Origin of the sequence: Shewanella marinintestina (assembly GCF_023283845.1) — a bacterium.
GTDB classification, from domain to species: domain Bacteria; phylum Pseudomonadota; class Gammaproteobacteria; order Enterobacterales; family Shewanellaceae; genus Shewanella; species Shewanella marinintestina.
This window is the reverse complement of record NZ_JAKILC010000028.1, coordinates 1-41772: the sequence shown is the minus strand read 5'-3', so window position 1 is coordinate 41772 and position 41772 is coordinate 1. Positions and strand designations below refer to the sequence as shown.

The window sequence follows — 41772 nt, the reverse complement described above, 5'->3', positions numbered from 1 at the left end:
AGTCATTAATGTCACCGTGACCCCGGTGGTGGATATCCTAACCGATACCCTTAATGTCACCGAAGACACCCCGCTTGAGTTTGATGTGTTAGATAATGACAGCTTTGAAAACGCGGATGCGACCATCACCGCTGTCACTAACGGCGCCCACGGCACCGTGACCATCGGTCAAGATGGCAAGCTCACCTATACGCCAAGTGCCGATTACCATGGCGCAGACAGCTTCACTTACACCGTGACCGCAGGCGGCGTGACGGAAACCATCACCGTCACTGTCAACGTCAGCCCGGTGAATGATGCCCCAGAATTCCGCTCAGGAAGTGATGTTGCTGGCGATGATGCCAATGACGATAGTTACAATTTTGGCAGTATCAATGAAGGAGCAACTGCAGGAACAGTTGTAGGCACAGTGGTTGCAGATGATCCTGACAGTGGTGATAGGCTAACTTATAGTTTTGCGGGCGGCTCTCTCACCGATGGTGTATTTACGATTGATGCCGATTCTGGCGAGATAACGCTTAATAAAGAGATCGATGATGCAGATCTAGGCTCTTTTACTCTAAATGTTGTTGTAACTGATACTACTGGATTAACAGATACTGCAACTGTAGCAATTGAGCTGGCAAATGTTAATGAACCTCCGATTGCTACAGATGACTACTTTGGTGTTGGGCTTAATAGCTCCTATTACAGCTACAACGATAGTACTGATGGCGGCAACTTATCTTCTGTAGAACAGGTTAGAAATTTCATTAATAACAATGAAGCCAATGCAACCTTCTTTGCTACGACCCTAAATTATGCTTGGGGTAATGGAAACTTAGGTACAGGTAATAGTCTGCAACAATTCTTGGGTGATGACGCTACAAGCTTAAGCAATGATCCAGGAAATAGCTCTGATGCCATCTTACACATGGAAGGTTCTGTTCAATTAGATGCTGGAACCTACGGCTTAAAAGTAACTGCAGATGACGGTTATTCTGTAATGATTGATGGTGTTGTCGTAGCTGAAGTATCAAGAAACCAATCTTCTAGTACTCGAGTACCCGGCGATGACGGGCATATCTACTTTGATATCGATGAATCTGGCGCTCACTCAATAGAAGTTATTTATTGGGATCAAGGTGGTGCTTATCAACTAAATATCGAATTGGGCGAATTTGATAGTAATAATCAACAAATTGGTGATTACACTCCGCTTGGAGATCAGATAATTGCTAATGGTGTTGCCGTATTTGAGGATACGCCATTCACCTTCACCGCTGATTCAATTCTTGCCAATGATACCGATCCTGATGGTGATATACTGTCAATCATAGCTGTAGGCAATCCACAAAATGGTACGGTAGAGCTAGATGTTGAAGGCAATGTTGTATTTACACCCGACGCTGGTTTTACCGGCTCAGCTAGTTACGAATATACCGTCCAAGATGCTGATGGCCTGACTGATACGGCTACTGTTTATTTTGATGTCATGCCAACACGTGATTACGACTACATGGGCGGTACTGATGGTGACAATATTATTCAAGGTTCAGATGACCATGATATTATTGTTAGTGATACCAGTGGCTTACAAATTGTTCAAGGTGAAAATTATAATTTAGCCTTTATTCTCGATTCCTCTGGAAGTATGGGCGTAACTGCTGTTGATAATGCAAAAACACAATTAATCGAAGTATTTAAAGTGTTATTAGCGTCAGCATCCGGTCAGCACTCTGGTGTTGTAAATGTAGCCGTTATTGACTTCTCAGGTTCTGCAACTCTTAGCCTATCTTTCAACATAAAAGATCTTGATATAGCAGCTCTAGAAAACAATACAAGTGAGGCATGGAAAGCTATTACAAGTGGAGGAAGCACCAACTACATAGATGCTTTTAGCGCAACTAAAGATTGGTTTAATAGCAGCGATATATTAGCCAACCCAGGAAACAATGTTACCTACTTTATCACTGATGGAAAACATAATACTAACGGCAGTCCAAGCTCGGCATTTGATTTACTAAATGAAGTCTCAGAAGTCGAAGCTGTAGGGATAAAAAACTCTATTAAAGAAAATGATATCAAGGATTATGATAGTGACGGTAATGTTAGGTTTAAAGTTGATGTAAACGATTTAGCCGACATTATTTTAGGTAATGAAACCGCATTAGAGCCAGGGAATGACAAAGCGTTTGGCGATGCAGGCAATGACATTTTGTTCGGAGATCTCGTTCAGTTCACTGACGGTTCAACTACAGTTCAAGGTCTATCAGCACTTAAGGCTATTGTAGCGAAAGAAAGCAATGTCGATGAGAACAGTCTCTCAATGCAAGATATCCATCAGTTCATTTCAGACAACCCTTCTGTTTTTGATACCGCAACCGACGCGGATGGCAATGACACACTCGAAGGTGGTGAAGGTAATGACATTCTGTTCGGTCAAGGAGGTAATGACATACTAATTGGCGGAATGGGAGAAGACACCTTAATCGGTGGCCTAGGCGATGACACACTAACTGGTGGCACTGGAGCCGATACATTTATTTGGACTAAAAATTCAGTAGATAGCAACGACGACATAACAGATACCATTACAGATTTCGATCTTGCTGAAGATAAGCTTGATTTAAGTGACATCCTGCAAGGTGACTCGATAAGTGATTTAGCGCCTTTAATCAGCTTTAGTGTTAATGGCGGCTCTACCACAATCAATATTGATACCAATCAAGATGGTAACTTTGATCAACACATCACTCTAGATGGCATCAACTTAGAAACTGAATACGGTGGCTCTGAATCCGAAATAATATCTGGTTTATTAGGCAACAATGGCGACGGTCCACTTATTGTTGGTACTTCAACAGGTGATCCTGTTACCCAATCGGTCAATGGACCAGATCCACTGGACGATCCATTTAGTCCCGTTGGTTTTGATCATATACCTTAAACGAAAGAAGCAAATAATGGCCTGTGGCAAAACAGGCCGCTATGACCGATACTTCAATAATAATAGATAATAAAATCTTAAGGATAAGTACCTAAAGTGTCTGCTTCTGATCCTAATAGCACAGAGCAGTGGACGATTTCGGCCTCACAACGAGTCATTGTCGATCCTCTGTTAGACAGCTTAGTTCTGCTCACCGAGCATTTCGGTAGCCCCTGTTCCAGTGACTCATTGGCTGCAGGCCTGCCAATGCAAGGTAACGTATTAACGCCTGAGCTATTACCGCAGGCAGCAAATAGAGCTGGACTTGCAGCCAAGTTATCTCGCAAAGGTTTAGACGAAATATCGGCGATTATGTTGCCGTGTATTTTGCTACTTAAAGATAAGAAAGCCTGTTTACTTCGCGAACTTGATATAGAAAAAGACCGTGCTGTTATCCAATTACCAGAAACGGGTGGCAAAGAAACCCTATCCATTGAAGATCTAGAAGCACTGTATGTCGGCTATCTATTTTTAGTTAAGCAAGAATACCGCGGAGACATGGGCCTAGATGTTCATCTGCATGACAGTAAAGTTCACTGGTTATGGCAAACCGTAAAAGACTCTGCACCAATTTATCGAGACGCACTTATCGCGTCAGTGCTAGTTAACTTATTTGCTTTAGTATCACCACTATTTATCATGAATGTGTACGATAAAGTGGTTCCCAACCTAGCATTTGACTCATTATGGGTATTGGCGATTGGTGCTGGTATCGCTTACATCTTTGACTTAATTATGCGCCAATTGAGAAGCTACTTAATTGATGTGGCAGGCAAAAAAGTCGACATCATAGTCTCTTCTCGACTATTCGCAAAAGCAATTGGTATCCCTTTAGAAAAACGCTCGCCTAGCGTTGGTGGTATGGCTAAGCAGCTTGGCGAGTTTGACAGTATTCGCGACATACTAACTTCGGCGACCATAACTACTCTAGTTGACTTACCCTTTGCGTTATTCTTCCTGACCATCATCTATATCGTTGCAGGTGATCTCGCAATTATTCCGCTATTAGGTAGCATAATTATTATTACTTACACATTGATTATGCAGCCAAAGCTTAAGGCTGCCATTGATGAAAGTAATAAGTTTTCAGGACTTAAACACGGCCATCTTATTGAATCATTAGCTTCAATTGAGTCAATTAAATCTAGTGGAGCTGAAGGACTCGTACAAAAAAGCTGGCAGCAGATGATAGGCCACACTGCAAATTGGCAGCTTAAATGTAAAAAAATCACAACATCGGTGACTAATGTGGCCACTTTTGTGGTGCAAACTTCAGTGATTTTTGTTGTAATTTTAGGCGTCTACCGTGTATCGGAAAATGAAATTTCTATGGGTGGAATTATCGCAGCGGTGATCTTATCTAGCCGTGCGATTTCACCGATGGCACAGCTAGCAGGCTTAATGACTCGCGGGAACCAAACCGCGAGTGCACTACGACAACTTGATGAATTAATGACTCAAGAAGATGAGTTTGAAAACAAAGGCCACTTAGTCAGTCGCCAGCGCCTTTTAGGCCAAATTAGTGCGCATCATGTAGGTTTTAGTTATCCCGGTTCTGAGCGTCCAATTCTGCATCCATTATCGATGAATATTGATCCCGGAGAGCGAATAGCAATTATTGGACGCAATGGTTCAGGTAAAAGCACACTAGCAAAACTTCTCGTTGGGTTGTTTCAACCTACTAAAGGTAGCCTGACTTATGACGGCCTAGATTCTGCACAGATCCACCCAAGCGATCTAAGGCGGAACTTTGGTTATTTGCCGCAAGATATCACCCTATTCCACGGCACAATCCGTGACAATATTCTATTTGGGACCCGCCAAGTTACCGAACACCAGCTCATTAGGGCTGTTCAATTGTCTGGCGTTAATCTGTTTACCAATTTAGAAACCGAAGGTCTAGATCAACAAGTTGGTGAGGGTGGTCGTGAGCTATCTCGTGGTCAACGACAAACGATTGCCCTTGCTCGCGCGACACTAAATGACCCTCCGGTTTTATTAATGGATGAACCAACGGCAAGTTTAGATGCTCGTGCAGAAAAGCAATTTATCAATGCGATGCACAACGTCAGCAAGGATAGAACTTTGCTGCTTATTACTCACAAGATGCATCTTCTTAATCTAGTTGACCGAATTATTGTGCTCGATAGAGGCCATATTGTGGCTGACGGCCCTAAAGCTGAAGTGCTTAAAAAGCTCAATGATGGCTTATTAGCTGGAGCGGCGAAAAAATGAGTAAACATCTAACAACCCATGACTTAGAAATGGTCGATGACGTTTATGGCGCGATGATGACCGATGCACCAGCTAGTCATAGGTTAACGATTTGGGCATTAGCAGCTTTAGCCATTACCTTTGTTCTTTGGGCTTACTTTGCAGAACTCGATCAAGTAACAACCGGAATGGGAAAAGTCATCCCCTCCTCTCAAGTGCAAGTCATTCAAAGTTTGGATGGTGGTATTTTACAAGATATGTATGTGCAAGAGGGTTTGATTGTCACTAAAGGTCAGCCATTAGCTCGAATTGACGCTACACGATTTCAGTCTGACTTTGCTCAACAAGAGCAAGAGGTTAATAGCTTGCTTGCCAATGTTATTCGACTGCAAACCGAACTCAATAGCATCACGATTTCTGGCATCAGTAATGATTGGCGAGAACAGGTAAAAATCTCTCCTCAGACACTAATCTTTCCGGCAAGTCTTGAAGACAGCGAGCCAGAGCTAACTCGACGTCAACGTGAAGAATACGTTGGTAGACTCGACAACCTTAGTAATCAGCTTGAAATCCAAGCTAGGCAGATCCAACAGCGAAATCAAGAGATCCAAGAACTCGCGTCTAAGATTAAAACCTTAACAACTAGCTTTCAACTGGTTTCAAGAGAACTTGAACTTACTCGCCCGTTAGCACAAAAAGGTATTGTTCCTGAGGTTGAATTATTAAAACTACAGCGCGTAGTTAACGACATTCAAGGAGAGTTAGCCTCACTTCGCTTGCTCCGCCCTAAAGTCAAATCAACCATGGATGAAGCCATTTTAAAACGTCGTGAATCAGTATTAATTTATGCAGCCGATAGCCGAGCCCAGCTCAATGAAATGCAAACCAAGCTATCACGCATGAACGAAGCTCAAGTAGGCGCACAAGATAAAGTAAGCAAGGCGGAAATTGTCTCACCAGTTAACGGAACGGTTAAAACAGTTCATATTAATACCCTAGGCGGTGTAGTCCAGCCGGGGGTGGATATAATTGAAATTGTTCCTTCAGAAGACAAATTATTGATTGAAACAAAAATCATTCCTAAGGATATCGCCTTCTTACACCCAGGATTACCAGCTGTAGTAAAAGTTACCGCCTATGACTTCACTCGCTATGGAGGTCTTAATGGCACGGTCGAGCATATCAGTGCCGATACTAGCCAAGATGAAGAAGGTAACAGTTTTTATATCGTAAAAGTTAGAACTGAATTTTCTAGCTTAACCAAGGACGACGGCACTGAAATGCCAATCATACCAGGGATGTTAACCTCCGTTGATGTGATTACAGGGCAAAGATCCGTTTTAGAGTACATACTTAATCCAATATTACGGGCAAAAGACACAGCGCTCAGAGAGCGCTAGGCCCGAAAACGACCAGGAGGGGTAAACATGGGTAGTAGCAAAATACGGCAGCTCAAACGAAGTGCACTAGCACTGACTGTTGGTGCACTGATGATGCCGGCATCTGCTTATAGCCAAACACTAGAGCAAGCCGTTGCACATACTTTGGATACTAATCCAGAAATTAGAATTGCATTTAACCGCTTCAAAGCACGTGAAGAGCAAGTCAACCAAGCAGTTGCAGGCTATATGCCAACGGTTGATATTAGTGCGGGTTATGGTTGGGAACAAACCAATAGCCCCTCCACTCGCCGCCGTGTCGTCAACGGTGTTGGCCAAGGTGAAGTCGACGATGATGGTGTAATCGAGCTTGAACGTGGTGAAGCTGGGTTTAGTATTAAACAAATGTTATTTGACGGCTTCTATACCAGCAGTGAAGTGGATAGATATAGCTTTGAAGCCAGTGCAGAGCAGTGGGCACTATTTGCCGCAGCTGAAGATATGGCCTTAGATGTCGTCAATGTGTATATCAACTACATCCGTAGTGAACAAGTACTCACGTTGGCGGAAAAGAACCTTGAAAGCCATAAAGATATCTATGAGCAAATCAAACAGCGGACAGATTCAGGTTTAGGATCTACTGCAGATTTATCGCAAATAACAGGTCGTTTAGCACGGGCCAATGCAAACGTTATTTCAGCACGTAACAATTTTTATGATGCTAAATCGCAGTTTGTCCGCATAGTAGAACAACAACCTGAAGATATGATTGTGCCAGTTCCTGATGCCGATATGCTGCCAGCTGATCTTGGGACCAGCATTATTATGGCTCAAGAGAATCATCCTATCCTCAAGTCAGCAGCAAGTGATATCAATGCTGCGAAAAATGAAAGAGATTCCGCTCAATCAAATTATTACCCTAAAGTTACCTTAGAGCTTGATGGTAACTGGAATAATAATCTTGATGGTGAAGATGGAATTTCTGGTAGTGGAACATTTCAACGTGATGTAGGCGGTCATAATAATGACCTCGTCGCTATGGTGCGAATGAAGTACAACTTATTTGCCGGTGGCCGCGATCTCGCCCGAGAAAAGGAAGCTGCTTACAAAGTTGGCGAAGCCAAAGAGATCCGTCAAAGAGCACATAGACAAGTAGTCGAAGGTGCAAATTTAGCTTGGAATGCTTACGAGCTACTTACGCCACAAAAAATGTATATCCGTGATCATGTTATTGCAGCAAAAGACACTCAAGTTGCCTATAGCCAGCAATTTAACTTAGGCCAACGTACATTACTGGATTTACTTGATACTGAAAATGAGCTGTTTGAAGCCAGAAAAGATTATTTAGAATCTGAATATGATGAAATTATTGCTCAATACAGAGTACTCAATGCAACAGGGCAATTACTTAATTCATTACGCGTAACCAGACCTGACGTTTGGCAAGGCGAAAGAGACTATGAAGGAGGAGTCCCACAATGAAAATCTTATTAATTCTATTAGGTATCATCACATTGGGTGGCTGCTCAATGCGTGACATAGCCACAATGGATGAACCTACGGTACAAGTTAATGATCTTAGCGATATCGATCATGACGGTGTTATCGTTGCTAGAGAGCGTTGTAATGAAACAGCTTTAGGTGCAACTATCGACAATTATGGCTGTGGTAAAATTAAACCGATTAATGAGCGTCAAGAGCTTAAAATTCTGTTCGCGAATGACTCTTACTATATCGACCCTATGTATTACTCTCAGGTAGAGGTCATTGCTGTATTTATGAAAGAGTTCCCAAATACAGATGCCGTGATTGAAGGACATTGTAGTAAAACGGGTAGCCATGAGCATAATCAGGTTTTATCGCAAAACCGTGCTAATGCCGTCAGTTCTTTACTATCAGAGCGTTTTGGTATTGATTCAAATAGGCTCAGTGCTATAGGTTATAGCTTCGATCGCCCAATTGACCCGACTCATACCGCTGCAGCTCACAAGGTAAACCGTAGGGTGATTGCAGAATTAACCGGAGACGATACCACTGCTGATATGAAGTGGCACATCTATACGGTAGACGAAGAAGTTAAATAGGAGTTTTAATAGAGCATCATGGTTGGCAGGCTTTATCCATTAAAAAAATTAAAAAAAGTCTGCCAATTCAAATTGACGGTGTTAACTCTGTCTGTCTTTTGTCTTTATGCTGCTCCGGTAAAAAAACTCGATTCAGCCCTAATAACCCAAACAATTGAGTCACAGTATGGTGAACGTGCGGGTAAAAGAATTAGGGCTTGGTTTAAAATTTTAGATGAAGCGAAGGATTTGCAAGATAGCGATAAAATTCTAATGGTTAATAATTTTTTTAACCTATTTCATTTTGTCGACGATATAAAACTTTGGGGAAATAAAAATTACTGGGCAACGCCCATGGAGTTTATAGGCGTTAGTGGTGGCGACTGCGAAGACTTTTCAATTGCCAAATACTTTACCCTACTCCAGCTTGGCGTTTCAGAAGACAAGTTAAGAATTACTATGGTTAAAGCAACCAGTGTAAATCAATACCATATGGTACTTGCCTATTATGAAACACCAGCCTCTATCCCTCTAGTTTTAGATAATCTTGATAAACAAATAAAGCCCGCGACTCAAAGAACCGATCTGTTGCCTGTTTATAGCTTTAACGGTCGACAATTGTGGTTAAACAAAGAAAAAGGACGCGGTGTGTTAGCAGGCTCCTCGTCTAAATTAGCGAAATGGAATGACCTAAAAGATCGCTTGGGTGTAGAGCGACTTAATCAACCCAAGATAAAACTGGAGTAGTTAACAAGATGACACTGTTTCGACAGATATACACACTACTGTTTGCGCTATTTTTACTGGTGGTTGCAAGTTTGGGTTATGTTCAGTTTACTGAAACTCAAAACTTCCTCACAAAGCAGATGGAGTCTGATCTCAATAATACCAGTCACTCTTTAGGGATTATGCTGGTTCCTGATCTCGAAGCCGGAGACATTGTTGGCGCCGAAACCCTGATAAATGTCATTTTTGAAGGTGGCTATTATCAACAAGTAAAGCTCACCTGGCTCGTCGATGGCAAGCAGCAGGTTTGGCAAAATCCTGTAACTATTGAAGGTGTACCACAATGGTTTATCGACCTAGGTTTATTTAAAACCATCAAACGCGAAAGCACTATCACCTCTGGCTGGATCCAATTAGCACGTCTTGAAATCACCGCTCATCCAGGGTTTGGTTACCACGAGTTGTGGCGCACAATGACTAACGCGATTACCGTATTTTCAATTCTATTTCTTATCGCCATTATCTTTGCTCGCTTAGGCTTAACATGGATATTAAAACCTTTGCACGAAATAGCCGAGCACGCCAAAGAAGTTGCTAATCGAAAGTTTGGCCCAGACATGAAAGTGCCAAAAACTGTTGAGTTAAAATCAGTTGTTCTTGCTTTCAATAGCATGTCAGATCAGCTTAAGCAGATATTTAACTCTCTCGATGAAGAGGTCGGTGAATTAAGAAAGAAAAACTTAGTCGACCAAGTGTCTGGCCTGCCTAATCGCCAATATATGATGGGGCATTTAAACAGTTGGTTAAGCGAACCTAAAAGCGGTGCGCTTATGATGGCTAAGTTTGATTGGCTTGAAGAGGTTCATAGCAAATATGGTTATCAAGTGCGCGACGAAACCATAAAATTACTCGCAGATAAAATGCAACAACATTTAGATGGGGTAACAACATCTGTTATCGCAAGGATCTCAGCTTATGAATTTGCTTTTCTTGTCACTAATTCAGAACATGAGCAAACAAGTAAGTATCTGCAAACACTGATCCGTACTATCAATCAAGAAGTATCAAAAGCTGGCTGTAAGCCCAATGAGCACTTTGCTATCGGTATTGCCGAACGCACAGGGCAAATGTCGGTGACCGATATTCTCGCGCAAGCTGACAACGCTCTGCAGAAATCTATTCAAGATAATAATGTTTTCCACTGGTTTGAAAGCAATGAAAAACAATTGTTCACCAGAGAGCAATGGCGTGAACATTTAAGTACTGCAATAACTGACGGTGAGTTTAAATTTAAGTGGCAACCGATATTGCTTAACGGAGCTAACTCTATTTTACAAAGAGAGCTTTATTGTCAGTTATCTATTCACGGAAAAATGGTACAAGCAGGCCAGTTCATGCCATATGTCGAGTTGCTTTCACTGGGAACATTGCTAGATAAATGCCTCATTGAAAGTATTCATAACAAAAAGCTCCTCGAAAGAAACTTTGAGCCTATCGCTGTGAATTTGACCTTCCAAAGTATGGGCGATCCAGAATTCCACCAATGGTTAAACAAATTCTTGCGCTCATCACCGCTAAGAGAACGGATCTGTTTCGATATCCCTGAAGCGGCAGTTTATAGCGCACCAGAGTCCTGTGAGGCGCTCTGTGCTGTCATTAGAGACAACGGCTCCCACTTTGGTATCGACCATTTCGGTCGTCAGTTTGGTTCTATGTCGTATTTACAAAACCTACGCCCAAGCTACGTTAAACTTGATCAATCTTTCGCTTATTATGACGAAAGTGAGCACAGTAGCGAGCTTTGTCGAGCTCTAATAAATGTGGCTAAAGGCTTAGATATTGAAGTGATTGTGACGGGTATTGAAGAGAACGAGCAGCTAAAACGTTTTGTTCCATTAAAAACGAATGCCTATATGGGTTATATCTCACCGCCAACACCTGTGGAGTAACCGCAAACGGATAAAGGCCTCTCATTTCTCAAGAGGCTTTTTGAAAAGTATTCGCCATGGTTCCATAAAAAGAGAGGATTCGAATCCTTTGCCAGTTTTTAGATACAAAAAAGCGTTTCGATTACTCGAGAGGCTTCATGTAAAAGTGGTCGGCTATGGTTTCATAAAAGAGAGGATTCGAATCCTTTGCCGGTTTTTAAATACAAAAAAGCCTTTCGATTACTCGAAAGGCTTAATATTAAAGTGGTCGCATGACAAAAGAGTGAGGATTCAAGCTCTTTCCCAGCAAATATAAACGAAAAAAGCCTCTTGATTTCTCAAGAGGCTTTTCGAAAAGTGGTCGGCCATGGTTTCATAAAAAGAGAGGATTCGAATCCTTTGCCAATTTTTAGGTACAAAAAAGCCTCTAGATTTCTCTAGAGGCTTCATGTAAAAGTGGTCGGTGATAGAGGATTCGAACCTCTGACCCTCTGGTCCCAAACCAGATGCGCTACCGGGCTGCGCTAATCACCGAAAATCTTTTGTCTTACTTAACTTGCTAAATATCGAGTAAACTCGTTATTTATAAATGTGGTCGGTGATAGAGGATTCGAACCTCTGACCCTCTGGTCCCAAACCAGATGCGCTACCGGGCTGCGCTAATCACCGAAACAATTTAAAGCGTTAGGAAAATGGGGTGACTGATGGGGTTCGAACCCACGACAACCGGAATCACAATCCGGGACTCTACCAACTGAGCTACAATCACCACTGATATTTCCTACTAACAAGTCTCGTTTCCATTCTGGTGCACCCAGAAGGATTCGAACCCTCGGCCTCACCCTCCGGAGGGGTGCGCTCTATCCAGCTGAGCTATGGGTGCCTTGCCTTGTTAGCGGGGCATATATTAGGTCCAAATCGCCTCGCCGTCTACACTTGTTTTGCTTTTTTTACAGGTTTTATGTGCGTTCGCTCAAGATTTGAGTGATTTGTACATTATTTTGTCACTGCGCGTCAAAATAATGACTTGGATGGCACCTGTTTTCGTGTTATCAATAAGGATTAGTCCAAATCCTAATCAAATTAGAATAATAGCGATTGGCGGAACGGCATGTTTAGGGAAGAACCAACTCAGTCAAAATCAACACTGAGGCTACACAAAAGGATTTCTCGCTTAAAAGCGTTAGCGCTGAAATATAAACGAGCAGAAATTACTCAGAATGCTCTGTTAGATATTTCTAACTTTGCAGCAAGTGTAACCACGCCTCAAGAATTCTATTCATCATTGCATCAATCCATCAATGAACTGATCCCGGCTGACAATTTTTTTATCGCTACGCTCAACTCTACTAACGGTAAAATCGAAGTCCCTTTTTTTCTAGATGAAAAAGATTCTCACCCTAACGACTTTTATCCCGACGAAGACTTATCTGACACCTTATATAGTGGTCTAACCGGTTATGTGCTCAAGACAGAGCAGGCGCTGATCTGTAACGATGACACCTATCGTGAGCTAGTTGCATCTAAAGCGATTACGCTGAGAGGAAGTAGTTGCCATCAGTGGATTGGTACCCCTATCAAAAATGCTGATGCCACAATCGGTGTATTGGTGGTGCAAAGCTATAGCCCTAACATTGTCTATACTGAAGTTGAAATAGAGCTAATGAACTTTATTAGCCACCATATAGCAGGCGTTATCCAGCGTCTTGAAAATCAAGAACAGTTAGAGCATGCAATTGACACCCGCACTAAAGAGCTAAGTATTGCCTACAATAAACTTAAGCAAGAGGTCTACGAACGACGTCGCGCAGAGCGTTTGCAGAAATCCCTATTCGAAATAGCAGACTTAGCTAATGCCAATATCGACAGCCAGCAATTTTACACTGAGATTCATCGCGTCATTAGCCACTTGTTACCCGTTAATAACTGTTTTATTTCATTGTTAGATGAGCAAAAGAAAACGTTAACGTTCCCTTATTTCGTTTCTCAGTTTGACCAGCCTTCACCAAAGTCTCGCACACTAGGTGATGGCTTAACTGAATACATCCTTCTCAACCATAAACCAAGGTTACTTAATAAGCAGGATATTAACTCCCTTATCGACTCTGGCGAGCTTTATAGTATCAATCCAGAGCTTAATGATACCAAAGAGATCCATCAATGGATTGCTGTGCCGCTGTTTATCCACGGTAAGGTTTGTGGCGCATTGACTATTTACAGCTACAGCTTTAGCCAGAACTACCAAGAAAAAGACCTAGAGCTACTAACGTTTGTCTCGCAGCATATTGCTACCGCAATAGAAAAGAAACTCTCAGCAGAATCCCTTAAGCTTAGCTACGAGCAATTAGAAGATAAAGTTAATCAACGCACCCGAGCACTAGAAATTGTAAATAGTGATTTAGAGAAAGAAATTAACCAACGTAAACGCATTGAGCGCCAATTAGTTCATGATGCTAAGCATGATAATTTAACCGGCCTACCTAACCGTTCGATGTTTATGGAGCGACTCACTCAGGCAATTAAGCATGTACGCAGGCATACCCTAGAGCGATTTGCCGTACTCTTTATTGATATGGATAGGTTTAAGTTACTCAACGATACCTTAGGTCACTTAGAAGGTGACCGCTTTCTTATTGAAACCGCCAAACGACTAAATCTCTGTATTCGTAGTAATGACATGCTAGCTCGTTTAGGAGGGGATGAGTTTGTTATTTTGCTCGACTCAATTAGTGACTCTCAAGATGCTGAGGATGTTGCAGAAAGAGTATTAGCAGAGCTCTCACGCTCCTATCAATTGGTTAATCAGCAATTTAATTCCAGCGGTAGTATTGGGATTGCTATGAGCGGCCAAAGCCATTCTGATACTAGTGAGTCTATTTTACGAGATGCTGATACGGCCATGTATCAAGCAAAATCACAAGGCAAAGGCTGTTACGTAATATTTGACTATGCGGCTAACAAGCAGCAAATTACCGATATAAAACTCGAAAACGAGCTGAAAAACGCAATCAAAAATAAGCAGCTACAACTAAGCTACTTGCCTATTATGCAGCTCAACACCAGTGTGATAGTTGCATTTGAACCTAGGTTATTTTGGCACCATCCAACACTCGGAAAAATCAAGCAAGCACAGATCAATAATATTGCAGAGCATTGCAATATGGTGATTGAGTTGGATAACTACTTGCTAGATTTTGTTGATAGTCATTTCAGCTCTATGCAGAAAGAATATGGCAAGCAAGTACAGTTACAGGTTTCAGTATCAAGTCAGCACCTAAATCATAAATACGCAGTAAGAGCCCTTAAAAATAGGCTTAAACAGTGCCGGCTCGACAAGAGTAAGTTAACAGTGTTTTTTGATGAAAAAGCCTTTGTGCAAAATGCCAATAATCACATTAGTGCATTTGAGAGCCTAAAGCCTCTTAATATCAATCTTGGTATTGAAGCCTACGGTAGCGCACACAGTGCCATCAGTAGCTTAACTTTTTTACCAATTAACGCATTAAAACTGGATTCAAGCTACTGTGCTCATTTAGAAAACAGCCAACACCTTAAACTAGTTAAAGCTTACTTTAATGCTGCGCAAGCAATGGAGTTAACGGTATTTGCCGTTGGGGTAAACAACGATATGCAAAACCAAATACTTCAACAAGTCGGCTTTGAGTTTGGCCAAGGTATGTCATTAGGTAACGTGGTAGAAGTTACCACACAGGCTGACTTAAGCCTGAGCAACAACCAGGTATGCGCATAAGCCAGCACTATCAATAACCGATTAAAGAGCCAAGAACTTACGGTACGTTAGCTCTATGCGGGAGGTTATTTATTCTTAAACATATCTCTTAAATTAGCGATATTCGAACGCCCTGATTGCTGCATTTGCTCTGCAGTTTGCGCAGGTTTACGGTTTTCCCAAATCAGATCATCTTGAGGAAGTTCCATCAAGAAGCGGCTTGGTTCACAGCGAATCGTTTCACCAAATTGGCGACGCTCGCGACAAATAACAAACCACAACTCTTTTTGCGCACGAGTGATCCCCACATACGCTAAGCGACGCTCTTCATCGACATTATCTTCATCAATACTACTTTGATGTGGCAAGATCCTCTCTTCTGCTCCCACCATAAAGACGTACGGGAACTCCAAGCCTTTAGACGCATGTAAAGTCATCAATTGGACTTGATCGCCGCCCTCGTCTTCACTGTTACGCTCCATCATGTCGCGCAGCGTTAAACGAGTTACAACCTCAGGTAATGTCATCCCTTCATCAAGATCATCGCCTTGCAGCATTTCAGTAACCCAACGATACAGCTCTGAAATGTTTTTCATACGCATTTCTGCCGCTTTCGCGCTAGTACTGGTCTCATACAGGTAATCTTCGTAGTTAATTTTACGAATTAACTGCTTCACCGCATCAACAGGATCACCTCGTTCTGCCAAATCCCCTGTTTCAACGACAAAGCGGCCAAAATGATACAAGCTAGACATCGCAGCAGGCGGCAGCTCATGGTTCAAATCTGCTTCAAAGATCGCGGCAAACATAGAGATCTGCTTCTTGTTAGCAAAGTTGCCTAAGCGCTCAAGTGTTGCAGGACCAATACCACGCTTGGGTAAGTTAACAATGCGCAAAAAGGCATTATCGTCATCAGGGTTCACGATTAAGCGTAGGTAAGCCATGATGTCTTTAATTTCAGCGCGACCGAAGAAAGATGTGCCACCACTTAGCTTATAAGGAATACGGTTAGTCATTAGCGCACGTTCAAGCAAACGAGACTGATGGTTACCGCGGTATAGAATTGCGTAATCGCCAAAGGAAGTTTTACCCACAAACTTATGGCGGATCATTTCAGCTACTACTCGTTCGGCTTCTTGCTCTTCATTGGCAGCAATAAGCACTCTTATAGGCTCACCATAAGCGAGTTCACTGAATAGTGCCTTTTCATAAACGTGAGGGTTATTGGCAATCAAGATGTTTGCCGCCCTCAAGATACGCTGGCTAGAGCGATAATTCTGCTCTAGCTTAATCAATTTCAATCTAGGGAAATCTTTACCCAGTAACACTAAATTTTGCGGTTTTGCACCACGCCATGAGTAGATAGATTGGTCGTCATCACCTACCACAGTAAAGCGCGCACGCTCTCCCACCAGCAATTTAACCATTTCATATTGGCTAGTGTTGGTATCTTGATACTCATCCACCAGCATATATTGAATACGGGTTTGCCAGCGAGTTCTTACCTCTTCATTCTGTCTTAGCAATAAAGTCGGCAGTAGAATCAAGTCATCAAAATCAAGCGCATTATAGGCTTTCATATGCTGCGCATAGCGCTGGTACAATAGCGCAAACAACTGCTGCTGTTCATCTTTAGCAATTTTGCGCGCCTGCTCAGGAATAACCAGGTCGCCCTTCCAGTTTGAAATGGTCGTTGCTAGCAGCCTTAATAGATCTTTATCTTCATCAAGCTCATCTTGGGTAAGCTCTTTTAATAAAGCCAAGGTGTCTTGATCATCAAATAGCGAAAAACCCGCTTTTAAGCCAACCACCTTATGCTCACGCTTAATGATCTCAAGTCCTAAAGTATGGAAAGTTGAAATCCATAATCCACGTGCTTCTTTACGCCCCATAGACTGAGACACACGTTCTTTCATCTCGCGTGCCGCTTTATTGGTAAATGTTACAGCGGCAATATTACGTGCCTTATAGCCACATTTTTCCACCAGATACGCAATTTTATTAATAATTACTCTGGTCTTGCCACTACCTGCGCCAGCAAGTACTAAGCAAGGACCGCTAACATAGTGCACGGCATCATTTTGTCCGGGATTGAGCTTCATGGATACGTTAAAACCAAGATATTGAGGAAGGTGCTAAAACAGGAATGATAGCAGAAAGCCTTAACTAAGCGGAAAAGTTATCGACAATATCTCTTACTCAAAAATTTACAGCTATATTTATCCATAGTTCAATCATCTACTTAGCTACTATGTCCCGAAGTTTTTTCGTACAGCTACTTGCTAACATTTAATCCTAACACTAAACTAGTGAATGAACGTTCATTCACTTTTGAGTCTATTATGCGCAATAAACACGATCGCATTCTTCGTGCTGCAGAGAAAATTATCGCCGCTGGCGGAATACAAGGTTTATCAATGCAGCAGGTTGCCAAAGAGGCTGAAGTCGCAGCTGGCACTATTTACCGTTACTTTAAAGATAAAGATGAACTTGTCTTAGAGCTTAGAAAAGATGTCTTAGCTCATGTTGCTGCTTCGGTATTAGCCGATCATGACGTCGGTACACTTGAGCAAAGATTCAAAAGAATTTGGATGAAAATGCATGACTTTGGTAAACAAAGATCACCGACCAATTTAAGTTATGAGCAATACGCTCACCTACCTGAAAGTAATACCGAAGAGATCCGTGCGATCGAAATGAAGCTCTTCGAGCCATTACACCGGCTATTTGAACAAGGGCTAGAACAAAAACTGATTCAGCCTCTACATCCACGAGCGCTATATGCCATCTCGATGGAGCCAGCAATGGCAATGGCACGAGCAATGAGGCGTGGCCTCGTTGAATACGACCAAAAAGAAATCACACTTGCCTGCGATCTATGCTGGCGAGCCATTTTAATCCCAACTACACAGACCAACTAAAGGAGTTATCAGGACATGAAAAAATGGACCCTGGTGATGATTATCATTGCAGTACTGGCCTTTGGCTCAGTCATCGGTTTTAACCTATTCATCAAAGGAAAAATTGCCGATGCAATTGCCAACATGCCAGAAGCTGTTGCTCCGGTCACTGCAATTGATGTTATAGAAGCCAAATGGCAACCCACTATCAATGCTATTGGATTTGTAGAACCAAACCAAGGCGTCACTATCGCCAACGAGCTAGCAGGTGTAGTTTCAGCTATTCGCTTCGAAAATGGCAGCCCAGTTAACGATGGACAGATGCTTATTGAGCTAGACTCAAAAGTGGAAAAAGCCAACCTTAAGAGCAAGCAAGTACAATTACCGGCAGCGGAGGCTGACTACAAACGCCTGAGTAAGCTCTATAAGCAAAACTCTGTCTCTAAGCAAGATCTCGATAATAGCCAATCTAAGTACTTAGCTTTGATGGCTGACATTGAAAGCTTAAGTGCCACTATTGGTCGTCGTGAGATAAAAGCACCGTTTAAAGGCCTAGTTGGTATTCGTAATGTTAATTTAGGTGAGTACCTTCAAAGCGGCACAGATATCGTTCGCCTTGAAGATATCAGTACCATGAAGATCCGTTTCACTATTCCACAAACTCAGCTGTCTCGTATTGCTACCGGCCAAAAAGTGCACGTATATGTTGATGCTTATCCAACCGAACCGTTTGAAGGTGTTATTTCAGCGATTGAGCCTGCGGTATTTTACCAAAGTGGTTTAATCCAAGTACAAGCACAGATCCCTAATACCGATGCTAAATTACGTAGCGGTATGTTCGCCAAAGTAGACATTCAATTACCTGAGTTAACAGAGCAAGTCGTACTGCCGCAAACGGCAATCAGCTTTACCCTTTACGGTGACTCTGTTTACCTAATTGAAGAGAAAACCGAAAATGGCGAGCAAGTAAAACGCGTTAAACAAATCAACGTAACTGTACTTGAGCGTGATGAACTCAACGCCTTAGTCAGCGGTGATATTAAAGCGGGTGATAGCGTAGTGACCTCAGGACAAGTTCGCTTAAGTAATAACAGTAAAGTCAAAGTGACTGAGGATGATGCATTAACCCCTCCAGCCACATTGCCACAGCTGTAAGCGGAGGGTTAGCCAATGCGCTTTACTGATATATTTATCCGCAGGCCGGTACTTGCCGCCTCAATCAGCTTTCTGATTTTACTACTAGGCTTTTATTCGCTTAAAAGCATGCAAGTACGTGAATATCCAGAGATGACCAACACTGTAGTGACTGTAACCACCAGCTATTACGGTGCTGATTCAAACTTAATTCAAGGCTTTATCACTCAACCTTTAGAGCAAGCCTTAGCCCAAGCTGACAACGTTGACTTTATGACCTCAGACAGCTTTTTGGGTAGCTCTAAAATCTCTGTGTATATGAAGCTTAACACTGATCCTAATGGTGCTTTGGCTGATATTCTGGCGAAGGTAAACTCGGTGCGTTCCCAGCTACCCAAAGAGGCTGAAGACCCAACAGTAGAGATGTCGACAGGTGCGCAAACTTCTGCGCTATACATCTCGTTTTATAGTGATCAAATCAACTCTAGCCAAATCACTGATTACTTAGAGCGTGTGGTTAAACCTGAACTGTTTACTATTGATGGTGTTGCTAAGGTTAACCTATACGGCGGTATCAAGTACGCCATGCGTATATGGTTAGACCCCGCTCGTATGGGAGCTTTTAACCTGTCTGCTACCGATGTAATGAATGTACTGCAGGCGAACAACTATCAATCTGCAGTTGGCCAAACAAACAATACATTCACGCTACTAAACGGTACCGCTGATACTCAAGTTGCAACCGTTGATGAACTTGAGAAACTGGTTATTGGTAGCAAAGACGGCTTAGTGATCCGTTTAGGTGACATAGCCAGCGTTAACTTGGAAAAAAGTCACGATGTTTACCGTGCTCTAGCCGATGGTCAAGAAGCTGTAGTTGTCGGTCTCGATGTTACCCCTACTGCTAACCCACTGATTGTTGCAGCCGATGCGCGAGCAATGATGCCGCAAATTGAACGCAACCTGCCAATCTCAATGAAGGCTCGCGTACTTTATGACTCATCACTGGCTATTGATGAATCAATCAATGAAGTTATTAAGACCATTGGCGAAGCAGCATTAATCGTTATCGTGGTTATCACTCTCTTCTTAGGTTCGTTCCGTGCAGTCATCATTCCAATTGTCACTATTCCACTGTCGCTCATTGGGGTTGCCGTTATCATGCAGATGTTCGGTTTTACCCTTAATCTAATGACACTACTGGCAATGGTACTCGCCATTGGTTTAGTGGTGGATGACGCCATCGTGGTGGTAGAAAACGTCGACAGGCATATCAAGCTAGGTGAAACGCCATTTAGAGCCGCGATTATCGGTACCCGTGAAATCGCGGTACCGGTGATTTCAATGACCATCACACTTGCTGCGGTATACGCGCCTATTGCACTGATGGGTGGTATCACAGGTTCACTGTTTAAAGAGTTTGCCTTAACCCTTGCCGGAGCCGTATTTATCTCTGGTATTGTAGCACTGACTTTGTCACCTATGATGTGCTCAAAAATCCTTAAAGCACACTCAGAGCCAAACCGTTTTGAGCGCGGCGTTGAGAACTTCTTAAACGGATTAACAAGTCGCTATAACCGCATGCTAACAGCCGTGCTCAATAAGCGCCCTGTGGTGATAGGCTTTGCGTTTATCGTATTCGCTTCGCTACCTATCTTATTTAGCTTTATTCCGTCAGAGCTAGCACCAAACGAAGATAAGAGCGTAGTAATGATGATGGGCACAGCGCCCTCTAGTGCTAACCTCGATTATATCCAAGCCAATATGACATTGGTGACCGATATGATCAGCGCTCAACCAGAAGCGGCTGCATCTTTAGCTTTCGTCGGTGTGCCTAACGCCAACCAAGCCTTCGGTATTGCGCCACTCGTGCCTTGGAGCGAACGCGACAAGAGCCAAAAGCAGATGCAAGAGTTCTTTGGTAAAGAAGTGAAAAACGTACCAGGCATGGCAGTAACCACCTTCCAAATGCCTGAGCTACCGGGCGCTTCAAGTGGTCTACCTATCCAGTTTGTTATCACTAGCTCAAGTTCATTTGAGAGCTTATTCCAAATTGGTTCAGGCGTACTTGAAAAAGTGCAGCAAAGTCCGCTGTTTGTATACTCAGAGGTGAACTTAAAGTTCGACTCAGGTTCAATGAAGATCCATATTAAGCGTGACGTTGCCGGTGCCTACGGCATCACCATGCAAGATATCGGTCTCACGCTTACCACCATGATGAGTGATGGTTACGTCAACCGTATCAACTTAGACGGTCGCTCGTATGAGGTGATCCCACAAGTTGAACGAGCATTGCGTGCTAACCCTGAAGCGCTAGCGGGTTATTACCTCACCGCAGCTGACGGTCGTTCAATCCCACTGTCGAGTTTAGTGGATGTAGAGATCATCTCAGAGCCACGCTCATTGCCACACTTCAACCAGATGAATGCAATTACCGTAGGTGGCGTTGCAGCGCCAGGCGTTGCCATTGGTGATGCTATTACCTTCCTTAAGAACATTGGTGATAACGACTTACCTAAAGGCTATAGCTACGATTTCTTAGGTGAAGCGCGTCAATACGTGACTGAAGGCTCAGCACTATATGCCACCTTTGGTTTAGCGTTAGCGATTATCTTCTTAGTTCTTGCTAGCCAATTTGAAAGCCTTAGAGATCCATTAGTGATCTTAGTATCTGTGCCGTTAGCTATCAGTGGTGCTTTAGTTGCCTTAGGTTGGACTCATGTGTTTGGCCTATCGTCGATGAATATCTACACTCAGGTCGGCTTAATAACCTTGGTGGGGCTAATTACTAAGCACGGTATTTTGATGTGTGAAGTCGCTAAAGAGGAACAGCTGCATAACGCCTTGAGTAAAATGGACGCCATTAAGCATGCTGCGACGATTCGTTTACGTCCAATCTTAATGACCACCGCAGCGATGATTGCAGGTTTAATCCCGCTATTATTTGCATCAGGAGCAGGCGCTGTTGCGCGCTTTAACATCGGCCTAGTAATCGTGTCAGGTCTAGCAATTGGTACCGTATTCACCTTGTTTGTTCTACCAGTAATTTATACCTACTTGGCAGAAAAACATGAGCCTCTGCCTGTATTTGATGAAGATACTCAAGAGACTAAAGCTTCCCACGCTTAACCTTTAACCCAACCAAAAGCCTGCAGCATTGCAGGCTTTTTTATTGCCATTTGATTTATCGAGTTTTGATTCACACTCAACGGTGATTATTTTGGCAATATACCTATGCTCAGGTACAATCAATTAATAACAAGCACTATGCACTTAAGCGGATATAGATAATGATTAACCCGAAGAAAATCGAAGAAGTTGCTAAGCAGTTAAGCGAAAATCTACCTAGCGGATTGAAGCAGTTCGCTGGCGAATTTGAAGAACGTAGCAAGCAGGTACTGCAAAATCAGCTACAAAAATTAGATGTCGTATCTCGCGAAGAGTTTGAAGTGCAGCAGCACGTGTTAATTAAAACCCGTGAGAAACTAGAAGCACTACAAGCGCAAGTAGACGCGCTAGAAGCTAAGTTAAACCAAGCAGGCTAACTTTACTAAGTTAGCTGCCGCGGTTCATGTATTTAAATAGAAAGAGCATCTATTATTAGATGCTCTTTTTGTATTCACAAAATGAAGTATCTCTGAATAGTATTAGTCTTCGCTAGCACTACTCTCAAATACTTTAGCAAGCAAAATAATGCTACAAGCCAGCAAAGCTAAGTCTTTCACTATAAACTGACCGCTGCCGGTGAGCATAGCAAAGCCCATACTAGTTTCGTATGCGGGCAGACTAATCACAAACGTTTGCGTGGCGGCAAACGTCAATGCAGCAATACAGAGCCCCGCAATATAAGCATTTTTAGACCAAGGCAGTAACGCGATACCAGCAACTGCAATCAATTCAATCACACCGATAAAATAAGAGCCGTGCAGCACGCTAAACAAGTCGTAAATCCAACTAAATAGCGGACTTGTGCGCATCAAGCCTTCAATACCATCGGCCTCATATTGGGTGAATTTCATACCACCTATCCACAACATTACTAGCACGATTCCAGTTAACATCAGTTTCTCAGCTAGCTGGTTAATGGTTTTGTTACCACTATAAAATGAGCTAATAAACAAGGCTAAGCCAACAATACCTAGATATTTAATCAGCCCCTGACCTGCACCAATTGCTGGGAAACCACCTAAACTATCTAGCCAAACCGGGTGGGTAAACATCATCAGTAATGGCACTGTGGCTAAACCTGCGTACAGGTAAATCAGCACTTGCGCCCAACGCTGTCGCGGCTTCAGCAGGGCAATTACCGTAAGCAATTGTACAAACCCAATAACAACTCCTAGCCAAGGGAGAGCTGGCAAGCCAACCTCCAATAATTGCTGAGAGAAATAGCTTGAGTCGTTTGCTGTAAATCTAGGCATTGCGGTCAACAATAAAAAGCTCGCTAACAAGATCCGTGCTATCACAATAGTGTTAGCAACGGATAAGTGTTTAAGTATATTAGACATGTAAGGCTCCTATTTTTTGCAGTAGACCCGCAAAAGCAATAATGCCTTTCATTCAATTAAGTATTTTATGAAATAAGATTAATTTACGCTTCATCCACAAGGGCTAGAATGTCACGACTTCAATAGTTAGCCTTGTGGCATAACGAGTCTTCTTCAATAACGGCCTGTATTAAGGCTTTGTATACTGCGTACTGAGGCATTTTTGAATAATTTAAATCCAAACCACCCAACTCTATTTTCGCCTCCACAAACCAATAAAATGATCATCGTGGCTTGGGCGTTACTGTTAATCATCCCTGCCACTATCTATCTAACCGCTAGCAGTTTATTCCCCAGTATTGCCTTAAATACTTGGCTATCTGAAACCCTTTATTGGCTCACCAGTACAGGTACTGCACCTTATGGCATCATCACTGGCTTACTCATTCTCACAGCTTGCTATCGCAGTATGAGTAAAGCACATTTCATAAAGCTAGTATTAGCGGTTTCAATCAGTATGGCGGCCACATTAAGCCTTAATCAATTTTTAAAACCCTACTTTGCCGAGCCTCGCCCCAACGCTGCTCTACTTGAGCAAGAATACCTACTAAATACCCAAGATTTTTATCAACATGACAAAGCCGAAAAAAGACAAATAATAACAGTTGCCATCAATCAACTTGATATTGCCCGCCCAGATCTGCAGCTTAGCTCTTCAATTAAGCGCCACTGGAAGCATGAAGTCGGTTACGCGTTTCCATCGGGTCACACACTATTTGCAGTCACCTTAGCTCTTGTTGTTGGCTATTACCTATTACTTTCGGGCAATCTAGTTATGCCATTGCTTCTATTATCTTGGGCCATTGCTATGGGCTTTAGCCGCATGTTTTTGGGCATGCACTGGCCACAAGATGTCTTAGCATCAACAGCCATTGGTGGTTGTATCGCCTTTAGCAGTATTTATATGACTCAAATATTGTGGGCTAAGGTCAGTAATAAACTCAACATGCCATTAAAAACAGCGTGATCAATCACAGCCATAATATTAACTCAGCAAAATAAACTTTATTAAGACGCTTGCTTGCGCTTGATATTAATTGCGGTATTCTGCCTGCAAACAAAACGGTATTTTGATGAAAAACATGGCTGAATTGCAATTAGATAAGATTGACCTGCATATCCTCAAACTAATGCAGCAACATGGTAAATTGTCTAATCAAGAACTCGCTGAAAAGGTAGGCCTTTCGCCATCACCTTGCTCTAGACGGGTTAAGTCACTAGAAGAAGCTGGCTATATTGCCGGCTACGCCACCTTGCTCAGTGCAGAACATTTCGATCTAGCGCTCACTGCCTATATTCAAGTGCGATTAGAAAAGCACTCAACAGATATCCTTGATGCCTTTGAGGAGAAAATCAGCAGTTACGATGAAGTACAAGAATGTTGCCTGCTCACTGGTAGCGATGCCGATTACCAAATAAAAGTACTGGTGACCGACATGAAGCACTTTAAAGTGTTCCTGCTCGACAAACTCACCACCAATGACCACATTGCGGGTGTACGTTCGAGCTTCGTCCTAAAACAAGTTAAAAACCAAACCAGCATTCCGCTACCGAGCTAAACTTCTGTTTTACTCACCTGCTTTTAGGCAGCTGAATCCACCACAGATTGTAGCCAAGAGACTATAATCTGTGCATTCGCTCTCATTTTTCAGTTTATTCGTTAAATGATTTTATTGCGCATAAGCGTTAATACAAACCGATCATCGCAATAATAAAGCAACGCAAATCAGTATGTCGACAAATAAATTCAAAAATAGGCAAAAAGAAGACGATAAACATTGCGAAAGCGATTTATAACGCTTCTTTTTGGCGTTGACTCGTATTTTTAAACCACTAATATGCGCGCTCTTAGTTGATCAAGATAGTCAGAAAGAGAGCTCCAATGAGTACAGTAAAACAAGGGCACTTTAGCTCAAAGATAGGCTTTATTATGGCCGCGGCAGGTTCTGCGGTGGGCGTAGGTAATATTTGGGGTTTCCCAACTCAAGCTGCCACTCATGGCGGCGGCGCTTTCTTGCTGGTTTATCTGTTTCTGATCTTAGTGCTAGGCTATCCAATGTTAATGGCCGAACTCATGATTGGTCGCCACGGCCAAACCAATCCAGCAGATGCTATGGCTAAAATCGCCAACACTCCGCTCACCAAAAGAATAGGTAAAGCAATTGGCTTTATCTCAATTGTGACCGCTACACTAATCTGTACTTTCTACAGTATTTTATCAGGCTGGTTTGTTAGTTTTGCCATTGCGCCTATTGCAGAGATAAGCGGCCAAACTCAAGCGGCTAATTGGTTAATGGATTTTAGCTTGTCGCGCAATCTAGTGTTTACCCTAATCTTTATCGCTATGGTGATTTTAGTGATCCGCCAAGGTGTACAAAAAGGTATCGAGCGTTGGTCTAAGCGTTTAATGCCTATGTTATTACTGATCTTAGTCGCTGGCGTGGTGTATATCTTGACTCAGCCTGGCGCCATGCAAGGTTTAGAAGTATTACTAGTACCTGACTTTTCGCGGGTATTTGATGCAGATGTATTGATTGGCGCGCTAGGACAGACCTTTTTCTCATTAACCATTGGTACTGCGGCAATGATGGTTTATGGCGCTTACTTAAGCCAAAAAGAAGACCTAGCTAAGCTAACCGCCTACGTCACCCTAACCGACACCTCAGTGGCATTTTTAGCGGCATTAATGGTGATCCCTGCTATGTACGTGGCGCAGCATAACGGCGTACAAATTTTTGCAGAAGATGGCAGCTTACTGAACTCTGACACCTTAGTGTTTACTGTACTGCCTGCACTATTCGATACTATTGGCGGTGTGAGCCAATACCTATTAGCGATTGTGTTCTTTATCTTAATGACCATTGCCGGTTTAACTTCAGCTATCTCAATTGTTGAAGTGCCCACCAGCTACTTAGTTGAGAAAACGACCTTAAGCCGCGACAAAGCAACGTTGCTTGTAGGCAGCTTAATTGCCGCGCTATCTATGATAGTTGTGTTTAATTTCGACAGCCTATTCAGCTTTATGATCACCCTAACCACAGAGCGTGCACAGCCACTAATCGCTCTAGGTATTGCCATCTACTTAGGTTGGGTATGGAACAGAAATCAGTTAATCACAGCGATTGGTCAGCAAGAAGGTGTGCAAGCTAATAGTCTTTTCTGGAAAGTATGGCCTTGGTATGTGAAGTACATTTGCCCACTTTTAATCATCATGATTATTGTGCAGCTAATTAGCTAAATAGCTAAATAGCCGCATTTTGAGCAAACTTTGTAAGGGCGATATTATCGCCCTTTTTCTATGTGCGCCCCCCAAGAAAGTGAAGCCTGTCACACCTACCTGTGACCCTTTGTCGCACCTTGGGACAAATTGGTTTGCTGTATTTATAAAGCCCTGTAAAACAGGCGAAAAATAAATAACGACAGTGACACCATGATGAACAAGAAAAGTATTTTGACGATTCCTTTCGTCACCTTGGGATTAATCTCTCTACCCTGTTTAGCCAATGAAACTGTGACAAAAGCTGACGAATCGCAACCTGTAGAGCGCATCGTGGTCACTGGCGAATTGATGAAAGACCCAACCAAAACCTATACCGACCCTAAAAAACCACGCTTACCTTTACCTGCATATGACGGCGCAGGATTTTTAAAGACCATTCCAGGTTTTAGTATCGGCCGAAAGGGGGGCGCAGGCGGTGATCCTAGCCTGCGCGGTTTAGGTGGCTCTCGTTTGAGTATTGTTGATGATGGTCAGCATGTCGCAGGCACTTGCGGCGGACGTATGGATCCACCAACAGCCTATATTTACCCTGAAGCCTACGACAATATTACCGTAATTAAAGGGCCACAAACCGTTAAGTACGGTCCGGTAGGTAGCGCAGGGACGGTGTTATTTGAAAAGGACCGTCACAGCTTTGATGAACCGGGGCTTGATGGCCGCGCGAGTATGACCGCTGGTAGCTTTGGTCGTACCGATTACTTGGTCGAGCTGAAAGCGGGTGACGAAAAACATTACTTCGATATGGATGTTAACCAGTCATCAAGTGATCATTATAAAGATGGTGATGGCAATAAAGTGCAATCGAGTTACGACCGTTCTAACTACAACTTTGCACTTGGTTGGACTCCAACTGAACAAACCGTTTTAGAGCTTGCCTATGGCAGTTCATCTGGCGAAGCAGAGTATGCCGACCGTGCCAATAAAGCCCGCGAAATTAGCAATGAAAACCTAACCTTTTTACTGCAACACGAATTTGATAGTCAGTGGCTAAACAGCATTGAGCTGCAAGCTTACACCAATGAAAATGACCACGTTATGGACCAATTTGACCAAGGAGTCAACTCGGGGACTAACGTTAGACGCACCACCTCGGGTGGGCATTTATGGCTCGACTTTACTTTAGCCAACGACTGGACATTAACTGCTGGCGTTGACCATATGGACAGTACCCATGAGGGTCGCAGCATTAATCCTGCTGTTGATAATGGACTCGATGACCTGCTCAATAAACCGTTCAAAGACAATATGCGCTATCAAACCAGTGGCTTATTTGTTGAATCCACCTATGAGTTACCCCATGGGCAATTGCTTGCAGGCGCGCGTTATGACCACTGGAAAACCGAGCTTATGGTTGGTCAACAAGGTGAACGCAGCGATGACTTGTTCAGTGGTTACGGTCGCTATGAGTTAACGTCAGGTAACAGCCAGTACTACGCAGGTGTTGGCCACGCGCAGCGCATTCCTGATTACTGGGAGATCATGAAAGCCGATGTGAATAACCCAAGCCAAAAAGCTTTCGACTTAGCGCCAGAGAAAACCACTCAGCTTGATATCGGTTGGATCTACGAAGCAGATATCGCTATCTCTACTTCACTGTTTTACGGTGAGATCCGTGACTATATCTTAATTGATGCCAATACAGATAAAACCAGTGCTTACAACATTGATGCGACAGTTTTTGGCGGTGAAGTCGCTGCAACAATTCCGCTAACCGAGCATTTTTCAACGCAAACAAGCGTTAGCTATAGCCATGGCGACAACGACACAGCTGGCACGCCATTAGGGCAGATCCCGCCGCTTGAGGGACGCATCACCTTAGACTATCAATACAATCAATGGGCAGCGGGTCTGTTATGGCGCTTAGTCGCAGCGCAAGATCGCGTCGCTATTGGTGAGGGGAATATCTCAGGCCAAGACTTAGCAGAAAGTAGCGGCTTTGGTACGCTTTCGTTCAACGCAAGTTGGAAGCACAACGATGCACTATTGGTTAGCTTTGGCATAGAAAATCTATTTGATATTACCTATGCCGAGCACATTAGTCGCTCAGGTGCAGGTAACGACATTCCAGGAAGCGAACCAACATTTCAAGTTAATGAACCCGGCCGCACTGCGTGGGTAAAAGTGGATTACACTTTCTAAGCTTTAGCTTTTTAACTAAAAAGTCCGCTCAACTGAGCGGACTTTTTGTTTTTCAATGAACAACTAATACTTAGCTGCTAATACCGAATTAGCTAAGCCAGCACTTCTTCCAATGCCTTTAAACATAAGGCAACGTTTTCACGACGAGCACCATAACCCATCAAACCGATACGCCACGCTTTACCCGCTAGTGCACCAAGGCCTGCACCGATCTCAAGATTGTAGTTTTCTAATAGTTGCTTTCTAATCTTGGCGTCATCAATCCCCTCAGGAATATAGACTGCATTTAACTGCGGTAAACGCTGCGCTTCAGTGACTACAAATTTAAGCCCTAAACGCTGTAGTCCGTGACGCAATACTTGATGCATATCCGCATGACGCTGCCAAGCAAGCTCTAACCCTTCTGCCGCTAATAAACGTAGTGATTCATGTAAGGCATAAAGCGCATTAACCGGAGCAGTATGGTGATAACTGCGCTTGCCATCGCTCGATGCATCCCAGTACCCCATCACTAAGGTTTGATCTAAAAACCAGCTCTGCACTGGCGTTTTACGTGCTTTTAGCTTCTCAACTGCAGCTGGTGAGAATGACACAGGCGATAACCCCGGCACGCAAGATAGGCACTTCTGACTGCCAGAATAAATGGCATCAATACCCCACTCATCGACTCTTAACTCTACGCCACCTAATGAAGTCACCGCATCAACAATCGACAAACAACCATGCTGTTTTGCTAAGGCACATAAAGCCTGCGCATCAGACAAGGCGCCAGTTGATGTTTCTGCATGCACAAACGCTAAGAATTTAGCATCAGGGTTTGCAGCCAATGCGCTTGCCACCAGATCAGCGTCAACCGCTTCGCCCCATTCGTTATCAACCACGACCGCAATACCACCAACTCGCTCTACGTTTTGGCGCATGCGCTCACCAAACACGCCGTTACGGCAAACAATCACTTTTTCACCTGGCTCGACCAGATTCACAAAACAGGTTTCCATGCCTGCACTACCTGGCGCTGAAACCGCTAACGTCATCTCGTTGGTCGTTTGAAAAGCATATTGAATCAGCGCTTTAAGCTCATCCATCATAGCGACAAATAAAGGGTCTAAATGACCAATAGTTGGTTTAGCCTGCGCAGCTAATACTTCAGGATAAACATCTGATGGGCCTGGCCCCATTAAAATACGGCGTGGCGGTGAAAATGATTCAATAAAAGGTGCAGGTAACATGTTTTTTTCCTCTAAAACTAGGCGCTTTTATAAGGTTAGGATTTGACTGCTGCCATGCTGCTAGAACGATAAATATCGAAAAGCCCCTACGTGTTAGTCAGTCTTTAGTGGAATATTATTATTGTTATATCTTTATTGGTGTAAAACTGTTCACTAAAAAAGCAATGTAATGACAATACTACAGAAGAAGCTCTAATACTATCAACCGCCTAGATGATAAATATTGCTCTAAATTCCACAAAACAAAAAGGCAGCCCTATCAAGATTTAAGCTGCCTTTTATCGAATTTCCGAACAATATTAGTCACGATGACCTAAAAACAATTGATACGCCGGACTCTGAGTTTCTTCTTGATAAACAAAACCTAAATCAGTTAAAAACTGCTGGAACCGTAAACTATCACACTCAGGAACCTCAAAACCTGCGAGAACCCGGCCATAAGCAGCGCCATGATTACGGTAATGGAATAAACTGATATTCCACTTGCTTTGTAAGGTGGTTAAAAACTTAAACAGCGCCCCCGGATGCTCAGGAAACTCAAAGCTAAACAAACGCTCCTCTATCGGTTCTGGCGGCTGACCACCCACCATATAACGCACATGCAGCTTTGCAGATTCATCCTGAGATAGATCTTGCACCCCAAATCCTTCCGACTCTAGGTTTGCAATAATCTCCTCAAGCTCGACCTGTCCATTAGATAAACGAATGCCCGCAAACACTACCGCCTTATCACGACTACTGAAACGATAGTTAAACTCTGTCATTGCGCGCTTTTCTAACAGCTCACAAAAGCGTAAAAAGATCCCCGGACGCTCCGGCACTTTTACCGCTAGAATAGCTTCTTTTTGCTCACCTAATTCGCAGCGTTCAGACACATAACGCAAGCTATGAAAATTTACATTGGCACCACTGAGAATCGCGCCAAGCTTTTCACCTTTGCCGTTAATGCCGATATACTTTTTTAGGCCTGCCAGCGACAGCGCACCTGACGGCTCAGCAATCGCACGAGTATCCTCAAAGATATCTTTGACCGCAGCACAGATTTCATCTGACGTTACGGTAATCACGTCATCAACATATTCACGCGCCAATCTAAAAGGCTCAGCGCCAATCTGCTTTACCGCTACGCCATCAGCAAATAATCCAACTTGCGATAACACTACCCGCTCATCAGCGTCGATTGCCGCCTTTAAACAAGCAGAGTCTTCAGGCTCTACGCCGATGATTTTAACTTGTGGCATCACGGCTTTATAATAAGCAGCAACCCCGGCAATCAGCCCGCCGCCACCAACAGGTACAAATACCACTTCAAGATCCCGCTGCTGCTGCAACATCTCTTGCGCAACGGTACCTTGGCCGGCAATCACGGCTTCATCGTCAAACGGCGCCACATACACACGGCCTTCATTTTCAGCCAAACTTTGGGCATAGGCATTCGCTTGATCAAATGCTTGTCCGTGCAACACCACTTCACCGCCCAAACGTCTAACCGCATCGACTTTAATATCCGGCGTGGTTTCTGGCATCACAATCACCGCGCTAATACCACGAGCTGACGCAGACAATGCTACGCCCTGAGCATGATTGCCAGCTGAGGCGCAAACAACGCCGCACGCACACTCATCTGTCGTCAGCTCAGCTATTTTGTTATAAGCGCCACGCAGCTTAAAAGAATGCACTGGCTGCATATCTTCACGCTTTAAAAATACCTGACAACCTAAGCGCGCTGACAGCTTGTTCATGCTCGATAATGGCGTCACTTTAGCGACATCGTAAACCGACGACAGCAAAATTTTCTGTAAATAATAGTGGGCTAAATCCAGTTGTGATTGTGATGCTAAAGCCAACATAAACTACCTCTTAAACCCGTTAAATCCATTACACTAATTTACTGGTATCACGCACAGCGCCTTTATCGGCACTGGTCGCAAGTAGCGCATAAGCTTTAAGCGCTAGTGATACCTGCCTTACACGCCCCAATGGCTTCCAAGCATCTTTGCCTAGCGCTTCCATCGCAGTGCGACGCGCGGCTAATTCAACATCACTGATCGCCAATTTGATGGAGCGTGCAGGAATATCAATTTCAATTCGATCGCCCGTTTGCACTAAACCTATGGTGCCACCAGCTGCAGCCTCAGGTGAAACATGGCCAATAGACAAACCTGACGTACCACCCGAGAAGCGACCATCTGTAATCAACGCACACTTAGTGCCAAGACCACGAGACTTTAAGTAACTGGTTGGGTACAACATCTCTTGCATACCGGGTCCACCTTTAGGGCCTTCATAGCGGATCACCACCACATCGCCAGCTACCACTTCACCACCTAAAATCGCAGCAACTGCGTCATCTTGGCTTTCATACACACGTGCACTACCAGTAAAGGTATGGTTTTCGACTTCAACGCCTGCAGTTTTAACGATACAACCATCGACGGCGACATTACCTGCTAATACCGCTAAACCACCTTCTTGGCTAAAGGCAAACTCACGGCTGCGGATACAACCTTCCTGACGGTCATCATCAACACTGTCCCAGCGACAATCTTGGCTAAAGGCTTTAGTGGTTGGAATACCTGCAGGGCCTGCCGAGAAAAACTTACGTACTGCAGCATCGTCACTCTGAGCAATGTCGTATTTAGCCAATACTTCCGCCAAGTTTTTACCCGCTACGTGATAGGCAGTATTGTGCAGTAAGCCTGCTCGGTCTAACTCACCTAAAATGCCCATCACACCACCGGCGCGGTGCACATCTTCCATGTGATACTTTGGCGTTGCTGGTGCCACTTTGCAAAGGTGTGGTACAAGACGAGAAAGTCGGTCGATATCTGCCATGGTAAAATCTACTTCAGCCTCTTGCGCCGCCGCCAACAAGTGCAATACGGTATTACTTGAACCACCCATCGCGATATCGAGTGTCATCGCATTTTCAAAGGCATCAAAATTGGCAATATTGCGTGGCAATGCTGACTCGTCATCATCGCGATAATAGCGCGTCGCTAAATCCATAATGCGGCGCCCAGCCTCTAAGAAAAGCTCACGACGATCAGCGTGAGTCGCCAGCATTGAGCCATTACCCGGTAGCGATAAACCTAGCGCTTCAGTTAGGCAATTCATTGAGTTAGCAGTAAACATGCCCGAGCATGAACCACACGTAGGGCACGCGCTGCGCTCAATCTTTTCGCTGTCTTCATCTGATACACGCTCGTCTGCACCGGCGACCATAGCATCAACCAGATCGAGTTTAATCAGTTTATCTGAAAGCTTAGTTTTACCCGCTTCCATCGGTCCACCAGAGACGAAAATCACTGGAATGTTAAGACGTAGCGAAGCCATTAGCATGCCCGGAGTGATCTTGTCGCAATTAGAAATACACACTAAGGCATCGGCGCAATGCGCGTTGACCATGTATTCAACGCTGTCGGCTATCAGCTCGCGTGACGGTAAGCTATAAAGCATGCCGCCGTGGCCCATCGCAATGCCGTCATCAACAGCAATAGTATTAAATTCTTTAGCGATACCACCGGCTTCTTCAATCGCGCCAGCAACTAACGAGCCCATATCTTTAAGGTGCACATGCCCAGGTACAAACTGAGTAAACGAGTTTGAAATAGCAATAATCGGCTTACCAAAATCATTATCCTTAACGCCTGTTGCACGCCATAATGCACGTGCTCCTGCCATATTACGGCCTTCGGTACTGGTTGCTGAACGTAGTTTTGGCATTGCTTTATCCTTGATATAAAATGCGTCATTCATTGACGCATTTATGCTGATTCTTTATTGCTTAACCCAACCGAGTTAAGCCACTTCAATTTGTTTTCTGTGTTTATCGTTAGATAATTAATCGGAGCTTATGGATGTTATAACACCTCTAGCCAGCCCCATTTATCTTGCGTCTCTCCATTAAATAAACCGAAGAAACTTTGCTGAATTTGTTTGGTGATCTCACCACGCTTACCTGTGCCAACTTCGATACGATCAACACTGCGCACAGGTACAATCTCAGCTGCAGTGCCAGTCATAAAGATTTCATCGGCAAGGTAAAGAAACTCACGCGACATCTGCTCTTCAACCACTTCATAACCTTGATCCCGTGCCAAGGTGATAATCGTGTCGCGCGTTAGCCCCATCAGAATAGCGGCAGTTGCTGGCGGTGTGTAGATTTTGTTCTTTTTAATCACAAATATATTGGCGCCAGCCGCTTCGCTCACTAAGCCGTTAGTATCAAGAGCAATCCCTTCATCAAAGCCGTTGCGTTTAGCTTCGGTGGAGATTTGTAATGATGAAAGGTAATTACCTCCAGCTTTAGCACCAGTCGGAATAGTATTGGGCGCTAAGCGATTCCATGACGTTACTGCCACATCAACACCCGCATCCATGCTGTCTTCACCTAAGTAAGCGCCCCAAGGAAACGCAGCGACCATTAAGTCGCACTGAGCATCTTTAGGCGGCGTAATTCCCATGCCCACATCGCCATAAAAAGCCAATGGTCGGATATAAGCACTGCTTAAGCCATTACCTAAGACTGCGTCGCGGCAAGCTTGCATGGCATCATCGAAACTATAGGGGATCGGCATACGGTAGATCTTGGCTGAATCAAATAATCGCTGCACATGCTCAGTTAACCGAAACCCCGCTGGGCCATTTGGCGTATCGTAAACTCGAATACCTTCAAAAACCGACGTGCCATAATGCAGTGCGTGAGACATAACATGTACCTTAGCATCACCCCAAGGCATCATTTCACCATTGAACCAAATTAATTCTGCTGTTTTAGCGGCCATTTTCTCACCCTTTCTATTTTGCTAATGCGGTAGTTGAATTGCTTACTAATACGCGGCAATCAATGACATCAATAAGCTTATCTATCTGATTAGTCAGCAAGCCAATTTCACGCTCACTCTCTACCAACATGTCGATGCTGGTACTGTTATTACTATTAATCTGCATACTTAAGTTGGCGACCTTAAAACCACGATGGCGAGCAACGCGTAAAACACGCTCTAGCACTTCAGGTCTTTGCTGCACGTTTAACGCTAATGAGTAATTGTTCATATTCTTGCTCTCCATCTTGCTTCAATGCTTTTGTTTCAATGCTTTTGTTTCAATGCTTTTGTTTCAATGCTTTTGTTTCAATGCTTTAGCTTTAATACTTGTTTCAAGTCAGTCATACCGTAATGGGCTGAACCCGATACCAATTAAGTTTGCTTATCCATCTCTTCCATCATGTCTTGGTTCGAGGCTCCCGGCGGTACTAACGGCCATACATTGTGAGCATCATCAATCGACACGTGCAGTAAGAAAGGTCCTTCGCTATTGAGCATCTCATCTAAACCAGCTTCAACTTCGCTGGCTTTAAAGATGTTGCGTCCAGGGATATCGAATGCCGAGGCCATTTTTACAAAGTCTGGATTATCTGATAGGTCAGTTTCGCTATAACGCTCTTCAAAAAACAGCTGCTGCCACTGCTTAACCATGCCGAGCTTTTGGTTATCGATAAGTAAGATTTTTACCGGTAAGCGCTTGCGCTTAATCGTCGTTAGCTCCTGTACATTCATCATAAAAGAGCCATCGCCTGATACTGTTACTACTGTGGCATCTGGGCGTGCCACTTTAGCGCCAATTGCAGCGGGTAAGCCAAAACCCATAGTGCCGAGACCAGCACTTGAAAGATGGTCTTCCGGTCGATTGAAAAACATATGCTGTGCAACCCACATTTGGTGCTGACCAACATCACAAGCCACTACACTGTTTTTCGGTAACTTATTGGCTAAACGGTTTAACATTGCAGGTGCGTAGATTAGCTCACCGGGACGGTCATAACGCCACTGATGCGTTTGTTTCATCTCATCAACCTTGGCTTGCCATGACGCAAACTGCTCACCTAGATTTTGACTTAATGCAGGCAGGATTTGGCGTAAGTCGCCAGCGATAGCCACTTCAGGTAAGCGTAATTTGCCAAGCTCAGCAGCGTCTATATCAAGGTGAATAACTTTGGCGTTTTCAGCAAAGCTAGCTAAACGGCCGGTAACTCTATCGTCGAAACGTGCGCCAACCACTATCAATAAATCACATTCTTGTACGGCTAAATTCGCCGCCTTAGAGCCATGCATCCCCAACATGCCCAAGTAACCAGGCGTATCTATGGTAATAGAGCCTAGACCTTTGAGTGTTGCCACTGATGGAATGCCGGTCACTTGAATAAAGTCGCGTAATTGCTCAACAGCACTCGCCATACCCACGCCGCCGCCAACATACAGCATTGGCTGCTTAGCTTGTTCGATAAGCTCGCGCGCATCGTTAATTTGCTCTGGGGTATGCTCAGGCTCGGCGCTGATAGCTTGCAGAGGTGTTTTATATTCCAGCATGGCAATTTGTACATCTTTAGGAATATCCACCAATACCGGCCCCGGACGACCTGATGCAGCGATTTCAAAGGCTTTATAAAGCGTCGGCACTAGCTCATCAACATTAGTCACCATAAAGCTATGTTTAGTACATGACAGTGACATACCTAGAACGTCGATTTCTTGAAACGCATCTGTACCAATAACCGCTGTGGAAACTTGACCTGTGATAGCAACAACTGGCACAGAGTCCAGCAGCGCGTCAGCAAGTGAGGTGACTAAATTCGTTGCCCCAGGGCCAGATGTGGCAAAGCAAACCCCTGTTTTGCCACTTGCTCTGGCGTAACCCACAGCTGCAAATGCAGCTCCTTGTTCGTGGCGGCTAAGCAGATGCTCTACCGGGCTACCATAGAGCGCATCGTAAATAGGCATAATCGCTCCGCCAGGGTAACCAAACACTGTTGTTACACCATGTGCGGCAATCGCTTTTATGACTGCGTCTGCGCCTCTTATCATTTGCCCTTGTTCCATCAGCTCTTACTCCACTACATTTAACTTTATTTCTTAAGGGGTTAGCTTTTGCTTAACCCCTTAAACGAAAAAACCCCCGTTCCTTTCGGAGCGGGGGTTTTTGCAATCTTAAACCTAAGTTAGGTATGTCGATTCGATATGCGCAGCCCCCGCTGTGATTTAATAATCACGACGGTAATAATCACAATAATCAGCTGGGCAGCTTGTTTGAACATATTCGACTTGTATCCTAATCAGATTCTTTGCTTAAATTCGGTGTCGTTTAAAACGCGACCATTTAGAAGTACCACAAAGCCTATAAAAAACACAATAAAAAACTTTTTAACATCAAAATTAATCAAGTTGAGCCTATTCCTTTATCGACTCATATACTGACAAATAATCATGTTCTGCCTAACTGAGTTAATGCCACTAACGTGTTAATAATTAATGTTTTTTCTAAAATATCTTTTGTCTCTAACAAACACTTTAACGACCAAGAGTCTAGAGCGGGTTACCCTCCAGACTATTGGTAAAAAAGTGATTAACTTTCTTCGACAATGCGCTTCATTTCGGTCATATAGCCACGTAACTCAGCACCAATCTCTTCAACGGCGGTACCACGAATTGCCGCATTTACTTCAATTAGGCGTACGTTATCGACACCGTTACTCGCATCTTGCAAGCCACCACCTAAGTACTCGGCAGACATGTTAGCCACATAGTCGCTTAGTAAAGGCAGCGCCGCATGGTTGAACAAATAACAGCCGTACTCAGCTGTATCTGAAATCACTACGTTCATTTCATATAAACGTTTACGTGCAATGGTATTAGCGATAAGCGGCGTTTCATGTAAAGATTCATAGTAAGCAGACTCTTCAACAATGCCTGCTGCAACCATGGTATCGAACGCAAGCTCAACACCCGCTTTAATCATGGCTACTAAAAAGATGCCCTTATCGAAGTATGCTTGCTCATCGATATGCTCTTCACAACCCGGTGCATTTTCAAAACCTGTATCGTTAGTCTCGCTGCGCCACTTAAGTAAATTAGCGTCATCATTAGCCCAATCCGTCATCATGGTCTTAGAGAATTCGCCCCCGATGATGTCGTCCATATGCTTTTCAAATAGCGGCTTAAGGATAACTTTAAGCTCTTCAGCCATGTCATAAGCTTTGATCTTTGCAGGGTTAGAGAGTCGGTCCATCATATGCGTGATGCCACCGTGCTTTAGCGCTTCCGTGGTGGTTTCCCAGCCTTGCTGAATAAGCTTAGCTGCGTATCCTGGCTCTACACCATCGGCAACCATCTTCTCGTAACCAAGAATCGCACCCGTTTGCAGCATGCCGCATAAAATGGTTTGCTCGCCCATCAAGTCTGACTTCACTTCAGCAATAAACGATGAGTGTAAAACGCCAGCGCGATCGCCACCGGTAGCACTTGCATAAGCCTTAGCGATATCAAAACCTTCAGCCTTAGGATCATTTTCAGGGTGAACTGCAATCAATGTTGGTACACCAAAACCACGCTTATATTCTTCACGTACCTCAGTACCCGGACACTTAGGTGCCACCATGATGACCGTGATATCTGGACGTACTTGCATGCCCTCTTCCACGATATTAAAACCATGAGAATAAGACAGGGTTGCACCCTGCTTCATCAGCGGCATAACAGTGTTAACTGCATTGGTGTGTTGCTTATCTGGAGTAAGGTTGAGCACAAGGTCAGCATCTGGAATTAGCTGCTCAATGGTGCCAACACGGAAACCATTGCCCGTGGCTTTTTGGTACGAGTCGCGCTTTTCATTAATCGCTTGCTCACGCAATGCAAAAGAGATATTCAGACCTGAGTCACGCATATTCAAACCTTGGTTCAAACCTTGTGCGCCACAACCTAAAATAACGATGTTCCAACCTTTAATAAAGTTACAGCCTTCGCTAAATTCACTACGATCCATAAAGCGGCATTGTGCCAGCTGTTCTAATTGTTGACGCAAATTCAGAGAGTTAAAATAGTTAGCCATCTGATATACCACCTTGATTCTGGACATTTAAACGGGCTGACTCTTTACCGAGCCACGCTGTGATTAAGGTCACTATAGCGCAAGCTTTTGATTGCTTAAAATGATATATTCGAAACGTCATATTGCATTTATTGCAACATCAATAGCCAGAGCGAAATATAAAGGTTACGTGAAAGTAGCTGCAGGAATAGCGGAGTCACTGTGGATATAAGAACCATCAAGCTTTATTTGCATCTAGCAGACAGCTTACATTTTGCTAGAACGGCGCAGGCGATGCATGTCAGTCCATCGACATTGAGTCGTGCGATGCAAAGATTGGAAGAGGAAGTTGGTGCACAATTATTTCAACGCGATAATCGCAGTGTCACCTTAACCAGCGCTGGGGTCGAATATAAAAACTTTGCCGAAGTGACACTGGCTCAGTGGGCTAAATTGAAAACAAAATTAGATCCCAAGCAAGATATTCTAAGAGGCAAGCTCAATATCTATTGTTCGGTCACTGCAGCCTATAGCCATTTACCGGGATTACTCGACCGCTTTCGCCGTGAGCACCCTCAAGTTGAAATAGCCCTGATCACTGGTGATGCAGCAAACGCGGTGAATGAAGTACGTAATAATCGTGCCGATATCGCGATTGCAGCGTTACCCGATGCTTTTCCTGACACCCTACATTTTGCCAAAATAGATGACGTCCCTTTATCCATCATCGCACCAACTTTTAGGTGTCAAGTACAAGAGTTATTAACCGAATCTTATATCCCGTGGGATCGACTCCCCTTTATTGTTCCTGAACACGGTCCCGGTCGAAAGCGAATTGATAACTGGTTTAAATCATTAGGCTTAATACCCAATATATACGCACAAGTATCGGGACAGGAAGCAATAGCTTCGATGGTCGCACTTGGATGTGGTGTCAGTATTACTCCAGAGGTGGTAATTAACAATAGTCCAGTGCGAGACCGCATTCAGTTGTTAAGCTCACCAATAGAAATTCCGCCATTTGAACTTGGCTGCTGCTGCAAAGTAAAACGCCAACAAGAGCCTATTATCGATGCCTTTTTAAGTGCTATCTAACTTACTTCTGAATGCGCTTGGACACCATTAATGATCAAGTTACGTAACCAACTATGACTTGGATCTAGGCTAAAGTGTTTATGCCACACCAGCACATAAGCACCTGGCTCAACTTTTACCGGCACGTCTAAGCAAACTAAATCATAGTCGGCAATCATCTGCATCAGGTATTTCCGCGGAGCACATAAAATCAGATCGCTATGCTCACATAAACCCAAGGCACAATTAAAGTCAGTCATGTTAACCGCGATATCACGCTGTAAATGCTGCAACCTAAGCACATCATCTAACAACCAATGTTCAACACCTCCAAAGGCCACCTGTAAATGTCGATACTTAAGGAAAGTGTCGAGATCCCAAGTCTCTTTTAATAAAGGGTGTCCACGCCTAACTAAACATACTGGATAGTCACGGATCAGTTCTGCATAACCAAGCTCTTCCGGCAAGTTATTCATATGCAACAAAGAGCGGTTATCCCATTCGCGGCAAATAATCCCCATATCGATTTCACAACGCAATAACTTATCCATACTGTCATGTGACCAAGTCTGACTATTAACACTAACTAATGGTGCATCTTTCAAAAGTTTGGGCATAAAGTGCGGATAACTTAGCGAGTAAGCAGTTTCAACTACATGCATTCGAAATCGGCGCTGACTTTCAGCAGGTTCGAAAGTACTCGGGCGAGTAAACTGATCAAGCCGTTGTAATACCTCTCTAAGTTCCGGTGCTAACTCCAGAGCTCTAGGTGTCGCCTTTAATCCATAAGCCGTGCGCTCAAATAACTGATCATCAAAGGTCTCCCTTAATTTACTTAGCTGTTTACTCACTGCAGATTGGCTCAAATGTAATCTTGAGGCAGCAGCGGTAACACTCTGTTCTTCGAGCAAGACTTCTAACACCCTAAGTAAATTGAAATCCAACTGTTTCACATAGACCTTCTATATAAACACGCTAACCTACAGACATCATAAAGCCTTTATGACCCAGGAATAACAAAAATTAGAGCAATATCGATCTTCAATCGATAAAAACAACTGCAAATGACCTACGACCAGAATTGATCTGCGAAGAGTCGATAATGTGGAGCATATAATCGCCCTCAGTTCCCATAGCGAACACATGGATTTGAAGCAATGTGTTTTGAACACTTATTGAATGTGCAGAAATGATGACAGCAAAGGATAGCGAAGCGCTATTTCTTGGATAGATGTTTGTCTATAAAAGGCAGGATTTTGCACAAATGACAGACGTAAAAAAGCCCGCTACATAGTAGCGGGCTTTGATACTAATTTGGCGCCTGGAAATGGCCAGCTGCGAGCAAGCTCTCCGCGTTCCCCCCTTGCATTAAGCTTCATTTGATAAGCACAAGGGCCTCACCCTACTCCACATGGGTACTGAACCTCACTACGTTCGGGCTTTTATTCCCCCATGTCCGAGTGGCCATCTTTCCAGACAAAAACGAAAAAAGCCCGCTACATCGTAGCGGGCTTTGATACTAATTTGGCGCCTGGAAATGACCTACTCTCACATGGGGAGACCCCACACTACCATCGGCGATATTGCGTTTCACTT

The 41772-nt window shown here is 43.7% G+C and carries 27 protein-coding genes and 4 tRNA genes; 17 read left to right on the top strand and 14 right to left on the bottom strand.

Annotated features, from left to right (window positions below; all coding sequences use genetic code 11):
• From L2747_RS20565 to L2747_RS20525, 7 genes are all read left to right on the top strand, one after another.
• Positions 1–2929, top strand: a 2929-nt coding sequence (locus tag L2747_RS20565) for an Ig-like domain-containing protein (protein ID WP_283107375.1), incomplete at its 5' end; no start/stop codon positions are given.
• A gap of 96 nt (positions 2930–3025) precedes the next feature.
• Complete coding sequence (locus L2747_RS20550; protein ID WP_249000821.1) at positions 3026–5203, top strand: type I secretion system permease/ATPase; 2178 nt, start codon at positions 3026–3028, stop codon at positions 5201–5203.
• A complete protein-coding gene (locus L2747_RS20545; protein ID WP_249000820.1) occupies positions 5200–6582 on the top strand; it encodes an HlyD family type I secretion periplasmic adaptor subunit in 1383 nt (460 codons plus the stop codon). The genes L2747_RS20550 and L2747_RS20545 overlap by 4 nt, the downstream gene beginning before the upstream one ends.
• Before the next feature lie 27 nt (positions 6583–6609).
• Positions 6610–8043 (top strand): TolC family outer membrane protein, encoded by a 1434-nt coding sequence (locus tag L2747_RS20540; protein WP_249000819.1) that lies wholly within the window; start codon positions 6610–6612, stop codon positions 8041–8043.
• Entirely contained in the window at positions 8040–8645 is a 606-nt protein-coding gene (locus tag L2747_RS20535) for an OmpA family protein (protein WP_249000818.1), read from the top strand. The genes L2747_RS20540 and L2747_RS20535 overlap by 4 nt, the downstream gene beginning before the upstream one ends.
• Positions 8646–8663: 18 nt before the next feature.
• Positions 8664–9371, top strand: a complete 708-nt coding sequence (locus L2747_RS20530) for a transglutaminase-like cysteine peptidase (RefSeq protein ID WP_249000817.1) — start codon at positions 8664–8666, stop codon at positions 9369–9371.
• Positions 9372–9379: 8 nt separating this feature from the next.
• Positions 9380–11299, top strand: coding sequence for a bifunctional diguanylate cyclase/phosphodiesterase (locus tag L2747_RS20525; protein ID WP_249000816.1), 1920 nt, complete (start codon positions 9380–9382; stop codon positions 11297–11299).
• A 436-nt stretch (positions 11300–11735) separates the two neighbouring features.
• Here the strand turns inward: L2747_RS20525 and L2747_RS20520 are convergent.
• The 4 genes from L2747_RS20520 to L2747_RS20505 all read right to left on the bottom strand — a co-directional run bounded on the left by L2747_RS20520 (position 11736) and on the right by L2747_RS20505 (position 12161).
• Positions 11736–11812, bottom strand: a tRNA-Pro gene (locus tag L2747_RS20520).
• Positions 11813–11870: 58 nt separating this feature from the next.
• Positions 11871–11947 (bottom strand) — tRNA-Pro (locus L2747_RS20515).
• A 24-nt stretch (positions 11948–11971) separates the two neighbouring features.
• Positions 11972–12047 (bottom strand) — tRNA-His (locus L2747_RS20510).
• Between the two features lie 37 nt (positions 12048–12084).
• Positions 12085–12161: transfer RNA gene (locus tag L2747_RS20505), tRNA-Arg, on the bottom strand.
• A gap of 228 nt (positions 12162–12389) precedes the next feature.
• Here L2747_RS20505 and L2747_RS20500 point away from each other — a divergent pair.
• Positions 12390–15029 carry a sensor domain-containing diguanylate cyclase gene (locus L2747_RS20500; RefSeq protein ID WP_249000815.1) on the top strand — a complete coding sequence of 880 codons (2640 nt, stop codon included), beginning with the start codon at positions 12390–12392 and terminating at the stop codon, positions 15027–15029.
• A gap of 65 nt (positions 15030–15094) precedes the next feature.
• Here the strand turns inward: L2747_RS20500 and rep are convergent, their stop codons facing one another.
• On the bottom strand, positions 15095–17110 hold the full coding sequence (gene rep, locus L2747_RS20495) for a DNA helicase Rep (RefSeq protein WP_249000814.1): 2016 nt from the start codon (positions 17108–17110) through the stop codon (positions 15095–15097).
• 240 nt (positions 17111–17350) lie between these two features.
• Here rep and L2747_RS20490 point away from each other — a divergent pair, with 240 nt between their 5' ends.
• The 4 genes from L2747_RS20490 to ubiK all read left to right on the top strand — a co-directional run bounded on the left by L2747_RS20490 (position 17351) and on the right by ubiK (position 22587).
• Complete coding sequence (locus tag L2747_RS20490) at positions 17351–17929, top strand: TetR/AcrR family transcriptional regulator (RefSeq protein WP_249000813.1); 579 nt, start codon at positions 17351–17353, stop codon at positions 17927–17929.
• Positions 17930–17944: 15 nt separating this feature from the next.
• A complete protein-coding gene (locus tag L2747_RS20485; RefSeq protein ID WP_249000812.1) occupies positions 17945–19063 on the top strand; it encodes an efflux RND transporter periplasmic adaptor subunit in 1119 nt (372 codons plus the stop codon).
• 15 nt (positions 19064–19078) lie between these two features.
• Positions 19079–22171 (top strand): multidrug efflux RND transporter permease subunit, encoded by a 3093-nt coding sequence (locus tag L2747_RS20480; protein WP_249000811.1) that lies wholly within the window; start codon positions 19079–19081, stop codon positions 22169–22171.
• A gap of 161 nt (positions 22172–22332) precedes the next feature.
• Positions 22333–22587, top strand: a complete 255-nt coding sequence (ubiK, locus tag L2747_RS20475) for a ubiquinone biosynthesis accessory factor UbiK (protein WP_249000810.1) — start codon at positions 22333–22335, stop codon at positions 22585–22587.
• Between the two features lie 102 nt (positions 22588–22689).
• Here ubiK and L2747_RS20470 read toward each other — a convergent pair whose 3' ends face one another.
• Positions 22690–23550 (bottom strand): DUF417 family protein, encoded by an 861-nt coding sequence (locus L2747_RS20470; RefSeq protein ID WP_249000809.1) that lies wholly within the window; start codon positions 23548–23550, stop codon positions 22690–22692.
• 202 nt (positions 23551–23752) lie between these two features.
• On the opposite strand from L2747_RS20470, the gene L2747_RS20465 reads away from it, so the two are divergent.
• The 4 genes from L2747_RS20465 (at position 23753) to L2747_RS20450 (ending at position 29008) form a co-directional block, all read left to right on the top strand.
• The gene (locus tag L2747_RS20465; RefSeq protein WP_249000808.1) at positions 23753–24556 is read left to right on the top strand and encodes a phosphatase PAP2 family protein; all 804 of its coding nucleotides are present in this window, start codon (positions 23753–23755) and stop codon (positions 24554–24556) included.
• Positions 24557–24671: 115 nt separating this feature from the next.
• On the top strand, positions 24672–25148 hold the full coding sequence (locus L2747_RS20460; RefSeq protein WP_220781537.1) for an Lrp/AsnC family transcriptional regulator: 477 nt from the start codon (positions 24672–24674) through the stop codon (positions 25146–25148).
• A gap of 323 nt (positions 25149–25471) precedes the next feature.
• Positions 25472–26827 carry a sodium-dependent transporter gene (locus tag L2747_RS20455; protein ID WP_249000807.1) on the top strand — a complete coding sequence of 452 codons (1356 nt, stop codon included), beginning with the start codon at positions 25472–25474 and terminating at the stop codon, positions 26825–26827.
• Between the two features lie 195 nt (positions 26828–27022).
• Entirely contained in the window at positions 27023–29008 is a 1986-nt protein-coding gene (locus L2747_RS20450) for a TonB-dependent copper receptor (protein ID WP_428848553.1), read from the top strand.
• Between the two features lie 92 nt (positions 29009–29100).
• On the opposite strand, the gene L2747_RS20445 is transcribed toward L2747_RS20450, so the two are convergent.
• The 7 genes from L2747_RS20445 to ilvC form a co-directional block, all read right to left on the bottom strand.
• Positions 29101–30237, bottom strand: coding sequence for a pyridoxal-phosphate-dependent aminotransferase family protein (locus L2747_RS20445; RefSeq protein WP_249000805.1), 1137 nt, complete (start codon positions 30235–30237; stop codon positions 29101–29103).
• 299 nt (positions 30238–30536) lie between these two features.
• Positions 30537–32087 (bottom strand): threonine ammonia-lyase, biosynthetic, encoded by a 1551-nt coding sequence (gene ilvA, locus L2747_RS20440; RefSeq protein ID WP_249000804.1) that lies wholly within the window; start codon positions 32085–32087, stop codon positions 30537–30539.
• 28 nt (positions 32088–32115) lie between these two features.
• Positions 32116–33963, bottom strand: a complete 1848-nt coding sequence (ilvD, locus tag L2747_RS20435) for a dihydroxy-acid dehydratase (protein WP_249000803.1) — start codon at positions 33961–33963, stop codon at positions 32116–32118.
• Positions 33964–34100: 137 nt separating this feature from the next.
• Positions 34101–35024 carry a branched-chain amino acid transaminase gene (locus L2747_RS20430; RefSeq protein ID WP_249000802.1) on the bottom strand — a complete coding sequence of 308 codons (924 nt, stop codon included), beginning with the start codon at positions 35022–35024 and terminating at the stop codon, positions 34101–34103.
• A 13-nt stretch (positions 35025–35037) separates the two neighbouring features.
• Positions 35038–35295 carry an acetolactate synthase 2 small subunit gene (ilvM, locus tag L2747_RS20425; protein WP_248472621.1) on the bottom strand — a complete coding sequence of 86 codons (258 nt, stop codon included), beginning with the start codon at positions 35293–35295 and terminating at the stop codon, positions 35038–35040.
• A 143-nt stretch (positions 35296–35438) separates the two neighbouring features.
• The gene (ilvG, locus tag L2747_RS20420) at positions 35439–37118 is read right to left on the bottom strand and encodes an acetolactate synthase 2 catalytic subunit (RefSeq protein WP_249000801.1); all 1680 of its coding nucleotides are present in this window, start codon (positions 37116–37118) and stop codon (positions 35439–35441) included.
• A gap of 523 nt (positions 37119–37641) precedes the next feature.
• Positions 37642–39123: a ketol-acid reductoisomerase gene (gene ilvC, locus L2747_RS20415; protein ID WP_220781528.1), complete on the bottom strand. Its 1482-nt coding sequence runs from the start codon at positions 39121–39123 to the stop codon at positions 37642–37644.
• A 201-nt stretch (positions 39124–39324) separates the two neighbouring features.
• Between ilvC and ilvY the strand changes: the two genes are divergently transcribed.
• On the top strand, positions 39325–40197 hold the full coding sequence (ilvY, locus tag L2747_RS20410; RefSeq protein WP_249000800.1) for an HTH-type transcriptional activator IlvY: 873 nt from the start codon (positions 39325–39327) through the stop codon (positions 40195–40197).
• Here the strand turns inward: ilvY and L2747_RS20405 are convergent.
• Complete coding sequence (locus L2747_RS20405) at positions 40194–41129, bottom strand: LysR family transcriptional regulator (RefSeq protein ID WP_220781526.1); 936 nt, start codon at positions 41127–41129, stop codon at positions 40194–40196. The genes ilvY and L2747_RS20405 overlap by 4 nt on opposite strands.
• Positions 41130–41772 lie beyond the last annotated feature (643 nt).

Excerpts from the sequence above, each read along its gene's own strand:
- L2747_RS20445 (WP_249000805.1), bottom strand. The coding sequence starts at position 30,237 with ATGTTACCTGCACCTTTTATTGAATCATTTTCACCGCCACGCCGTATT.
- L2747_RS20430 (WP_249000802.1), bottom strand. The coding sequence starts at position 35,024 with ATGGCCGCTAAAACAGCAGAATTAATTTGGTTCAATGGTGAAATGATG.
- L2747_RS20525 (WP_249000816.1), top strand. The coding sequence starts at position 9,380 with ATGACACTGTTTCGACAGATATACACACTACTGTTTGCGCTATTTTTA.
- L2747_RS20500 (WP_249000815.1), top strand. The coding sequence starts at position 12,390 with ATGTTTAGGGAAGAACCAACTCAGTCAAAATCAACACTGAGGCTACAC.
- L2747_RS20470 (WP_249000809.1), bottom strand. The coding sequence starts at position 23,550 with ATGTCTAATATACTTAAACACTTATCCGTTGCTAACACTATTGTGATA.
- L2747_RS20460 (WP_220781537.1), top strand. The coding sequence starts at position 24,672 with ATGGCTGAATTGCAATTAGATAAGATTGACCTGCATATCCTCAAACTA.
- ilvD (WP_249000803.1), bottom strand. The coding sequence starts at position 33,963 with ATGCCAAAACTACGTTCAGCAACCAGTACCGAAGGCCGTAATATGGCA.
- ilvM (WP_248472621.1), bottom strand. The coding sequence starts at position 35,295 with ATGAACAATTACTCATTAGCGTTAAACGTGCAGCAAAGACCTGAAGTG.
- L2747_RS20540 (WP_249000819.1), top strand. The coding sequence starts at position 6,610 with ATGGGTAGTAGCAAAATACGGCAGCTCAAACGAAGTGCACTAGCACTG.
- ilvG (WP_249000801.1), bottom strand. The coding sequence starts at position 37,118 with ATGGAACAAGGGCAAATGATAAGAGGCGCAGACGCAGTCATAAAAGCG.
- L2747_RS20530 (WP_249000817.1), top strand. The coding sequence starts at position 8,664 with ATGGTTGGCAGGCTTTATCCATTAAAAAAATTAAAAAAAGTCTGCCAA.
- L2747_RS20490 (WP_249000813.1), top strand. The coding sequence starts at position 17,351 with ATGCGCAATAAACACGATCGCATTCTTCGTGCTGCAGAGAAAATTATC.
- L2747_RS20535 (WP_249000818.1), top strand. The coding sequence starts at position 8,040 with ATGAAAATCTTATTAATTCTATTAGGTATCATCACATTGGGTGGCTGC.
- L2747_RS20450 (WP_428848553.1), top strand. The coding sequence starts at position 27,023 with ATGAACAAGAAAAGTATTTTGACGATTCCTTTCGTCACCTTGGGATTA.
- ilvA (WP_249000804.1), bottom strand. The coding sequence starts at position 32,087 with ATGTTGGCTTTAGCATCACAATCACAACTGGATTTAGCCCACTATTAT.
- ubiK (WP_249000810.1), top strand. The coding sequence starts at position 22,333 with ATGATTAACCCGAAGAAAATCGAAGAAGTTGCTAAGCAGTTAAGCGAA.
- L2747_RS20455 (WP_249000807.1), top strand. The coding sequence starts at position 25,472 with ATGAGTACAGTAAAACAAGGGCACTTTAGCTCAAAGATAGGCTTTATT.
- L2747_RS20545 (WP_249000820.1), top strand. The coding sequence starts at position 5,200 with ATGAGTAAACATCTAACAACCCATGACTTAGAAATGGTCGATGACGTT.
- L2747_RS20485 (WP_249000812.1), top strand. The coding sequence starts at position 17,945 with ATGAAAAAATGGACCCTGGTGATGATTATCATTGCAGTACTGGCCTTT.
- rep (WP_249000814.1), bottom strand. The coding sequence starts at position 17,110 with ATGAAGCTCAATCCCGGACAAAATGATGCCGTGCACTATGTTAGCGGT.
- ilvC (WP_220781528.1), bottom strand. The coding sequence starts at position 39,123 with ATGGCTAACTATTTTAACTCTCTGAATTTGCGTCAACAATTAGAACAG.
- L2747_RS20480 (WP_249000811.1), top strand. The coding sequence starts at position 19,079 with ATGCGCTTTACTGATATATTTATCCGCAGGCCGGTACTTGCCGCCTCA.